Below are 56,346 nucleotides of genomic sequence, written 5' to 3'. Positions count from 1 at the left end.
CGGTGCCGATGATGGGCGTGATGCCCTTCGCCGTCGCCGTCTCCCAGAACTCGAAGGCGCCGAACATGTTGCCGTGGTCGGTGACGGCCACCGCCGGCATCCCCAGCTCGACCGCTGCGTCGACGAGCGGGCCGAGACGGGCGGCGCCGTCGAGCATCGAGTACTCACTGTGCACGTGCAGGTGGACGAACGAGTCGGATGCCATGCGAACGATTCTCTCCCAGGCGTCCGACATCGCCGGAGCGCTCGGGGCGTGCCGCCGCGACACGCTTCAAGCGCCGGTTGAGGGTTCCCGCGAGCAGTGCGGAAATGTCGCCCGCGGCGCCGTGCGACGACATCTGCGCACTTCTCGAATAGCCTGCCGAGCGTGACGTCCTCACTCGAACTCACGGCCCGCGGCCATTGGCTCAACGCCTGGTTCCTCTACGCGTTCGGCAGGCCTGTGGTCGTGATCGACGGCGACGAGCATTCCATTCGCTGGCGGCAGCCGGCGCGCATACCCCTGGCAGCAGGAAAGCACACGGTGTCGGTGGGATTCCGGTACGTCGGCACTCCGTGGCTGCTCGGCGTGCGCGAGCGCGGCTACGTCGTGCCGCAAGACGGCACCCTTCGCCTGTCCGCCATGAACGGCCCGCTCAACAGCGAGCCGTTCTACGTTGAGATCAGTGGTGTCGCGGCATTCGACCCCGCACCGAGACCTTCCGAAACTGCCGAATAGCCCGCGAGAACGCCCTGATGGAACGTCTCGGCGGCACGCGACACGGCAGGATCCGTGACGCGCGCTACGCGCTCAGCACGTCCAGAGCGTGCTGCAGGTCTTCCGGGTAGTCCGTCGTGAACTGCACCCACTCCCCCGTTCCCGGGTGCTCGAAGCCGAGCTGCACCGCGTGCAGCCACTGCCGAGACAGCCCGAGCCGCGCCGACAGCGTCGGGTCTGCGCCGTAGAGCGGGTCGCCCACGCACGGGTGCCGCTGCGCGGCCATGTGCACGCGGATCTGGTGGGTGCGCCCCGTCTCGAGATGGATCTCGAGCAGGCTCGCCGCCGGGAACGCCTCGATCGTCTCGTAGTGCGTGACCGAGGGCTTGCCGGCCGCGGTGACCGCGAATTTCCAGTCGGATTTCGGATGCCTGCCGATCGGCGCATCGATGGTGCCCGCCAGCGGGTCGGGGTGGCCCTGGACGACCGCGTGGTAGATCTTCTCGACGGTGCGGTCGTGGAACGCGCGCTTCAGCATCGTGTAGGCGTACTCGCTCTTCGCGACCACCATGAGCCCGGACGTGCCCGCGTCGAGGCGGTGCACGACTCCCTGCCGCTCGGCGGCCCCTGAGGTCGAGATGCGATAGCCGGCAGCGGCGAGGGCGCCGACGACGGTCGGCCCCTCCCAGCCCACCGACGGGTGCGCGGCGACGCCGGACGGCTTGTCGACCACGACCAGGTCGTCGTCGTCGTGCACGATGCGCAGCTCGGGAATGGGGATCGCTTCGACCACGGGGCCGCGCTTCTCCTCCCACGAGACCTCGAGCCACGAGCCCGCCGTCAGCCGGCCGCTCTTCCCGACCGGGCGCCCGTCGAGGAGCACGCCGCCTGCCTCGGCGACGTCGGCCGCGAACGACCGCGAGAAGCCGAGCAGCCGCGCGACCCCGGCGTCGACCCGACTGCCCTCGAGCCCGTCGGGGACGGAGTAGCTACGCGTCTCCATCGCGGGGCTCTTCTGCTTCGGCATCCGCTCGCACTGCCCTGCGACCGTCGAGCCCGACGCCCAGGATCGTGAGGATCAGGAACAGCGCCATCGCCGCGACGATCGCCGAGTCGGCGAGGTTGAAGATCGCCGGCAGCAGCGGGATCTTGATGAAGTCGATGACCTCGCCTTGCCCGAACCCAGGCGGCCGGAACAGTCGGTCGAACAGGTTGCCGAGCAGGCCGCCGAGCAGCAGGCCGAAGACGATCGCCCACCACACGGTGCGGATGCGACGCGCATACCAGATGACGAAGACGAGGACGGCGATCGCGATGATCGTGAAGATCCACGTCGAGCCGGTGCCGATCGAGAAGGCAGCACCCGGGTTGCGGGTGAACAGGAAAACGAGCAGGTTCCCCAGAACGGGAACCTGCTCGCCCTCCGTGAGATGCGCGAGCACCAGTGCCTTGGCCACCTGGTCGACGCCGAAGACGAAAACGGCGACGGCGGCGAGGACGACGATCGCGCGAACGCTGACCTTCGCGGCGGCGCTACGCTCCAAAGCCCTGGTAGCTCGGAGCCGAGCCGGTGTTCTGCGCGACAGGCGCCGAGCCGGTGTTCGTGGGGGCGGAGCCGCCTGCCTGGTCGAGGTCGCGCAGCTGGCCCTCGATGTAGCTCTTCAGCTTGGCCCGGTAGTCGCGCTCGAAGGTGCGCAGCTCGTCGATCTTGTTCTCGAGCGTGACGCGCTGCTGGTCGAGCACCGCGATCTGCTCCTTCTGCTTCGACTCGGCCTCTGCGACGAGGCGCGCGGCGGTCGCGTGGCCGTCGGCGATCAGCTCGTCGCGTTTGGCCTTGCCCTCTGCCACGTGCTCTTCGTGCAGGCGGCGCGCCAGCTGCAGCAGGTTGTTGGTGCTCTGCGTCTCGTCGACGGGCGACGGCGCGGCGACCGGCATCGCGGTGGTCGGCGTGCTCACCGCGGCCGGCACGGGGGCGACGACGGGAACAGGTGCGGGAACCGGCGCGGGGGCGGCAGACGCGCCACTGCGCTGCAGCTCGGCGACGCGCGAGTCGGCGGCGACCAGGCGCTGCTTCAGCTCGTCGTTCTCCTGGTTGAGGCGACGCAGCTCGACGACGACCTCGTCAAGGAAGTCATCGACCTCGTCCTGGTCGTAGCCCTCGCGGAACTTCGTCGGCTGAAACCGCTTGTTGACTACGTCTTCCGGAGTAAGCGCCATGGCTTTCCACCCTTAGCTTTCGAATCGGGAACGTCAGGGACGTGTTTGACCAAACTTAGCAAATCAGACGACCGCGAACAGGCCTGCGACATACATCAGGATCACAACGCACAACATCGTGATCGGCCACCCGAAGTCGAGCCCGATCTGCCCGAAGGACACCGGCGGCAGCAGGCGACGGAACAGCCGGATCGGCGGATCGGTGAGCGTGTAGACCACTTCGGCGGCGATGAGGCCCGCTCCACGAGGGCGCCAGCCGCGTCGCAGCGCACGCACGAGATCGAGGACGAAGCGCGCCCACATGGTCAGGAAGTAGATCAGCAGCAGGTAGTAGACGATGCTGGCGACGATTGCGAGGGCCACGCTAGAAGTATTGCGGACGCGTCAGGCCCGAAGCTGACTCACGCCTGGTTGAAGAACGACGAGTCGCCTTCGGCGCCTGCGGCCTTCTGCTCGCCCAGCACCGAGACGTGCTGCGGCGAGAGCAGGAAGACCTTGTTGGTGACGCGCTCGATCTTGCCGAGCAGACCCTGCGACAGGCCGCTCGCGAAGTCGATGAGGCGGCGCGCGTCGGCGTCGTTCATCTGCGACAGGTTGATGATCACCGGGATGCCGTCGCGGAACGCTTCGGCGATCGCCTGCGCGTCCCGGTACTGGCGCGGGTGGACCGTGAGGATCTCGTTCATCTCTGGAACCGCCTGCTGTGCTCGAACGGGGGTGTTCTTGCGGATCGGCACGACCGGCGCACGCTCGGGGCGCGGCTGGGGTGCCGGCGCGACGGGTGCCGCGGCCTGCTGCGGGGCGTGGTGGGAGACCGGCGCGCTCTCGCGCTGGTCTTCCTCGTACTCGAACTCCTCGTCCGCGAGACCGAGGTAGACCATGGTCTTCTTGAGCGGGTTGGCCATTTCGTCCTCCGTTGCCGTGCTTCGGTCCGCGCGTGCCGCCGACTGCGCCAGATTAACGCGCCGCGGGGCGTGAACCCGTGATTGCGGTCCCGATGCGAAGGTGTGTCGCGCCTTCCAGGATCGCGGCGCGGAAGTCGCCGGACATGCCCGCCGAGATGTCGCGCGCGTCCGGCGCGATGCGGCGGAGGCGGTCGGATGCCTGCCGTACACGCTCGAACGCCGCACGCGGCTCCTCCCCGAGGGGTGCGACGGCCATCACCCCGCGCACCCGCAGACCAGGGGTGGCGAGCGCGTGCTCTGCGAGCGCCTCGAGGGCGCCGGGTGCGACGCCGCCGCGCTCGGGGTCGTCGGTGAGGTTCAGCTGCAGGAACACGTCGACCACCTCGTCGGCCGGGTCGCCCTCGCGGCGGGCCAGAGCGTCGACGAGGGCCGCCCGGTCGACCGAGTGCACGATGTGCGAGTACCGCCTGACCTGCCGCGCCTTGTTCGACTGCAGCTGACCGATGAAGTGCCAGACGAGGTCGTCGAGATCGGCGAGAGCGGATGCCTTGGCCAGCGCCTCCTGGTGGCGGTTCTCGCCCACGTTCCGCACGCCGAGGGCGTGCAGCTCGCGGACGAGCCCTGCCGAGTGGAACTTGGTCACGACGATCGTCGTGAGCTCGCTCTCGTCGCGGCCGGCCGCGCGTGCGGCATCCGCGATCTCCGCTCGCACCGCGGCGAGCCGCTGCGCAAGCTCTGACACGGGCTCTACTTCACGAGCCCGGGCCGGGCAGGCCGAACTCTGCTCATTTCAAGAAATCCGGGATGTCGATGCCGTCGGCGTCATCGAAGTCGCGGTCGGCCGGCAGCGTCGGCGTCTCGGGCGCGGCGGTGGGCTCCCATGCGGCGACCGGCAGGTCCTCTGGCGCGAGTGCGGCGGTGTCCTCGCTGACGGCGGACTTCGGCGCCGGCGCCGTGCTGATCGCCTCGGCGCGGTGGGCGCCGGCGTCGAGCTTCTGGGCGGGCTCGCCGTTGTCGAAGCCGGCCGCGATCACGGTCACGCGCACCTCATCGCCGAGGGTGTCGTCGATGACGGTTCCGAAGATGATGTTCGCCTCGGGGTGCACGACCTCTTGCACGAGGCGGGCCGCGTCATTGATCTCGAAGATGCCGAGGTTGCTGCCGCCCTGGATCGACAGCAGCACGCCGCGCGCGCCCTCGATCGACGCCTCGAGCAGCGGGCTGGCCACCGCGAGCTCCGCCGCCTTGATGGCGCGATCGGCGCCGCGCGCGGAGCCGATGCCCATGAGCGCGGAGCCCGCGCCCTGCATGACCGACTTGACGTCGGCGAAGTCGAGGTTGATGAGCCCAGGGGTCGTGATCAGGTCCGTGATGCCCTGCACACCGGCGAGGAGCACCTGGTCGGCCGTGATGAACGCCTCCATCATCGAGATGCCGCGATCGCTGATCTCGAGCAGACGGTCATTGGGCACGACGATGAGGGTGTCGACCTCTTCCTTGAGGCGGGCGACACCTGCAGCGGCCGAGTCGGCGCGGCGCTTGCCCTCGAAGCTGAACGGCTTCGTGACGACGCCGATGGTGAGCGCGCCGATCGACTTCGCGATGCGCGCGATGACGGGAGCGCCACCGGTGCCGGTGCCGCCGCCCTCGCCCGCGGTGACGAAGACCATGTCGGCGCCCGCGAGCGCCTCCTCGATCTCCTCCGCGTGGTCCTCCGCAGCGCGGCGGCCCACCTCGGGGTCGGCGCCGGCGCCGAGCCCGCGGGTGATCTCGCGCCCGACGTCGAGCTTGACATCCGCATCGCTCATCAGCAGCGCCTGCGCGTCGGTGTTGATGGCGATGAACTCGACCCCGCGCAGGCCGAGCTCGATCATGCGGTTGACGGCGTTGACGCCGCCGCCGCCGATGCCGACCACCTTGATGACGGCGAGGTAGTTCTGGTTAGTGCTCACGCTCTGGCCTCCGCTGTGAACCTTCAACCTCAGGTAGAGGGTAAAAGTTATGCTCGGTATGCATTTCCTTCACCTGAGGGTAGGGCGCGGCCCCGAGAGCGGGCCGACCATCGCCGGTGTGTCGCTCGGATCAGCGGGTAATCGGTGCGCGCGGGCTCGACACGTCGTAGACGGATGCGCCTGCCGCACCCTTCAGCAGAGCCTGAAGATCGGCGGTCTTGAGGTCCATCTGGCCTGTGTCGCCCCAGACGACCTGCTTGCCGCCCGCCAGCGTCAGGGTCACGTTGTTCGCCCCCGTCGCGCTCGCCCCGGTCACGGTGGTGCGCACGGCCGCGGGCAGCGCGGCGATGACGGCGGCGGCGGCCGCGAATCCGGCGGAGTCCTGCGGCTCCTGGCCGGCCGGAACCGTGACGACGGGCAGGCCGGCTTGAGGCGTCGCACCGGCCGACAGCACGACGCCGGCCTGGTCGACGACCTCGTAGCTCGACCCCTGCTTCACGACCGCGAGCGGCGTGCGCTCGGTGATGCGCACGACGAGGGTCGACGGCGGCTCAAGCTGCGTCGAGTAGGACTCGATGAGACGGAAGTCGTCGAGGGCGTGCCGCACGTCGGCCGACTTCACGAGCGGCAGCGGCGTGCCGAGCTCGCCGCGCAGCGCCTGCTGCACATCGGACGCAGCGACATTGTGCGTGCCGACGACCTCGATGTGCCGCAGCGCCATCACGGGCGAATAGGCGGTCACCACCGCCCCACCGAGCACGAGCACGACGAATCCGGCGATGCCGAACTGCAGCTGGCGTCGCCGCCTGGTGCGCGCCGTGAACCGGCGAGCCTCGCCGCGCTCGACCTTGCGCCGTGCGGCGACGGCGCGGCGCACCTCACGCCACGAGCCGAGGCCCGAGGAGCGGCCCTGCGTGGCATCCGGCTCGCCCTTCTCACCCTGCTTCTCGGGTCGGGCCGGCGTCTCGATCCGCGGGGTCAGGTCGACGGGGCGGGCGGGCTCGGCAGCGCGCCGGGGCTCTGCATCCGGCTCGCGCGTGGCGGTGGATGCCTGTGGCGGCTGTGGCGCCCGCTGCACGGGCCCGCTCGGCCGGCGCATCCGCTCAGCCCTCGCCGGGGTGCGCCGTCTCGAGCGCGTCGAGCAGCTGGGGCACGATCAGGTTCACGTTGCCGCAGCCGAGCGTGATGACGAAGTCGCCTGCGCGGGCGAAGCCCGCGGTGAAGTCGGCCGCCTGCTGCCAGTCGGCGATGAACTCGACCTTCGACGGGTCGTGGAAGCGGCCGGAGACGAGCGCACCGGTGACGCCGGGCACCGGGTCCTCGCGGGCGCCGAACACGTCGAGCACGACGGTCTCGTCTGCGTACTGCTCGAGGGTGTCTGCGAACTCCTGCGCGAGCCGCTGCGTGCGGCTGTAGGTGTGCGGCTGGTGCACGGCGATGAGCCGGCCGGAGCCCACGACCGTGCGGGCGGCCTCGAGCACGGCCTTCACCTCCGCAGGGTGGTGGGCGTAGTCGTCATAGACGCTCACTCCCCCGACGGTGCCGTGCAGCTCGAAGCGGCGGTGCACGCCGCCGTACGAGGCGAGACCGGCGGCCGCGTCCTCCGGGGAGACGCCGAGGTGCGTGAGAACCGCGAACGCGCCCGCCGCGTTGTGCGCCAGATGCCGGCCGGGCACCGTGAGCCGCACGGGGTACGCCGCGCCGCGCCACTCGATGGTGAAGGCGACCGGGCCGTTCGTCGTGATCGAGGTCACCCGCACGTCGGCGCCCTCGCTCTCACCGAACGTGACGACGTGCTGATGCGCGATGCGGGGTGCGACCGCCCGGGCGCCCGCGTCATCGGCCGAGATCACGACGAGCTCCCGCGCGTCGTCGGCGAAGCGCACGAAGGCGTCCTCGACGGCGGCGTAGGAGCCGTAGTGATCGAGGTGATCGTCGTCGATGTTGAGGATCAGGGCGACCGCGGTGTCGTAGAGCAGGAACGAACCGTCCGACTCATCCGCCTCGATCACGAACAGGTCGGAGTCACCGTGCCGCGCGCTCGTCTCGAGCCCTTCGATGACGGCGCCGTTCACGAAGCTCGGGTCGGCGCCCGCGGCGAGCAGCGCGGTCGAGATCATGCCGGTGGTGCCCGACTTCCCGTGCGCGCCGGCGATCGCGACGAGGCGCGAGCCGCGGGCGAGCCACGCCAGCGCCTGCGAGCGATGCAGCACGGGGACGCCGTGCGCGAGCGCGTACTGGTACTCAGGGTTGTCCTGCCAGAGCGCCCCGGTGACGACCAGCGTGTCCGCGTCGCCGACGTTGGCGGCGTCATGGCCGATGTGCACGGTCGCGCCGAGCTCCTCGAGGGAGTGCGTGTACTCGCTCTCCGCGCGGTCGGAGCCCGTGACCGGGATGCCTGCCGCGAGGAAGAGCCGCGCGATGCCGTTCATTCCCGAGCCCCCGATGCCCACGAAATGCGCCTTTCCGATGGTCTCGGGCAGTGGCATCGACAGATCGGGCTTGATCACGGGTTCCAGTATCTCCTTGGTGTGCTGACGGTCGGGTTCAGGCGCCGCGCGCCTGAATGATGAGGGTCACGAGGCGATCAGCACCATCGGTGACGCCGACGGATGCCGCAGCCGCCGCCATCTCGAGCAGGCGGGTTTCGTCGCGCAGAAGCGGCAGCAGGTTCGTCTTGACCCACTGGGGCGTGAATGCGCTGTCCTCGACGGTGATCCCCCCGCCGGAGCTCACGACGTCGGCGACGTTGAAGCGCTGCTCGCCGTTGCCGACGGGGTAGGGCACGTACACGGCGGGCAGGCCGAGCGTCGTGAGCTCGCTGACCATGCCGGAACCGGCGCGGCTGACCACCGCATCGGCGGCCGCCAGGGCCTGATCCATATCGTCGACGTAGTCGACGAGGTGGTATCCGGGCAGCCCCGGATCCGTGAACTCGTGCGCGCCGCCCTGAATGTGGAGCACCTGGTAGCCGCGGTCGAGCACTCCTTGCGCGGCAGCGAGCATGGTGCGGTTGATGGTCCGCGCCCCCGTCGAGCCGCCGGTGACGAGCAGCACGGGGCGGTCGTCGAGACCGAAGCGGGCGCGGGCGCCTGCGCGCGCGGCGACCCGGTCGAGCTTCTCGATCTCGACGCGTAGCGGCATTCCGACGAAGACCGCGTGCGGCAGCGGTGTGCCGCGGAACGCGACGCCGACGTGCTTCGTGAGACGCGAGCCCAGCCTGCTCGCGAGCCCCGGTTTGGCGTTGGCCTCGTGCAGCACGAGCGGCGTCTTCGTGCGGCGGGCGGCGAGGTAGGCGGGCGCGGCCGCATAGCCGCCGAAGCCGACGACGACGTCGATGCGGCGATCGGTGATGAGCTTCTCGATCTGCCGGACGGCGCCCCACCAGCGCCCGGGGAACCGCAGGGCAGCGGCGCTCGGACGCCGCGGGAACGGCAGCCTCGGGATGGTCACGAGCTCATAGCCGCGCTGCGGCACGAGTCGCGCCTCGAGGCCCTCTGCCGTGCCGAGCACCAGCACCTCGGCATCCGCATCGCGCACTCGCAGTCGATCTGCGGTCGCGAGCAGCGGATTCACATGGCCGGCGGTGCCCCCGCCTGCGAGCAGATACCTCACTGCTTAACGGTAGCCCGGGCCGGCTGCCCCTCCGCCCGGGCGAACGAGAGCACGATGCCGAGCGCGGCGAGCGTGGAGATGAGCGCGGTGCCACCGGAGGAGATGAGGGGAAGCGGCACGCCGAGCACGGGGAACAGGCCGACCACGACGGCGATGTTGATGACCGCCTGGCCGATGATCCAGACCAGCACTCCGCCGGTGACGGCGCGGGCGAACACGGTCTTCGCCGACCGGATGATGCGCAGCAGAACGAACGCGAGCGCCACGAACAGGAGCAGCACGAGCACCGCGCCGATCAGTCCGAGCTCCTCGGCGGTGATCGAGAAGATGAAGTCGGTGGACGAGGCGGGCAGCCAGTTCCACTTCGACTGGGAGTTGCCGAGTCCGACGCCGAAGACACCGCCGTTCGCCATGCCCCACTGGCCCTGCAGCACCTGGTAGCCGTCGCCGTTCGGGTCGGCGGCCTCGGGGTGCAGGAACGCCATGATGCGGTGCGTGCGGTTCGCCGACGAGAACGCGAGCACGAAGGCGGCGCCGCCCGCCGCGACGCCCGTGACCAGCAGCTGCCAGAGCGGCACCCCTGCGAAGAACAGCGCGCCGATCAGCATCAAGCCCACGATCATCGTGGTGCCGAGGTCGTTGCCCTTCATGATGAGGAACAGCGGGACGATGCTGATCAGCAGGGCGGGCACGAGCGCCTGCCCGAACTTCCTGAGGCGCGTCTCCTTCCGGGTGAGGAACATGCCGAGCCACAGCACGAGCGCGATCTTGATGAGCTCGGACGGCTGGAACAGGATCGGCCCGATCTTCAGCCAGTTGGTGTTGTTGTTGATGCCGTAGCCGAGGGGCGTGAACACGACCAGCACCTGCAGCAGGGACGCGCCGAGCAGTGCGAGCCAGGCCGTGCGCTGCCAGAACTTCTGTGGGATGCGCGAGACGACGAGCATGATCGGCACGCCGATGATCGCGTACAGCCCCTGGTTCATGAACTTCGCGAAGAAGCTCGACCCGTCGGCATGCGACGACACGTACGACGACGACAGCACCATCAGCAGACCGAACGCGACCATAAAGAGCGTCAGGCCGAGCAGCAGGAAGTAGTTGGCCGACTCGGCCTCGAAGGCGCGTCCGAGCGAGATGCGCGCGGAGTGCATGGCGCCGCCCGCGCGGCCGCCTGCGGCGAACCGCGGCGCGTTGCTCCGATCGGCCTGCGTGGTCACGTGGACATCCTCACAAACGGATGCCGCGCGCCCACGACCGGCACGCCGAACGGCCTACTGCAAGTCGCCTGAGAGGTGCGCGCGCACCGCCGCGGCGAAGCGGTTGCCACGATCGGCATAGTCGGTGAACTGGTCCATCGACGCGGCCGCGGGGGCGAGCAGAACGGTGTCGCCGTCCTGGGCGACGGATGCCGCGAACCGCACGGCCGTCGCCATGACCTCGGGGTCGGCGCCGTCGACCTCGAAGACCGGCAGCTCGGGCGCATGTCTGCCGAGCGCCTCGCGCAGCTCGCCGCGCTCTGCGCCGATCAGCACCGCGGCGCGCAGCCGCGCGACGTGCTTCGAGACGAGCTCGTCGACGCCCGCGCCCTTGAGGAGTCCGCCCGCTACCCACACCACCGAGGGGAAGGCCTTCAGCGAGGCATCCGCCGCGTGCGGGTTCGTGGCCTTCGAGTCGTCGACCCAGACCACCCCGCCGGCGGCCGCGACCGTCTCGATGCGGTGCGCGTCGAGGCGGAACGTCTTCAGCACTTCGTGGATGACGCCGGTCTCGACGCCGAACGAGCGCGCGAGAGCTGCGGCGGCGAGGATGTTCGCGACGATGTGCGGGGCGTTCAGCCCGGCCTCCGCCAGCTCGTCGATCGTCGTCAGCTCGAGCGCCGTGTGGTGCCGCTCGTCGAGGAACGCGCGGTCGACGACGATGCCCTCGATCACGCCGAAGTCGCTGGGGCCCGGCACGCCGAGACCGAAGCCGATGGCCCGAGCGCCGTCTTCCACCTCGGCATCCTCGACCATCTCGATGGTCGCCTCGTCTGCCTTGTTGTAGACGCACGCGACCTTCGTGTTCGCGTACACCTTGGCCTTCGCGGCGCGGTACGCGTCGAACGAGCCGTGCCACTCGAGGTGGTCCTCGGCGATGTTGAGGCACACGCTCGCGAAGGGGTGCAGCTCGCCGGCCGGCCCGTTCTCGTTGATGCGGTGCAGCTGGTGGCTCGACAGCTCGATGACGAGCACGTCGAAGCCCTGCGGGTCGCGGACCGCGTCGAGCACGGGGACGCCGATGTTGCCTGCCGGCGCAGCGCGCAACCCGGCCGCTTTGAGGAAGGTCGCGGTCAGCTGCGTCGTCGTGGTCTTGCCGTTGGTGCCGGTGATCGTGATCCACTCTGCGGGCGTGCCGTCGGCGCGCACGACCTTGTCGCGCAGTCGCCAGGCGAGCTCGATGTCACCCCAGACGGGCAGGCCCGCATCCCCCTCGGCCCAGCGCAGGATCGGGTGCGACGGCGGAAATCCAGGGTTCGCGACGACGAGCTGCGGGTCGAACTCGAGCAGCCGCGCGGGCGGCGCATCGAGCGCCTCGTCGACCACGAGCTCCGCGCCGATCACCTCGAGCAGCCGCGCTCGCTCGGCGTCGGCCTGCTGCGTGACGACGAGCACCTCGCTGCCCAGCTCGACCAGCGTGTCCGCCACGGAGAAGCCGGTCTTGCCCAGGCCGAACACGGCGACGCGCACGCCCTTCCAGGCATCCGTATGCCACGAATTCAGCGCCTCGAAATCGACGCCGCCCGCGTGCCTGCCGGTCACACGCCCGCCTTGCTCAGCCACTCGAGGTAGAAGGTGCCGACGCCGGCCGCGACGAGAAGGCCCGCGATGATCCAGAAGCGCACGACGACCGTCACCTCCGCCCAGCCCTTCAGCTCGAAGTGGTGGTGAATCGGGCTCATGCGGAAGATGCGCTTGCCGTGCGTGACCTTGAAGTACGCGCGCTGGATGATCACCGACCCCGCCTCGATGACGAACAGGCCGCCGATCAGCACGAGCAGCAGCTCGGTGTGGGTGAGCACCGCGAGCGCGGTCAGCGCGCCGCCGAGGCCGAGCGAGCCGGTGTCGCCGAGGAAGATCTGGGCGGGGCTCGTGTTCCACCACAGGAAGCCGACCAGGGCGCCCGTGATCGCGGCGGCGACGACGCCGAGCGACAGCGGGTCGTTCGTCGTGTAGCACGCCCCGAGGTTCGCCTGGGGGGTCGAGGCGCTGAAGCAGGACTGGTTGAACTGCCAGAAGCCGATGAAGATGTACGAGCCGATCGCGAGGATCGAGGCGCCCGGCGCCAGCCCGTCGAGCCCGTCGGTGACGTTCACGCCGTTGGTGGTCGCGCTCGCGAGCAGGTTGATCCAGATCAGGTACAGGATGATCGCGATCGCCGGCACAGCCGTCGCGATGCGGCCGATGTCGAGCGCGGACACGTCGCGCACCGTCGAGATGCCGAGGGATGCCGGTGTGTAGCCCTCGCGGTTCGGGAACTGGATCGCGAGGATCGCGAACAGCGTCGCCACGACGACCTGCCCCGCGATCTTCGCCCAGCCGCCGAGGCCCAGGCTGCGCTGGTTGCGCACCTTGAGGAAGTCGTCGATGAAGCCGACGACGCCCATCCCGACGAGCATCAGCAGCACAAGCAGCGACGACGGTGTGACGCCGTCACCGCCGTACATGAGCGCCGCGACGAAGAACCCGAACAGCGTCGCGAGGATGATGACGATGCCGCCCATGGTCGCGGTGCCGCGCTTGGCGTGGTGCGACTGGGGGCCGTCGTCGCGGATGAACTGGCCGAGCTGCAGCCGGTGGAACAGCCGCACGAACAGCGGCGTGAGGAAGAGGGAGAAGGCCAGGGCGAGTCCGCCTGCGGTCAGAAGAGTCCTCACGCGAACGATTCTCCCAGCCGGTCGCCCAGGAAGCGCAACCCGGCCACCTTCGAGCTCTTCACGAGGATCGTGTCGTTCGGCTGCGCCAGTGCGCGCACGAGCTCGAACGCCTCGTCGACGGTGTCGACGTACTGCGACTCGTCGGAGAAGAACGTGCCCTCGCGCATCGCCGAGACATGTACCCGGCGGGCGCCGTCGCCCACCACCACCAGCCGGTCGATGCCGAGCACGACGACGTCGAGGCCGACCCTGTCGTGCTCCTCCCCCGCGAACTCGCCGAGCTCGGCCATCTCGCCGACGACGGCGATCGTGCGGCCGCCCGGGCGCTTCAGCTTCGCGAGCGTGCGCAGCGCGGCCGCCATCGAGTCGGGGCTCGCGTTGTACGCGTCGTTGATGACGGTGATGCCGTCGCGGCCCCCGAGGACCTCCATGCGCCAGCGCTCGGCGCGAGTCACCGCCTCGAGGCCGGCGACGATGTCGTCGATTCCGACGCCCAGGGCGTGCGCGGAGGCGGCGGCGGCCAGCGCGTTCATCACGTGGTGCTCGCCCAGCACCTTGAAGGCGACGGATGCCCGGGCGCCCGGCAGCACGAGCGTGAACCTGGTGCCGTCCGCGCTCAGCTCGATGTCGCGCGCCGTGACCTGGGCGCCCTGCGACAGACCGAACCAGAGCACCTCTCCTGCGGTCGTGTGCTCGGCCATGGCCGCGACGCGGCGGTCGTCGATGTTGAGCACAGCCACGCCGTCGGCCGGCAGGTGGGTGACCAGCGCGGCCTTCTCGCGCGCGACGCCCTCGATGCCGCCGTAGCCGCCGGCGTGCGCGAGGCCGACCTTGAGCTCGACGCCGAGGTCGGGCTTCGCGAGCCCCGCGAGCCACGTGATGGCGCCCGGTGCGTAGAGGCCCATCTCCGAGACGAGGAAGCGCGTCGCATCCGTCACCCGCAGCATCGTGAGCGGGGCGCCGACCTCGTTGTTGAACGACTCCTTCGGGGCGACCGTCTCGCCGATGCGCCCCAGGATGCTCGCGAGCAGGTTCTTGGTCGTCGTCTTGCCGTTCGAGCCGGTGATGCCCACGACCCGCAGGGCGCCCTTCGCGTGCACCCGCGCGACGACCTCGCCGGCCAGCTCGCCGAGTGCTGTGACGACCTCGGCGACCACGATCTGCGGCACGGATGCCAGCTCGGGAAGCTCATGCTCGACGACGAGCACTGCTGCACCGTTCTCGGCCGCAGCCGGCGCGAACAGGTGGCCGTCGGTCGCCTCCCCCGGCTTGGCGAAGAAGATGCCACCGGGCACCACTTCGCGAGAGTCGGTGTACGCCAGGCCGGTGACGGCCTGCGAGGCATCCGCCCCGCTGTCGCCGAGGTGAAGGGTCCCGGAGACCGCCGCGGCGATCTCGGTGAGGGTGAGTTCGATCATGCAGGTATCAGCCTTTTTCCGGGCTAGTTCGGGTAGTACGGCGGCAGCATTGTCGGCGCGCTGTCTGACGGGCTGACGCGGTACGTCTTCAGTACCTGGCTCATCACGGTATGGAACAGCGGTGCGGCCGCATCCGACATCCTATGGTTCGCCGGGAAGCCGATGTTCACGGAGACGAGGTACTGGGGGTCGTCGACGGGGGCCACGCCCATGACCGAGATGTAGAAGTCGCTCTGGTAGCCGCCGTGCCCGTCGGGCTCCTGCGCGGTTCCCGTCTTGGCCGCGATGCGGTAGCCGGGGGTCTTGAGCGCCGCCGAGTTCGAGCCCTGCTGCACGACGGACTCGAGCATGTCGAGCACCGTGGTCGAGGTCGACTGCTTGACCACCCGGGTCTGCGTCTTCTGCGGCACGTCGGTCAGCGTGCCGTCGGACTGCTTGCACCCCTTCACGAGTGACAGCGGCACCATCACGCCGCCGTTCGCGAGCGCCTGATAGGCCTGCAGCATCTGCGCCTGCGTAGCGGAGACGCCCTGGCCGAACGTCGTCGTGTACTTGGTCTGGTCGTCCCACTGGCTCGGCCTCGTCAGGATGCCGCTCGCCTGCGCAGGGAACGGGACGTCGGTCGGCGTGCCGATGCCGAACTTCTTGTAGTAGTCGTAGCGCGTCTGGTCCGACATGCCCGCGCTCAGCTTCGCGATGCCGACGTTCGACGAGTTCATCAGGATGCCGGTGAGGGTCATGTCCTCGGTGGGGTGGTACTCGGCGTCGCCGAAGCTCACACCGTGCGGCGCCGTGAACTTGTCCGGCGTCAGCACGTGTGAGGCGGGGGTCGCATAGCCGGTGTCGATCATGGCCGCGGCGGTGAGCGCCTTGAAGATCGACCCCGGCTCGTACTGGTTCGAGAACATCATCGCCGTGCTGCGGTAGGCGGCGGGGACCGAGTCGATGTTGTTCGGGTCGACGGACGGGAACTGCGCGGCCGCCTTGATCTCACCCGTCTTGATGTCGACGACGGTCGCCTGCCCGAACTGCGCACCGAGGCCGGGCACGGTCGTCGCGAGGTTCTGGTTCAGGAACCAGGTGAGGTCGGGGTCGAGCGTCGTCTCGAGCGTGCCGCCCTGCTTCGCCGCCTTCGTCACCTTGGTGCTGCCGGGCAGTGCCACACCGTCTCGGCTCGCCTGGTAGGTCTCTTCGCCGTTGTCGCCGACGAGACACTTCTGGTACTGCTGCTCGAGGCCCTCCGAGCCCAGCCCCGCCGAGTTCACATAGCCGACGATGTTGCCGCCGACCGCGCCGTCGGGGTAGGTGCGCGCAGGGTGGCTGACCGCGGTCAGCCACGGGATCTTGAGCGCCTCGATCTTGTCGAACGTCGGGACGTCGGCGTTGCTGATCAACGGCGCGTACTGCGACTTCGCGTTCGCGGTGAGCGCGTTCTGGAAGTCGGCGACGAACGTCGCGACCGGTGTGCCGGTGATCGTCGAGAGCTTGGCCAGCACGGGGTCCGCGGCGAGCTTGGCGAGGGCCTGGCCCTGGGGAAGCGCCTGCCCCTTGGCATCCGTGTACGCGCTGAGCGCATTGACGGGCGAGGCGATGAAGTCGTAGCGCAGCACGCTGCCCGCGAGCACCGTGCCGTCGTCGCCGACGATGTCGCCGCGCGCGCCGTACAGGGTGATCGCCGTTCCGCGCCGCTCCGCCGCCTGCGCGGTGAGCGCGCTCGCATGCACGACCTGGATGTCGAACAGCTTGTACACGAGGCTCGCGACGAGGGCGAGGACGATGAGGAGCGCGATGGAGGTGCGCCGACGTGTCGACTTCTTCGCCTTCACGTACGTCCCCCTCAGTGTGTGCTGGGCGCCGGCAGCGGCCCGCTCCACGCTACGGGGCCGTCCTGCTGGGGGTTGACATTCGCCGCCGGTGTGCCGCTGTCGGTTTCCTGGGAGCCGGGCTGCGCGACGGGTGCGGATGCCTGGTCGGTCGCGACCTGCGAGGGCTTCGGCCCCGTGGTGGCCGTCACCAGCGGCACGCCCGCGATGAGCGAGTTCGGCACCAGGGGGTCGCCGGCCGCGGTCGGCTGGCCACCCGCGGCGGTCGGCGAGCCGACCACTGTGCCGTTCGACAGGCGCAGGTAGACGGGCGAGCCGTTGGCGACCATTCCGAGCGCGTCGGCGTTCGCCGCGAGGTTCTGCGGGCTCGCCAGCTTGTCGACCGCCTCCGACGACGCCTGGCTGTCCCGCCCGAGCTGCTTCTGCTGCTGCTGGAGGGAGTTCAACTGGTACGCGCCGTTCGAGACGCCGATGCTCAACGCGAGCTGGGCGACCACGATCAGGACGAGCGCGCCGACGGCGATGGCCGCGTACAGCAGCTTGGGCCGCTGCCTGCGCCCGACGGGCGCGTCGACGGGCGCGAGCAGCCCCTGCCTGCGCTCCTCGCGGCTCGGCAGCGGCAGCTGGGACACCCAGGGGTGCTCCTCGAGGACTGCTGTGTTCCCACGTGCGCTCATGACGCCCCCCTCACGTTCTCTCTGACTCTCTCGACGGCGCGCAGCCGTACCGGCGCGCTGCGCGGGTTCCGTTCCTTCTCGTCGTCGCCGGCGAGCTCTGCACCGCGGGTCAGCAGTCTGAGCTCCGGTCGGTGCTCAGGCAGCTCCACCGGCAGTCCCACAGGCGCGGTCGATCGTGACCGCGCCTGGAAGACGCGCTTGACGATGCGGTCCTCGAGCGACTGGTACGACATCACGACGAGTCGCCCACCGACGTTCAGGGCGTCGACCGCGCGCGGGATCGCCCGCTCGAGCACCGCGAGCTCCTGGTTGACCTCGATGCGCAGCGCCTGGAAGACGCGTTTGGCCGGGTGCCCCTGCTTGCTGATCGCGGCAGGCGTCGCGGCCTGCAGCACGTCGACCAGCTGCATGGTGCGGGTGATCGGATGCTGCGCCCTCGCCTTCACGATGAACGACGCGTACCGCTGTGCGAGCTTCTCCTCGCCGTAGTCGCGGAAGATGCGCCGCAGCTCGGCCTCCGGGTACTCGGCGACGATGCGCTCCGCGGTGAGCTCCGCCGTCGTGTCCATCCGCATGTCGAGAGGCGCGTCCTTGGAGTACGAGAAGCCTCGCTCTGGCAGGTCGAGCTGCATCGAGCTGACGCCGAGGTCGTAGAGCGCCCCGTCGATCGCGTCGTAGCCGAGCTCGGCGATCGCGGAGTCGATGCCGTCGTAGGTCGTGTGCACGGGCCGGAAGCGCTCGCCGAAACGCGCGAGCCGCTCCCCCGCGAGCCGCAGCGCCTCAGGGTCGCGGTCGAGGCCGATGAGCGTCAGCTCGGGGAATCGCTCGAGCATCGCCTCGGAGTGGCCGCCGAGGCCGAGCGTGCCGTCGACGAGGACGGCGCCCGGCCGGCCGATCGCGGGGGCGAGCAGCTCGAGGCAGCGCTCGAGCATGACGGGGATGTGCAGCTGGGAGGCATCCATCGTGCGAATCGGCCCTGGCCGCCTGCCGTGATCCCCATCCATCCTGACGTGCCCGCGGGGAAGTCGGTCACGGCAGAGGATGGCTGGGAGTCGCAGCCTGCGGACTAGAAGAGGCCGGGGATCACCTCCTCCGCGGTGTCGGCGAACGCGCTCTCCTGGGCGGCGAGGTACGCCTCCCAGGCCTGCGCGTCCCAGATCTCGGCGCGGCTGCCCGCGCCGATGACGGCGAGGTCCTTGGTGAGGCCCGCGTAGGCGCGCAGCGCCGGGGGGATCGAGATGCGGTTCTGGGCATCGGGCGCCTCGTCGCTCGCGCCCGAGAGGAAGACGCGCAGGTAGTCGCGCGCCTGCTTGCTGGTGACGGGCGCCTGGCGGATCTTCTCGTGCATCGCGGCGAACTCGTCCCGGCTGAAGACGTAGATGCAGCGCTCCTGGCCACGGGTCAGGACGACGCCGCCCGCGAGCTCTCCACGGAACTTGGCCGGAAGGATGACGCGCCCCTTGTCGTCGAGCTTCGGGGTGTAGGTGCCGAGGAACATGCGCAGCGCCTCCCTTCCCCGAGATCCAATGGGCCCCACGTTACTCCACAACCATCCACGCGCAAGGATTTGAGGCGTGTTTTGGGGGTCATTTCTCGAGCGGAAAGCGCGGAATCACGCGGGACAGAGCCAGTGGAGGGTGGTGGAGGGCTCGTGCGGCGTCCGCCCCTCGATCGGGCACAAAAAAGGGCCGACCCGAGCGGGTCGACCCTTGAGGTGGTGCGAAGTGGGGGCGGGGTCAGCGGTCGCCGTCCTGGCGCTTGTCCCACCGCTCGCCCATGCGGTCCATGAAGTCGGAGTTCTTCTGACGCCCGCGGCCGCCGGGCTGCGCGGCGCCGCCCTCTGCGTCGAACAGCGCATCGTGACCACGGCGACGACCGGGGGTGATGGCGAGCAGCACGCCGGCGAACATGAAGAGGAAGCCGAGGATGCCGACGACGGGCAGCCGGATCGCGACGCCGAGGATCAGGGCGGCGACGCCGACGACGGCGACGAGCACGCCGAGCACGATGGCGCGGTATGCGGGCTTGCGCCGGGGCGTCTGACTGATGTTCGCCACGAAGTCCGCGTCGTTCTGGTAGAGGTTGCGCTCCATCTCGTCGAGAAGGCGCTGCTCGTGCTCCGAAAGCGGCATCCCGATCCCCTCTTCTTCAGCTTCGTCAGCTTCGTTGCGTCGTGCTGTGACGCCTCAGTGTAATCGCGGCCCGACCGGCCTGCTAGCCCGTTACGCCGCCATTAGTCTGGCTTGTGTGGCGGACAACGTGAGACTCGTCGATCTGGTGCAATCCCGTCTCGACGGATTCCTCGATGACCGCTCATCCATTGTCACGAGCGTGGGCGACGATGTGACCGCTCTGCTCGACGACTCGCGGCGATTTCTCAGCGGTGGCAAGCGATTCCGGGCCCAGTTCTGCCATTGGGGGTGGCGGGCCGTCGCCGGCGCCCGCGAGACGCCCGTGACGCAGCGCGAGCTCGACGCCGTGATCGGCGCCGCGAGCGCACTCGAGCTGTTCCATGCCGCCGCCCTCGTGCACGACGACGTCATCGACAGCTCGGACACCAGGCGGGGCGAGCCGAGCGCACATCGCAGGTTCGCGGAGCGTCATGGGGCGCGCCGGTGGGCGGGCGACGCAGGCGCCTTCGGCACCTCCTCCGCGATCCTGCTCGGCGATCTGCTGCTCGGGTGGAGCGACGAGCTTCTCGACGACGCGCTGTTCGGCTTGGGCGATGCGGATCGCGCGCGCGCCGCGCGGCACCTGTTCAACACCATGCGAACGGATGTCACGGCCGGGCAGTACCTCGACGTGCTCGAAGAGAACGCATGGGTCGAGCGCGACGAGCAGCAGCTGCTCGAGGCCGCGCGCCGCGTCGTCGTCTTCAAATCGGCGAAGTACAGCATCGAGGCGCCGCTGCAGATCGGCGCGGCGATCGCTGGGGCGAGCGAAGCCCAGCTCGCGACACTCAGCGAATTCGGGCTTCCGCTCGGCATCGCCTTCCAGCTGCGCGACGATCTGCTCGGGGTGTTCGGCGACGCGGCCGTCACCGGGAAGCCGAGCGGCGACGATCTGCGCGAGGGCAAGCGCACCGTGCTGGTCGCGCTCACCCGCAGCCGCGTCAGCCCGTCGGTGCGGCGGGTCTTCGACGACCTGCTCGGCGACCCTCAGCTCACGACCGAGCAGGTGCTGATGCTGCAAGGCGCCATGCGCGACTCCGGCGCCGTCGACGAGATCGAGGCGATCATCGAACGCGAGGTGCGCAGCGCGAACGCGGCTCTCGACGAAGCATCCCTCGCCCCAGAGGCGATCGCCGCACTGCGGCGACTGACCGCGCGCGTGACCGACCGCGAGGCGTGACGCTTTCGCGCCGATTTCCTGCCGGCGCCTGTTCCGATCGGGCGCAAACGGGTCGATCGGGCGCATCTCATCGGCGTTCTCGTGTGCCCGATCGACCCAACTGCGCCCGACCGGCCGGGCATCGACCGGCCGACTCGTCGCGGCCCGCGACGAAGGTCGGCTCAGCCCAAGGCCTGAGCCACGCGGCGCACCTCGGTCTTGCGGCCGCTGCGCAGCGCGTCGATCGGTGCGGCACCGAGCGCCTCGTCCTCCGACAGCAGCCAGTCGATGGCCTCGTCGTCGGTGAAGCCGGCATCGCCGAGCACCATCAGGGTGCCGCGCAGCTCGCTGAGCGGCTGGCCCCCCGAGATGAAGTCGGCCGGCACCGACAGCACGCCATCGCGGCGCCGACCGAGCAGCTGCCGGTCTTCGATCAGTCTGCGGACACGGGAGGGCGAGACGCCCAGAATCTCGACGAGCTCGGGCATGGTCAGCCAGGTGCGCTCAGGCGACGGAGAAGCCATGGAGGAAATCGTGCCAGAAGATTCGCGGCTGGCGCCCTGCTTTCTGACATCCGTTTCTGACGTGTCACGCCGGGCGCGGAATATATCGCTACCTAAACTCGTGGGGTGACCAACACGAGCCAGACCGACCCCCTGCTCGGCCGTCTCATCGACGGCCGATACCAGGTGCGCTCGCGCATTGCGCGCGGCGGTATGGCCACCGTGTACCTCGCGACCGATCTGCGCCTCGAACGGCGTGTCGCACTGAAGGTGATGCACAGCCACCTCGCCGACGACACGAATTTCCGGAGCCGCTTCGTTCAGGAAGCGCGGTCGACCGCCCGCCTCGCGCACCCCAACGTCGTGAACGTCTTCGACCAGGGCCAGGACGACGACATGGCCTACCTGGTCATGGAGTACCTGCCGGGCATCACGCTGCGCGACCTGCTGCGCGACTACGGCAAGCTCACGCCGGAGCAGACGATCGACATCATGGAGAACGTGCTGGCCGGTCTCGCCGCCGCGCACCGCGCCGGCATCGTGCACCGCGACCTGAAACCCGAGAACGTGCTGCTGGCCGACGACGGCCGCATCAAGCTCGGCGACTTCGGCCTCGCTCGGGCAGCCGCGAACGCGACGGGCACCGGTCAGGCGCTGCTCGGCACGATCGCCTACCTCTCCCCCGAGCTCGTCACCCGCGGCATCGCCGACACGCGCAGCGACATCTACGCCATCGGCATCATGATCTACGAGATGCTCACCGGCGAGCAGCCGTTCCAGGGCGAGCAGCCGATGCAGATCGCCTATCAGCACGCCAACGACTCCGTGCCGCGGCCGAGTCTCAAGAATCCGCTCGTCCCGCCGCAGCTCGACGACCTCGTGCTGTGGGCGACCAGCAAGGACCCCGAGCAGCGGCCGGCCGATGCGCGCGCACTGCTCGACAAGCTGTACGAGGTCGAGCACGCGATCCACGCTGCGCCGGCCGAGCCCGGGCTCGACGCGACGCGCGTGATCCCGCCGACCGCGAACGACACGCTGGCGACGACCGTGCTCGCGCCCGCCGCGGCGCCGCTCGTGCCCGCGCCGCAGTTCGCCGGGCCTGCCGCGCAGGTGCGCAGCGAGGCGACCGCGACGGACGCCGTGAGCAAGCTCGCCGCCGTCGGCCGTCACCGCCGCGGCCGCGGCTGGTGGCTGCTCGCCGCCCTGCTCGTGGTCGCCGGCGCCGCCGGCGGGACCGGCTGGTACTTCGGCGCCGGCCCTGGAGCGCTCGTCGCCGTCCCCGCGCTCGTCGAGAAGACGGCGGATGCCGCAACCGCGGCGCTCAAGAACGTGGAGCTCGTGGGGAAGCAGAACCCCGTCTACAGCTGCGCCGTGCCGGAGGGGCACGTCGCCCGCGTGCGGCCGGAACCGGGTCGGCTGCTTCACAAGGGCAGCACGGTGACGATCGACGTCTCGCGCGGCCATGAGCCCAATCAGATCCCGAAGCTCGGCGGCCTGCCTGCCGCCGACGCGAAGCGGGCGATCACCGATGCGAAGTCGCTCGTCGGCACCCAGGTCGACCAGCAGTTCAGCTCGAGCGTCGCGAACGGCGCGGTGATCGCGGCCACCAAGGCCTCCGACAACACCGACATCACCGGCGGCGGCCCGTACACCCAGTGCGACACGGTCAACCTGGTGATCTCGGTCGGCCCCGTCCCCGACGTCGTCGGGCAGCCGCTCGCCGACGCGCAGGCCGCGATCAAGAAGGCCGGCCTCGCCTACGGGCAGGGCCAGTCGAAGTACGACGACACGGTGCCGAAGGGCGCGGTCATCTCGCAGGAGCCGGCGAACTCCGGCCCCGTGCACCTCGGCGACACGATCCTGCTCGACGTGTCGCAGGGCCCCCAGCTCTACCCGGTTCCCGACGTCACCGGCATGACACCGGACGACGCGAAGCAGACGCTCACGAAGGCGGGCTTCACGGTGACGGTGCCGAACACCTTCTCGGGTCTGCCCATCGGCGTCTTCGCGAACGGCATGATCGTCGTCAGCAAGGAAGACCCACCCGCGAGCGACGACCCGTCGCAGAAGAAGGGCACCAACATCACTCTGACGTTGGGCCTCAAGGGCTGACGCACCCCTAGTTCTTGCGCAGCTCTTCCGCGACGAGGAAGGCGAGCTCGAGCGACTGCATGTGGTTGAGGCGCGGGTCGCACAGGGACTCGTAGCGCGTGGCCAGCGTCTCCTCGTCGATCATCTCGCTGCCGCCGAGGCACTCGGTGACGTCGTCACCGGTGAGCTCGACGTGGATGCCGCCCGGGTGCGTGCCCACCGCGCGGTGCGCCTCGAAGAAGCCCTTCACCTCGTCGACGACGTCGTCGAAGCGGCGGGTCTTGTAGCCCGTGGGTGTCGTGATGCCGTTGCCGTGCATCGGGTCCGTGACCCACAGCGGCGTCGAGCCCTCGGCCTTGACGGCCTCGAGCAGCGGCGGCAGCGCCTCGCGGATGCGGCCGGCACCCATGCGCGTGATGAAGGTGAGGCGGCCGGGCGTGCGCTCGGGATCGAGCCTGTCGATGAGCCGGAAGACGTCGTCGGGGGTGGTGCTCGGCCCGAGCTTCACGCCGAGAGGGTTGCGCACGCGGGACAGGAAGTCGACGTGCGCGCCGTCGATGTCGCGGGTGCGCTCGCCGACCCAGAGCAGGTGCGCGGACACGTCGTAGGCGTCACCCGTGCGCGAGTCGATGCGCGTGAGCGGCCGCTCGTAGTCCATCAGCAGCGCCTCATGGCTCGCGTAGAACTCGACGGCCTTGATCTCGTCGAAGTTCGCGCCGCAGGCCTCCATGAAGCGCACCGCGCGGTCGATCTCGCGGGCCATGCCCTCGTAGCGCACGTTCGCGGGGTTCTCGGCGAAGCCCTTGTTCCAGCTGTGCACCTCGCGCAAGTCGGCGAAGCCGCCCTGCGTGAACGCGCGGATCAGGTTCAGCGTCGAGGCCGCCGTGTGGTACCCCTTCACGAGCCGCGACGGGTCGGCGTTCCGCGACTCCGGTGTGAAGTCGTAGCCGTTGACGATGTCGCCGCGGTATGCAGGCAGCGTCACCCCGCCGCGCGTCTCGGTGTCGCTCGAGCGCGGCTTCGCGAACTGGCCGGCCATGCGCCCGACCTTGATGACGGGCATCGATGCGCCGTAGGTCAGCACGACGGCCATCTGCAGCACGGTCTTGACCCGATTGCGGATGCGGTCGGCGGTCGCGTCGGCGAAGGTCTCCGCGCAGTCGCCGCCCTGCAGCAGGAATCCATGCCCCGACGCCGCGGCGGCCAGTCGCTCGCGGAGCTGGTCGACCTCGCCCGCGAACACGAGGGGCGGGAGGGTGGCGAGCTCCGCGCTCGCGGCGGCCACCGCCTGGGCATCCGGCCAATTCGGCTGCTGCTTGATCGGCAGCGTGCGCCAGTGGTCGAGGCCCGCAAGAACGAGCGGGTCGGTCAGGGCTGCGGGGGTCTCGACCAGGGAAGTCATAGCCCCGCTATTCTATCGGGCGGCTGTCAGCGGTTCAGGCTGGGGATCGTCGCCTTCACCGAGCTGGCGTACACGTCGGCGTACTCCTGCCCGGAGATACGCCACAGCTCGTACTGGATCTCGTCCGTCACGGCCCGTAGCACGTAGCGGTCGCCCTCCAGCCCCGTGAAGCGCGAGAAGTCGAGCGGTTCGCCGACGACGATGCCGACACGGCGGATGCGCGGCAGCTTGACGCCGGCCGGCATCAGCTCCTGCGTCCCGATCATCGCGACCGGGATGACGGGCACGCGCGCCTCGAGCAGCATGCGCGCGATGCCGGTGCGGCCGCGGTACATGCGGTGGTCGGGGCTACGGGTGCCCTCAGGGTAGATGCCGAGCAGCGCCCCCTCCGCGAGCACGCGCAGGCCCGTGTTGAGCGAGTCCTCCGACGCCTTGCCGCCCGAGCGGTCGATCGGGATCTGGCCGGTGCCGAGGAAGAACATCTTCGACAGCCAGCCCATCAGCCCACGGCCGGTGAAGTACTCGCTCTTCGCGAGGAAGGTGACGTGCCGGTCGAGCATCAACGGCAGGAAGATCGAGTCGAAGAACGACACATGGTTGCTCGCGAGGATGGCCGCGCCCTCTTTCGGCACGTTCTCGACGCCGACGACCCACGGCCGGAACACCGCCTTGAGCAGCGGCCCGAGAAGCACGTACTTGAGGAACCAGAAGAAGGCGTTCACGGATGCCTCAGCTGAGGATCACCGGCTGATGGCGTGCTGCCGTGCCACGTCGGCGGCGCCGACCACGCCCGCGTCGTTGACGAGCTCGGCGATGCGGAACTCGGGCTCGGGGTGGTAGCCGCGCGCGGGCAGGGTCTGGAGGAACGCCTGGCGAATCGGGGCGAGCAGCTTCTCGCCGGCCGAGGCGACGCCGCCGCCGATGACGAACACCTGCGGGTCGAGGATCGCGGCGAAGCTCGCACACGCCTGGCCGAGCCAGTCGCCGAGCTGGCGCACGGCCTGCAGAGCGCCCGGGTCGTCGTCGTCGATCAGCGCTCCGATGTCTGCGCCGTGCAGGTAGTTGCCGTTCTTCGCCCGGACCTCGGCGAGCTTCTGACCGATGCCGCCCGCGTCGGCGAGCGTGTTCGCGTAGCGCTGCAGCGCCCGTCCTGAGCCGTACTGCTCGATGCATCCGTTCGCTCCGCAGCCGCACGGCAGGCCGTTCGGGACGATCCGCATGTGACCGAGCTCGCCGCCCGCGCCGAAGCCGCCGCGGAACAGCCGGTCATTCGCGACGATCGCGCCGCCGACCCCGGTGCCGATGGTGAGCATGACCATGTCGGTGCTGAGCCGCCCCGCGCCGAAGCGGAACTCGGCCCAGCCGGCCGCGTTGGCGTCGTTCTCGATGATGACGGGCACGCCGACCTTCGGTTCGAGTGCGTGGCGCAACTGCTCGTGCCGCCACGGCACGTTCGGCGTGTAGTACACGATCGACCCGGTGGCGTCGATGAAGCCGGGGGCGGCGACTCCCGCAGCGATCGCGTCGGTGCCGTCGGCGAGCTCGTTGATCATGTCGACGACGACCTGCTTCAGCGACTCCGAGTCACCGGCCGGCGTCGGTTTGCGGTCCTGCCGAACTATCGTGCCGTTCTCGTCGACGAGAGCCCCTGCCACTTTGGTTCCACCGATGTCGATGCCGATCGCATGCACGCGGTCTCGCCTTTCTTAGGTGATTGGGTGTCCGTTGTACTGAGGACAGAAGCCTCCCGGGGACACTGTCTAGAGTGTATGCAGTCAGCACGCCGCATGTCATTGACGCGGCGCCCCGGTACCGAAGGAGCTACCGTGCTCGAATCCGTGATTCCTGCCATCGTCCCGGCCGACCCGTCGGCGAACACCACCGATCTGCTCGTGGAGCGGGCCGCACTCACCCCTGACAAGGTGCTGTTCGCCGTTCCAGAGGGCGACGAGTGGCGCGACATCACGGCCGCGGAGTTCATCGGCCAGGTGCGCGCGCTCGCCAAGGGCTTCGTCGCCGCAGGCGTCCAGCCGGGCGACAAGATCGGCATCATGAGCCGCACCCGCTACGAGTGGGTGCTCATCGACTTCGCCATGTGGTTCGCGGGCGGCGTGCTCGTCCCCGTCTACGAGACGAGCTCGCCCAGCCAGCTCGCGTGGAACCTCGCCGACTCCGGCGCCACCGGCGTGATCCTCGAAGACGCCAAGCACTACGCCGCCTTCGACGAGGTCGCCCCGGAGCTGCCCGCGGTGCAGAAGGTCTGGCACATCGACCTGGGCGACCTCGACAAGCTCGTCGCCGCGGGCGTCGACGTGCCTGACGACGAGATCGAGCGCCGCCGCAAGATCGCGAACGGCGATGACATCGCGACGCTGATCTACTCATCGGGCACCATGGGCAAGCCCAAGGGCGTCGTGCTCACGCACGCCAACTTCGTCGAGCTGTCGCGCAACGCTGCGCAGTCCCTGGGCGGGGTGCTCGAAGACCGGGCATCCACCGTTCTCTTCATCACCATCGCGCATGTGTTCGCGCGCTTCATCTCGGTCGTGTCCGTCCACGCGGGCGTGCGTGTCGGTCACCAGGCCGACACGACGAAGCTGATGGACTCGCTGCAGTCCTTCCGCCCCACGTTCCTGCTGATGGTGCCGCGCGTGTTCGAGAAGGTCTACAACACGGCTGAGCAGATCGCCGAGTCCGGCGGCAAGGGCAAGATCTTCCGCGCAGCCGCCGACACCGCCGTCGCGTACTCCGAGGCGCGCGCCGCGGGCAAGGTGCCCTTCGGTCTGGGCCTCAAGTTCAAGCTGTTCGACCGGCTCGTGTTCTCGACGCTGCGCGCGAAGATGGGCGGACGCGTCGAGTACGCCGTCTCCGGCTCCGCACCGCTCTCCACCCGCCTCGGGCACTTCTTCTCGGCGCTCGGCATCGAGATCCTCGAGGGCTACGGCCTCACGGAGACCACAGCGCCCGTCTCGGTGAACCTCCCTGGCGCGTTCAAGATCGGCACGGTCGGCCCGGCGCTGCCCGGCAACGCGATCCGCATCGCAGCCGACGGCGAGATCGAGATCAAGGGCATCTGCGTCTTCCAGGAGTACTGGCACAACCCGTCGCTCACCGCCGACTCGTTCGACGACGGCTGGTTCAAGACCGGCGACCTCGGTGCACTCGACGCCGATGGCTACCTGAGCATCACCGGTCGCAAGAAGGAGATCATCGTGACGGCCGGCGGCAAGAACGTCGCCCCCGCCGTGCTCGAAGACGGCGCCCGCTCGAACCCGCTGATCGACCAGATCGTGGTCGTCGGCGAGCAGCGCCCGTTCATCGGCGCGCTCGTCACGCTCGACCTCGAGATGCTGCCGGTCTGGCTCAAGAACAACGGCCAGGACGAGCACATGTCGCTGGAGGACGCCGTGCAGAACGACGCGGTGCTCGCCGAGGTGCAGAAGGCGGTCGACCACGCCAACCAGGCGGTGTCGCGGGCCGAGTCGATCAGGAAGTTCTCGATCCTGCCGACGACCTGGACGGAGGCGACCGGCCACCTGACGCCGAAGCTGTCGATCAAGCGCAACGTGATCGTGAAGGACTTTGCCGCCGAGATCGACGCCCTCTACTCGGGTGTGCCGACCCAGGCGATGAGCCTGCAGGGCTGAGTCAGAACCAGTCTGATTCCCTGACCTGCTTCATCGCCTCACGCCGGGTCTCCTTCTCGAGGCGGTCGAGGTACAGGAATCCGTTCAGGTGATCGGTCTCGTGCTGCAGCGCCTGCGCGAGCACCCCGTCGCCCTCGACCTCGACCTCGTTGCCGTCGACGTCGTAGCCGACCGCCCGCGCCCACGGGTGGCGGGCGGTCTCGAACCACAGCCCTGGCACGCTCAGGCAGCCCTCGCCGACGAGCTCCTTCTCGCCGCGCACCTCGACGACCTCCGGGTTGATCAGGTAGCCGATCTGCCCGTCGACGTTGTAGCTGAACACCCGCAGCGTCGCCCCGATCTGGTTGGCCGCCACGCCCGCGCGGCCGGGCAGCTGCACCGAGTCGACGAGATCCGCCACGAGTGACCTCACGCCTTCGTCGAACTCGACGACGGGGTCGCAGACGGTCTTCAGCACGGGGTCGCCGAACAGGCGGATGGGGCGAACGGTCACGCTGTTCAGCCTAACGAGGCACGCTGCGCGTCGGCCGCCACGGCGGCGTCGCTCCAGAGCCCGAGAGACGGGCGGATGCTTCGGGTGTCAGTAGTCCTGAGGGTCGGGCAATCCCTCGACGACGAGCGCGGCGAGGGTGCGGGCCGCCTCCCGCGTCAGCGGCTTGAGCTGGTGGTACGGCACGACGGAGCCCGCAGCGAGCAGCGGGTCGTAGGGAATCCGCACCAGCGCGCGCACCCGCGAGCGGAAGTGCGCCTCGATCTCGTCGAGCATGACCATGCTCGTTCCCTGCGTCGCGGTGTTGATGGCGACGACCGCGTTCTGCACGAGCGCGCCGTAGCCGTTCGCGTCGAGCCAGGTCAGCGTCTCGGAGGCGAGCTTCGCCTCGTCGACGCTGCCGCCGGAGACGATCACGATCGCGTCGGCGCGGCGCAGGGTCGCCCGCATCACCGAGTGCACGATGCCGGTGCCGCAGTCGGTGAGCACGAACGAGTAATAGCGGCTCGCGAGGTCGGCGACGACGTTGTAGTCGTTCTCGTCGAACGCCTCAGAGAGGTTCGGGTCGGTGTCTGAGGCGAGCACGTCGAGGCGGGTCTCGTCGTGGCTGACGAACTGCGCGAAGTCGGTGTAGCTGCTGACCGAGGTGGCCCGGTGCACGACATCGCGCACGGTCGCACTCGAGTGCCGCGGCACGCGCTCGCTCAGGGTGCCGCGGTCCGGGTTCGCGTCGACCGCGACGATGCGGTCGTCGCGCACATCGGACAGCGCCATGCCGAGCAGCGCCGTGATCGTCGTCTTGCCGACGCCGCCCTTGCGGGTGAGGACGGGGACGAAGCGCGCTCCCCCGCTGAGCTCGCGGCGGATGCGGTGGTCGAGCTCCTTGCGGTGGCGCTCGAGCTTGGAGTCGCCGAGGTTCACGCCGGTGAACGTCACACCGTAGACGAAGCGGTTCCACGCGCCGGTGGGGCGGGCCTTCGGGCGGCGGCGCACGTCGAGGATCCGGTCGGCCGTGAGCATCGCCGCCGACTCGGGCAGCTCGCTCGGCTCTCCGCGCAGGCGATCGCGGCGGGACGCCGCGTACCCCGCGTCCGCACGCGGCACCGGGCCGGTCTGAGGCGTGACGAGGGTCATCGAGCGGATGCTGGGAGCCGACGGCAGCTTGCCCGGGTCGATCGGCCGCTCGGGGATGGCGACCGCCACCTCGTCGTCTGGGGTCTCGTGCGCCTTCTGCGGCGGCAGTTCGACGCTCACGGTCACCGTCTCGGGCTCGCTGGCGACGGCGCTGCCGGCCTTGGCGGTCGTGTCTGCCATTTGTGCAGACTACGGCCGGATGCCCCAGACCGCCACGGCCCCCGTTGGAGGGGTCAGAGCGGCTTGATGACGACGAGCAGATCGCCTGCGTCGACCTGCTGGGGCGATGGAACGGCGAGTCGTTCGACGACGCCGCTCGCGGCCGCGGTGATCGCGGCTTCCATCTTCATCGCCTCGATGGAGGCGACGGCTTGGCCGGCGGCGACGGCTTCCCCTTCGGCGACGCGCAGGGTGACCACGCCGGAGAACGGCGCGGCGACGTGGCCGGCGTTGTCCGGGTTCGCCTTCTCGAGGGCTTTGGCGGCGACTTCGACGTGCCGGTCGCGGACGAACACGGGCCGCAGGGACCCGTTGAGCTTTGCGAGCACGGTGCGCATGCCGCGGGCATCCGCCTCGCCGATCGCCTCGAGGCCCACATAGAGCACGATGCCGGGTGCGACGTCGACGCGGTGCTCGGTGCCGGCCTGGAGCCCGTACAGGTAGTCGGCGGTGTCGACGACGGAGAGGTCGCCGAACAGCTCGCGGGTCTCTTCGAACTTCCGCGTCGGCGCGGGGAACAGCAGCCGGTTGAGGGTGACCTGGCGCGCCCGGCCGGACTCTGAGAGGGCGGCGGCGTCGCCCTCGGAGATCGGGGTGACGCCCACGTTCACGCTCCGGCCGGCGAGGACCTTGGAGCGGAAGGGCTCCGGCCATCCGCCGGGCAGGTCGCCGAGCTCGCCGGCCATGAAGGAGACGACGGAGTCGGGGATGTCGTAGTTCTGCGGGTTCTGCTCGAAGTCGTCCGGGTCGGCGTGCGCGGCGGCCAGCTGCAGGGCGAGGTCGCCGACGACCTTCGACGACGGGGTGACCTTCGGGATGCGGCCGAGGATGCGGTTCGCGGCGGCGTACATGTCCTCGATGAGCTCGAAGTCGCCTCCGAGGCCGAGCGAGATCGCCTGCTGGCGCAGATTGGAGAGCTGCCCGCCGGGGATCTCGTGCCGGTACACGCGCCCGGTCGGGGCCGGCAGTCCGGACTCGAACGGCGCGTACAGGCCGCGCACCGCCGCCCAGTACGGCTCCAAAGCGGCGACGTTCTCGAAGTCGAGCTCGGTCTCCCGCTCCGTGTTGGCGAGCGCGGCGACGAGCGCTGAAGCGGACGGCTGGCTGGTGGTGCCGGACATGGGGGCGGATGCCACGTCCACGACGTCCGCGCCGGCACGGGCTGCGGCGAGCAAGGTGGCGAGCTGGCCGCCGGCGGTGTCGTGGGTGTGCACGTGCACGGGCAGCTCGAACTCGGCCCGCAGCGCGGCGACGAGCTTCTCGGCGGCCGCCGGGCGCAGCAGGCCTGCCATGTCTTTGATGGCGAGCATATGGATGCCGGTGCCGACGAGTCTCTCGGCGAGCCCCAGGTAGTAGTCGAGGGTGTAGAAGTCCTCGCGCGGCGAGTTCAGGTCACCGGTGTAGCAGAGCACGCCTTCCGCGATCGCGGTGTTCTGCGCGAGGACGGCCTCGATGGCGGGCCGCATCTGCTCGACGTCGTTGAGCGCGTCGAAGATGCGGAAGACGTCGACTCCTGTTCCGACCGACTCGGCGATGAAGGCATCCGTCACCTGCGCCGGGTACGGGGTGTAGCCGACCGTGTTGCGGCCCCGCAGCAGCATCTGGATCGCGACGTTCGGCAGCGCGGTGCGCAGCGCCGCCAACCGCTCCCAGGGGTCCTCGCCCAGGAACCTGAGCGCGACGTCGTAGGTGGCGCCGCCCCACGCCTCCACCGAGAACAGCCCGGGGGTCAGCCGGGCGACGTACGGCGCGACCGCGAGCAGGTCCTTGGTGCGCACCCGGGTGGCCAGCAGGCTCTGGTGGGCGTCGCGGAACGTCGTGTCGGTCACCGCGAGAGCCGTCTGCGCGCGCACCGCCTTCGCGAACGCGGCAGGCCCCAGCTCCAGCAGCCGCTGCCGGGTGCCCTCCGGCGCCTCGCGCCCGAGGTCGAGGCTGTGCCCGCCGAGATCGCGCAGCTTCACGGACGGGTCGGCCACCCCTGCCGGCCGGTCGCCGTGCGGCTTGTTCACCGTGACGTCCGCCAGCCAGTTGAGGATCTTCGTGCCTCGGTCCTGCGACGGGCGCGCCCGCACGAGATCGGGCCGGCCTGCGATGAAATCCGTCGCGATCTCCCCCGCCACGAACTCGGGCTCCTCCAGCAGGGCCTGCAGGAAGGGGATGTTCGTCGAGACCCCGCGGATGCGGAACTCGGCCAGCGCCCGCCGGGCGCGGCTCACCGCCGCCTCGAAAGTGCGACCGCGACAGGTGAGCTTCACCAGCATCGAGTCGAAGTGCGGGCTCACCTCGGACCCTGTGCCCATCGACCCGCCATCCAGGCGGATCCCGCCGCCGCCCGGCGACCGGTACGTCGTGATCGTGCCCGTGTCGGGCCGGAACCCGGCGGCCGGGTCCTCCGTCGTGATGCGCGTCTGCAGGGCGAAGCCGTTCACCCGCACGCTGTCCTGCGACAAGCCGATCTGCGCCAGCGTCTCCCCCGCAGCGATGCGCATCTGGGTCTGGACGATGTCCACATCAGTGACCTCCTCGGTCACCGTGTGCTCGACCTGCACGCGCGGGTTCATCTCGATGAACACGTGCTCGTTCCGCCGCTCGCCGGCCGCCTCGACCAGGAACTCGACAGTGCCGGCGTTCACGTAGCCGATCGACTTCGCGAACGCCACCGCGTCGCGCAGCAGCGCCTGCCGCACCCCCTCATCCAGCCGAGGGGCCGGCGCGATCTCGACCACCTTCTGATGACGGCGCTGCACCGAGCAGTCCCGCTCGAACAGGTGGATCGTCTGCCCTGACGCGTCCGCGATGATCTGCACCTCGATGTGCCGCGGCTTCAGCACCGCCTGCTCCAAGAACATCGTCGGATCGCCGAAGGCGCTGTCCGCCTCCCTCATCGCCTCCGCAAGCGCCGGCCGCAGCTCCGCCTTCGTGTCCACCCGGCGCATGCCGCGGCCGCCGCCGCCCGCAACCGCCTTCGCGAAGATCGGGAAGCCGATGGCGTCCGCCCCCGCCAGCAGCTCATCGATGTCCCGCGACGGCGGAGTGGAGCGCAGCACGGGCACGCCCGCCGCGATCGCGTGCTCTTTCGCGGTCACCTTGTTCCCCGCCATCTCGAGCACACCCGCAGGCGGCCCGATGAACACGATCCCCGCGTCGCGCGCGGCCTCCGCCAGCTCGGGGTTCTCCGACAGGAATCCGTACCCGGGGTAGATCGCGTCAGCACCGGATTGCTTCGCCACCCGGATGATCTCCGCGACGTCCAGATACGCGCGGACCGGATGCCCCTCCTCGCCGATCTGATACGCCTCATCGGCCTTCATACGATGCAGCGAATTGCGATCCTCATACGCGAACACCGCCACCGTCCTGGCACCGAGTTCATACGCCGCGCGGAAGGCGCGAATCGCGATCTCGCCACGATTGGCGACCAGGATTTTCCGGAACACGCGGGGCTCCTCCGCACGCAGGGAACGGTTAGGTTCCTCAAGACTACTGACGGTAGGTTTCTAGGCGTGCACGTACTCAGCGTCAGTTCCCTCAAGGGCGGTGTCGGCAAGACCACGGTGACCCTGGGCCTCGCGTCGGCGGCGTTCGCGAAGGGTCTGCGCACCCTGGTGATCGACCTCGACCCGCAGTCCGACGTCTCCACCGGCATGGACATCTCGGTGGCGGGCCACCTCAATGTCGCCGATGTCCTCGCAAGCCCGAAGGAGAAGATCGTCCGGGCGGCGATCGCCCCCAGCGGCTGGACGCGTGGGCGCCCCGGCAAGGTCGACGTCATGATCGGCTCGCCCAGCGCCATCAACTTCGACGGACCGCACCCGTCCGTGAAGGATCTCTGGAAGCTCGAAGACGCGCTGGTGCACCTCGAGCACGAATACGACCTGACGCTGATCGACTGCGCCCCCAGCCTCAACGCGCTCACCCGCACCGCCTGGGCCGCGTCCGACCGCGTCGCCGTCGTCACCGAGCCCGGCCTGTTCTCGGTCGCCGCGGCCGATCGCGCGCTGCGCGCCGTTGAAGAGATCCGTCGCGGCCTCGCGCCCCGCCTGCAGCCGCTCGGCATCATCGTGAACCGCGCCCGTGTGCAGTCGCTCGAGCACCAGTTCCGCATCAAGGAGCTGCGCGACATGTTCGGCCCGCTGGTGCTCTCACCCCAGCTGCCCGAGCGCACTTCGCTGCAGCAGGCTCAGGGCGCGGCGAAGCCGCTGCACGTGTGGCCCGGCGAATCCGCGCAGGAGATGGCTCACAACTTCGACCTGCTGCTCGAGCGAGTGATGCGCACGGCCCGCCTCGGCGAGTACGCCCAGGAGGGCGCGGAGGCGCCGCAGCGCGGCGTCGGCCGCCCGGACATCGCCGAGGCGTAGGCCACCTACGATCGGCGAGCGGCTGTATCGAGCTACGAAACCTGCTTGCGCGATGCGCGGCGAGCAGCCAGCTCATCGGCAGGGTCTGCGGTCTCGGCCGGGTCGATCTCGACGAGGCTTGCCTCGACCTCGCGCAGCACGCGGCCGACGGCGATGCCGAACACTCCCTGGCCCTGGCTGACCAGGTCGATGACCTCGTCGTTCGAGGTGCACAGGTAGACGGAGGCGCCGTCGCTCATGAGGGTCGTCTCGGCGAGATCGGTGACACCCGACTCGCGCAGCTGGTTGACCGCCACGCGGATCTGCTGCAGCGAGATGCCGGTGTCGAGCAGCCGCTTGACGAGTTTGAGGACGAGGATGTCGCGGAAGCCGTACAGTCTCTGCGACCCCGAGCCGGATGCCCCGCGAACGGTCGGCTCGACGAGCTCGGTGCGCGCCCAGTAGTCGAGCTGGCGGTAGCTGATGCCGGCGGCCTTAGCCGCGACGGCGCCCTTGTAACCCACCTCGTCGGCCATGTCAGGCAGGCCGTCGGTGAAGAGGTACTGCAGGTCGAGGCGGCCTTCGGGGCCCGCGGCTTCGCTCACGTGCGTACCTTTCCTTGGGGTTTCGGCGCCGGTGCGATGAATCGGGCCTGAGGCCGTGATGGCTTCGTCTACACGGTACTCAGGGCCGGCAGGGCGGGCAATCACATCGGGCAGTGGCGCCCCGGCGTGTCGTGACTTTCATCCTCAAGTTGAGGTTGAGACCGCGTAGCGCTCGCCGCGGTCAGGGCGCAAGGCGGTCGAGGCCCGACTGCAGCAGCGTACGGCGCACCGTGTCGAGCTGCCTGGCGATCTCCTGCGCCGTGTCCGCTGTCTTCGCCCGACCCGAGGCGTCGCGCCGGTGCGCGAGCGGTGCGACCGCGCTCTCGATCAGCCCCAGCTCGCGCTCGACCGCGGCGCGCACGGTGCGCAGATGGCGCGGTTCGATGCCGCGGCCGGCGAGTGCGACGAGGGCGGCGAGCATCTGCAGCGCGTCTTCGCCGAAGAGATCGGATGCCTGGATGAACGACGCGCTCACGGCCTCTGCCAGCAGCTGCGGTGTCGCGCCGGCTTCGCGCAGCAGCTCGTCGCGAGTGAACCTGCGCCCCGTCGACAGCATGTTCGGCCGCGACGGCCGGGCCGAACCGCCAGGCAGCAGCGGCCGCAGGCCGGCGTCGAGGTCGGCGAGGTAGTCGCGGATCACCTTGAGCGGCAGATAGTGGTCGCGCTGCATGGACAGCACGAGCTTGAGCCGCTCGAGGTCCCCCGCGGAGAACTTGCGGTAGCCGGATGGCGTGCGGGCAGGCGACACCAGCCCCTGCTCCTCGAGGAAGCGCAGCTTCGACGGCGTGAGCTCAGGGTGCTCCGGCGTGAGCTTCGCGAGCACCTGCCCGATGCTCAGAAGTACCGGCCCGGCGTCTTTCGCCTGGGCCGCAGAGCGCGCCACTACTTCTTGCCCAGGTCGGCCCGCGACGCATAGAACGTGAAGCGGTACTTTCCGATCTGCACCTCTGCGCCGTCGACGAGCAGCGCCGACTCGATGCGCACCCCGTCGTAATAGGTGCCGTTGAGCGACCCCAGGTCGCGCACTTCGAAGATGGCGCCGTGCCGGGTGAACTCCGCGTGACGGCGCGAGACGGTGACGTCGTCGAGGAAGATGTCAGCGTCGGGGTGGCGCCCTGCGACCGTCGTGTCGGCGTCGAGAAGGAAGCGCGCGCCCGTGTTCGGGCCGCGGCGGACGATGAGCAGAGCCGAACCGGACGGCAGCGCGTTGATGGCCTCGAGCTCGTCAGCGGTCACACCCGTGCCGTCGACGTTCATCGCCTGGGCGAACTCGTCGCCGAAGCGCGCCGTCGTCGCCTCGTTGGCTTTAGCGGGTTCGCGCAGGGGGTTCTCGTCGGCCACCATCGTCCTCCTTCGTCTCTTCAGCGTATCGGAAAGGTCACGGCGGGGAACCGGGCAAACGCGTGCTTACGATGACTCTCGTGCCCCCTCTTCACGTGGATTTCTGGATTCTGATCGGCGTCTGCGCCCTCACCTGGGTGCTTTCGCTGATCACCCGCGAGCACTCATGGGTCGACCGCATCTGGTCGATCGTGCCCGTCGCGTATGTGTGGGTGTTCGCTGCGAGCACGGGTCTCGGCGACGGTCGGCTGGTGCTCATGGCGGCGCTCGTGACCCTGTGGGGCATCCGCCTCACCTTCAATTTCGCGCGCAAGGGCGGCTACGCGCGCGGCGGCGAGGACTACCGCTGGGCGTATCTGCGGGCACGGATGCCGCGGCCGCTGTTCGAGGTCTTCAACCTGCTCTTCATCGTGTGCTACCAGAACGTGCTGCTGCTGCTCATCTCGCTTCCGGCATACACCGCGTGGAGGCATCCGTCTGCTCTCAACGCCCTTGACTGGGTGCTGGCCGCCGCCTTCCTCGCGGCTCTCGTCGGCGAGACCGTCGCCGATCAGCAGCAGTGGAGCTTCCAGCAGTGGAAGAAGGCGGAGCGCGCGGCGGGCCGCGACCCGCGCCCGCGCTTCCTGCAGACGGGCCTGTTCGGTGTCTCCCGGCACCCCAATTTCTTCTTCGAGCAGTCGCAGTGGTGGCTGATCTTCTTCTTCGGCTGCGTCGCCGCCGGGTCGCTGTGGCAGTGGACGGTGATCGGGCCCGCGCTGCTCACCGTGCTGTTCATCGGCTCGACGCGCATGACCGAGCAGATCTCCCGAGAGCGCTACCCGGAGTACGCCGACTACCAGGCGCGCGTGTCAGCCCTCGTGCCCTGGTTTGCCCGGCCTCGGAAAGACCTCGCGCAGCTGGGCTGAGCCGAGGTACGCGCCGATGCCGATGAGGATGAGGCTGAACACGATCTGCTCGGAGATCATCCACGCCGGGTACAGATGCGGGATCGCGGCGAGCACGAGCGTGACGATCGGGAAGATGCGCGTGAAGAGCAGGAGCCGCTGATACGCCCAGTACCAGCCGAGCGACGCGCGCCACGTGAAATAGAACAGCGTGGCGGTGATGCCGAGGACGACCACCGTTCGCATCCAGACGGGCATGCTGACGGATGCGCCGCCAAGCGCCAGCCCGACGGCGATCGCCACCGCGCCGAGCCCCAGCAGCAGCTCCACGGCGAGCAGCCAGGCGACACGCGCGAACGCACGGCGAGTGCGCGGGTGCGCGACCGCTTCGGGCGCGGCCGTGACCCCTGCGTGCCTGCCGCCCGCCACCCGATCGAGGAACCGGAAGGTCGGCTCGAGTCGGGCGAGAAGGGCATCCATGGCTGCGTCGACCCTAGCCTCCGCACCTTGGTGGACTTCCGGGGTTACCGTGAAGGCATGTCGTGCATCCGGTTCAACACCCCTGCCCAGCGCGAGCAGATGCGGCGGCTGGCGCCCTCGCAGCTCACGGCGGAAGAGATCGCCGAGCTGCACCCCGCTCCCCCGGTGACCGAGAGCAAGATCCGCCGCCTGCGACTGCTGGCCGCGAACCCGAACCCGAAGATCCGCGAAGCTGTGGCCTCGAGCTACCATGCCCCCGTCGACCTCTTCGAGAAGCTCGCGAGCGACCCCGACGACGGGGTGCGCGCCTGCGTGGCGCGCAACGAGGCGACGCCGTGCGACGTGCTGCGATCGCTCGTCGATGACCCGAACGAGCAGGTGCGCGGATTCCTCGCGATCAACTACTACGTGCCAGACGACGCAATGGAGCGGCTACGGGAGGACTCGAGCGGCACCGTGCGGTCGCTGGTGCGGTGGAAGACGGAGCTGGCGGCCGAGAACGCCGCCGAACTGGAGAACGCGTAACCGCTGCGGCGATCGGCTTCGGCTCGTCACTCCCCACGTTTGACCCGAAGGCGGCACCCGAGTTGGGGGTCCGTGAGGAACTGAGGGTTATTTCAATCTAGCTATATTGCATATATGCCTCACGTATATGTGCCTCGGCGTACTCAAAAGTCGCTCGTTGCCGCTGCCGTGCTCGCCTTCAGCATCGGGCTCGCCGGATGCACGGCCGACAGCCGCGACGCCGACACGGGCAACCAGGAGAGCGGGGCGTCGAAGGCCGCACAGTCGCCGACGCCGACGCCGACGCCGACGCCGATCAGCCTTGACGGCACGTGGAAGCAGACGAACTCGAATGCGAGCGACGCGTGGCAGGCCGCCACGATCAGCGGGAACACCATCGAGATCGACTGGATCACCGACAACGGCGCCACGAACTCGCTCTACTGGGCGGGCTCGGTCACCCAGCCGACCACCGGCGGCGACACCTTCACCTGGACCTCGAACAACGACACCTCGAGGACCGAGAACGCGCTGTTGGCGTCGTCCGACCCCACGAAGGACTTCACCTACGACCACGGAGTGATCAGCTACTCGGTGAGCGCGCTCGGCACGACCACCACGGTGAAGATCGCCCGAGACAAGTAGAGCTCAGGCCTTTCAGACGCTCCGACGCGAACACCACCCTGACCGCCGCGCACACATCAGCGACGGCTGTTCTCACCATTGCATCATTTGGAGGAAAATCCCTTGTACACGAAGCTTGCGGCCGCCGCAGTCCTTTCGAGCGCACTCATGCTCGGCCTCACGGCATGCGGTACGTCGGGCGCGCCGTCTGGCGGTCCCGCCCCGGCGACATCGGATGCCGCTACGACGCCGGCCCCGACCAAGACCGCCGCCTCGCAGAATGCCAAGTTCGGCGAGACATACAAGTGGTCGGACGGTCTGGCCGTCACGATCAGCGCCCCGCAGCCTTTCACGCCGAGCCAGTACGCGGCCGGAGTGACAGCGGGCCAGCAGAACCTGATCTTCACCATCACGATCAACAACGGGACGACGCAGAACGTCGACGCCGGACTATCGCAGATGACCCTCACCTCAGGTGGCACAGCGGCGTCGAGCATCACCGAAATCGGCGGTCCGCAGGGCGATGTGACCGGTCTGGGGCCGCAGACACCGGTGCTTCCGGGTCAGTCCGTGTCGTGGAAGGCAGCGTTCTCGGTCGCCAATCCCGCCGACCTCACCAGCCAGTTCAGCATCACCGACTTCAATCACAAGCCCGCCATCTTCACCAGCTGAGCCCGGGGCTGCGGGAACGCGGCACGTCGCGCACGCTCTCGTGCCCGCCAGGTCATCGGAGTGTCAGCGTGCGTCCGACAGGCCGTCGATGCGTGCCCGCAGCGCGGGCCACGACGCCTCGAGACCGGGGTGCAGCGGTAGCTCGTCGACCTCGGAAAGCGGCACCCAGCGCAGCTCGATGCTCTCGGCGTCGCCGATCACGGGTGTGAACGGCTGCTCGACGTGGCCGACGACGGTCGTATAGCTCCACCAACCGAGGTCCCAGACGGATTCGAAGTCGACGACCACCTTGGCGACAGGCACGCCCGCCTCTTCGTGAGCCTCGCGCACAGCGCCCTGCGCGGCGCTCTCGTCCTCGTGGCGCGCGCCGCCGGGAATCCCCCAGGTGCCGCCGAAGTGGCTGAAACCTGCCCGGTGCTGCAGAAGCACCCCGACCTCGCGGTTGACGAGCAGAAGGCCGGCTGCGCCGAAGGTGCCCCAGAACCTGCGCCCGTCGGGGCCCTCTACCCAGCCGTCGCCGCTGCCGAGCGGGCGCCGCGGCAGCGGGTCGCTCGCGTCGGCGTGGGCCGAGAGGGGCAGCTGGGGGTCGTCGCTCACCCTCCTACTCTCTCACTGCCCCGCCGAGGCGCGGCGAGCCGCATGTCACACGGCGTCGTCAGCAGGGAGCTCGGCCGGGTACGGCTCGCTGAAGTCGGCCGAGCGGCTCACCTGCTCCCACGCCTCGGCCTCGGCGAGCTGTGCCCTCGAGTACGCGATCGACATCTCGACGGCATTCACGCCGACGAGCAGGTGACTCGGCGCGTTCTGCCGAGCAGCAGCACGCACGATGATCTCGGCCGCCCGCTTCGGGTCGCCTGCCGGGCGTGAGCCCGTCTGCCGCATGCGCGAGTTCATCGCCCCGACGGTCTGCTCGTAGTCGGCGGGAATGTCGTTCACCGTCATCGACGAGCCCGCCCAGTCGGTCGCGAAGCCGCTCGGCTCGACGACCATCGTGCGGATGCCGAACGGAGCCGTCTCGACGGCGAGCACCCGGGTGAAGCCGTCGACGGCGAACTTCGCCGCCTGATAGCTCGCGATGCCCGGCGAACCCCCGACACGGCCGCCGACGGACGAGAACTGCACGACCAGTCCCCCGCCCTGCGCGCGCAGCTGCGAGATCGCGGCACGACTGACGTTGTACACACCCCAGAAGTTCGTCTCGAACTGGGCGCGGAAGTCCGCCTCGTCGCCCGTCTCGATGGGCGCGACGTTCGCGTACCCGGCGTTGTTGACGAGCACGTCGATGCGGCCGAAGCGGCGGGCGGTCTCCGCGATCGCGGCGCGTGCGGCCGCGGAATCCGTCACGTCGAGCGCTATGGGTAGCACCCGGTCGCCGTAGCGCTCGACGAGCTCCGCGAGCTGCTCAGGCCGGCGCGCGGTGGCGGCGACGGAATGGCCTGCCTCGAGCGCGGCCTCGGCGAGAGCGCGACCGAAGCCGCGGGACGAGCCGGTGATGAACCAGATCTGAGGTTGTGAAGTCATGCGATTAGTACAACACCGTTTCATTAATAATGCAACTTGGTTGTGTTACGGTGGACTCGTGGTCACGACCGAGTTCCAGCGCGCCCGCAGCGCAGACGCGAAGCAGCAGCGCGAGCAGGCGATCCTCGACGCGGCGACCGCGCTCGGCTCCCGGTCAGGCATCCGCTCGGTCACCCTGACCGACATCGCGGCCGAGGTCGGCATGCACAAGTCGGCGCTGCTGCGCTACTTCGAGACGCGTGAGCAGATCTTCCTCAAGCTCACCGCGGCGGGCTGGCGCGATTGGGGTGGCGAGCTGGTGCCCGCGCTGCGCGGCCTGGCGGATGCCTCCCCCGCGGCGATCGCGCGCGTGATCGCCGACTCGCTCGTCGCCCGCCCGATGTTCTGCGACCTGCTCGCCCAGGCGCCGCTCAACCTCGAGCGGAACGTCTCGCTCGAGTCGGTGCGTGAGTTCAAGCTCGTGACGCTCGACGAGGTCGACGCGATCGGCGCCGAGCTCACCCGGCTGCTCCGTCTCGGCGAGCAGCAGCGCGTCGACGTGATCGCAACGGCGACGAGCCTGGCCGGTGCGCTGTGGCAGATGGCGACCCCCGGGCCCGAGATCGAGGCGCTCTACCGCAGCGACCCGGGGCTCGGGCACGCGATCGTCGAGGTCGGGCCGCGCCTCACCCGGGTGCTCACGACCCTGCTCGAGGGAATGGCCGGCTGAGCTACTGCGACGTCCAGCCGCCGTCTACCGGCAGCACGGCGCCGGTGACGAGTCCAGCCGCCGGCGAGGCGAGATAGAGCACAGCACCCGCGACGTCGGCCGTCGTGCCGAAGCGGGCCGCGGGGATGCGGGCGAGGATGTCGGCCGCGATCTCGGGATCGTCCAGCCGCTCGGCGGTCCCGGGCGTGCGGATGTAGGTCGGCGCGACCGCGTTCACCGTCACCCCCCTGTCGGCCCATTCGAGCGCGAGCACCTTCGTCAGCAGGTTCACTCCGCCCTTGCTCGCCGAGTAGACGGCATGCCGCCGGATGCCGACGAGCCCGCCCTGCGACGACAGGTTGACCACGCGCCCGTATTCCGCTGCGAGCATATGGCGCACGACCGCCTGCGTGACGAAGAACAGGCCCTTGAGGTTGACGTCCATCATGGCGTCCCAATCGGCCTCGCTCACGTCCACGGCGTCGTGGTTGAAGCCGAGACCGGCGTTGTTCACGAGGATCGCGAGCGGCCCGTTCGCCGCGGCATCCGCATCGATCGCGGCGCGCGTGCCTGCGACGTCCGTCACATCCAGGACGAACGGGGTGACGGATGCCTGCCGCGAACGCGCCTCCGCGGCCAGCTCGTCCGCGTCTTCCGCCCGTCGGACCCCGGCGAGCACCTGCGCTCCTGCGAGCGCGAGCGACAGCGCGAGGTCGCGTCCGATACCCCGGGACGCGCCGGTGACCAGCGCGCGCCGGCCTGCGATGGAGAACTCGGGCTGCTCGAACGTCGTCGTCACGTCGGCAATACTTTCACTCGATGGCCAAGAAGACCCCAGCCGCCCCGACCACGGCCGCGACCGCGGCGCTGGATCGCGCAGGCATCAGCTTCGCCGTGCACGGCTACGAGCACGACGCGAAGGTGACCGGCTACGGCGCAGAGGCGGCGCAGAAACTCAGCATCGAGGCTGCGCGCGTGTTCAAGACCCTGATGGTCGCGACGGATGCCCCCGGTGGGTTCGGCATCGGCATCGTTCCCGTCGACGCGATGCTCGATCTCAAGGCGCTCGCTGCGGCGCTCGGGGGCAAGAAGGCGGAGCTGGCCGACCCCAAGACGGCTGAGCGGAAGAGCGGCTACGTCGTCGGCGGCATCTCCCCCATCGGCCAGCGCACGCCGCTTCCGACCGTGCTCGACGCGTCGGCGCAGGCGTTCGAGACGATCCTCGTCTCTGGCGGCCGGCGCGGCTTCGACCTCGAGCTCGCACCGGCCGATCTACTCGCGGTCACGGGCGGGAAGCTCGCAGGCATCCGGCGCACATGATCGTTTCGAGACGCGCGGCCTCACCGCGCTCTTCACCGATCGGAAACGCCCGTCAGCTTGATCAGCTCGCGCAGGCAGTAGTGCAGCAGCGGCTCGGGGAAATCGGGCGAGAGCCGGTTGTAGACGACTCGGCCGTGCTTGCGGGTCGTCACGAGCCCGGCGGCGCGCAGCAGGCGCAGCGCGTAGCCGGCTGCGTCCTCGCTGACGTCGAGGGCGAGGGCGAGGTCGCCGACGCACAGCTCGTCCGTCTCGTCGAGCGCGAAGACGATGCGCAGCCGCAGCGGGTCCGCCATGACCGACAGCAGACCGGCGAGCCGTGCGGTCTCGTCGGCGGTCGGCACCGCGTCGCGCGCGTGGGCGACGGACGCCGCGTCGATCGGGTGCTCGTGCGCGGACTTCCCGCTGGGCAGAGCCGTCATTGCGGGGCCAGGAACGCTTCGGGCTTGAGCCCGAACGCCGTACGGCAGCCGGTCGAGCAGAAGTAGTACGTCTCGCCCTCGTGCTCGACGCTTCCCACGGCCGTCTCGGGGCTCACGGTCATGCCGCAGACGGGGTCGCGGTGGGTGCCGCTCGGGTCGTGGCTCATGGTCATGCGGGGTGTCCTCTCATCGAATTGCCGCGCGCAGCGGTCTGAGCAGAAGTAGAAGGCCTCGCCGTCGCGCACGCGGCGTGCGGGGGCGTTCGCGATCTCGACCTGCATGCCGCACATCGGGTCCTTGGCGTACTTCCCCGTGCTGCGCGCCGTGCGGTACAGCCAGTACATGACGGCGAACAGCACGAGGGCGGCGAGGTTCAGCCAGGTCGTGTGGTCCCAGCTCGGGCCGTGCCCCGTCATCGTGTGAATGGGCGCCGGCTCGGGAATCCGCACCAGCTTGAACAGGTATTCGACCGCGAGACCCGCGGCGCTCATCGTCGCCCAGAACACGACGAGGATGCGCAACGTGACGCGCGTGCCGAAATAGCGACGGTAGATCACGAGCAGCGGCAACGCGATCAGGTCGGCGAAGACGAAGGCGACCACGCCGCCGAAGCTCGCTCCCCCATGCCACAGCGTGGCCGCCAGCGGCACATTGCCGACCGAGCAGACGAAGCTGATGATCGCAAGGAAGGGGCCGACGATGACGTTCTCGAGGCTCGACCAGAAGCCATGGCCGGTGGCGAACAGCGACTGCCACACCGCGTCGGGGACCAGCACGGTGATGAAGCCGGCGACGACGAAGCCGATGACGAGCTCCTTCCGGATCATCGTCAAGTCGCTGATCATGTAGCCGGCCGCGTCTGCCCAGCCTTCGCGGCTGCGCAGCCGACGCCGCAGCGGAACCTCGTCGTGCGCTGCGTCGCCGTGGTCATGGTGGTGCTCATGGCCGCCGCCGCCCGCGCTCGCGCTCTCGAAGCGATCGAGGTGCACGCGCGCCTCGTCGGCCATGCGGCCCCCCAGCACGCGCGGCCCGACGAGACCGAGCAGGGCGATCATGATCGCGCCACCGACGAGCTCGGCGAGCGCGAACTGCCAGCCGAGCAGCAGCCACAGCACGAGGCCGAGCTCGATCACGAGGTTCGTGCTCGCGATCATGAACACGAGCGAGGTGGTGAAGTCCGCCCCACGGCGGAACAGCGTCTTCGCCAGCGCGCTCGCCGCATACGAGCACGACGACGACACCATGCCCCAGACCGTCGCCTTCGCGAGCGTCGCCGGGCGGTGGTCGCCGAGGGCGCGCTGCATGCGGGCGCGCGAGACGAAGGCCTGGATCGCGCCGGAGAGCGCGAACCCCAGGAAGAGAGCCCAGAGCGTCTCCCAGAACATGGAGAACGCGTCGAAGAGCCCGTCGCCCAGCATCCGTATCAGCGTCATCGGGTCCATGATAGATGGAAATCCGTACGGATATACAGATATTCCCGACGCGCCGACACGGATGCCGGCGGACGACTGCTACCCCGCGATCGGCGCGCCCAGCTCCGCGGTCTCCTGCTCGGCGTGCGCGGCCGTCTCATCGGCGATCTGCAGGATGCCCTGGCCGTCGATGGCGGTGTTGACGGCCCAGTAGTAGATGATCAGGCTGAAGGCGGCCGTGACAGCCATGTCCCACCCGAACGGCAGCCAATCGGGGCCGGCGATGGTGCCGTTCAAGTCCTGGTTCCAGTCGGAGAGGAACACGATGAGCCCGAGGCCGATCAGATACGGGAACAGCCACTGCGCCGAGCGCCAGTTGAAGTGCACCGGTGTCGGGTTGAGCTTCAGCACGCGCGTCACCACGATGATCGCAAGGCCGATGAGGATGCAGATGCCGAGCTTGTAGTCGGTGATCCATCCGGTCCACAGGATGATCCAGTTCGCGACGATGAACGCGATCGGCGAGAGGATCGCGCCGCCCAGCAGCCGGAACGGGCGGTCCGCCTGCGGGATGCGCTTGCGGAAGGCACCGAAGGCGAGCGGCGCTCCGGCGTACATGAGCACCGAGGCGCTCGTGATCAGGCTCACGAGAGACTGCCAGCTCGGGAACGGCAGGAAGCAGATGCAGCCGAAGATCCACGCGATGACGAGGCCGAACCACGGGACGCCGCGGCGGGTCGTCGATTCGAACAGCTTCGGGAAGTAGCCGTTCTTCGACAGGCCGTAGGAGACGCGGCTGGTGGCCGTGAAGTAGATCAGACCGGTGCCACCGGGCGAGATGACGGCGTCGACGTAGAGCACGACGGCGAGCCAGCCGACGCCGACCGCGGTGGCGAGCAGTGCGAACGGGCCGGAGGCGTACTGCGCCGCCGTCTTCGCCCAGGTTCCGAGCAGGTGGTCTCCGGGGATCGAGGCGATGAAGACGACCTGCAGGGCCAGGTAGATGACGAGGCCGATGAGCACGGAGCCGATGACCGCACGCGGGATGTCGCGCTTGGGGTTCGAGGATTCACCGGCGAGCTGGTCGGCCTGCTCGAAGCCGAGCAGCGCGAACACGATGCCCGCGGTCGGCAGCGCGCTGAGCACGCCCTTGAGACCGGTGGGCGCGAAGCTCTCACCCGCTCCGAAGTTGCTGCCGTGGAAGTTCACGATCGCCAGCACGAAGATCGCGAGCACGGGCACGCCGATCTTCCACCAGGTCGCGGCGCTGTTGGTGTTCGCGAGCGCGCGGATCGAGAAGAAGTTGATGCCGGTGAACACCGCCATGATGATGACGGCTGCGACGATGCCGCTCGGCGTCAGGATCTCTGTCGTCGGATTCTGGAAGTGGGCGCCGAAGCCCCAGTGCTCCGTGCGGGCCAGCGACTGCCAGTAGCCGAGCATCGCCATGACCTCGATCGGGGCGACCGTGACGGCCTGCAGCCACGAGAACCACCCGAAGGCGCCGCCCGCGATGCCGCCGAAGGCGAGGTGCGGGAAGCGCGCCGTGCCGCCGGCGATCGGGTACATGCCGCCGAGCTCCGCGTGCACGAGCGCGAGGATCAGGATCGCGACGGCGCCGATCACCCACGACCAGATGACGGCGGGGCCCGCCGCGGCGAGGCCCTTCTGGGCGCCGTACAGCCAGCCGGAGCCGATGATCGAGCCGGCCGAGGCCCACATCAGGCCGATGAATCCGATCTGCCGCTTGAGACCGGTGTCCGGCAGCGTGCCGCTTCGCGTTTGAGTTGTGGTCATGAATGGCTCTCCTCGCGCGGGGACGTCGGTGTCCCCCTGTCTGGGTTACGGCGCAACCATTCCAGATCCTTTACTCACGGTCAATTCACGGCGCGCGACCTTGGCGAATTCATAAGAGGGTGTTACAAGCGCGAAAGAAGGCGTCTACAGCACGTCAATCCACGTCGCTCGAGCGCTGCCAGATGTTGACGCCCATCTCGACCGCGTGCCGGTCGATCTCGGCGAGCTCGTCCGCCGTGAAGTCGAGCTTCGCGAGCGCCGCCAGGTTGTCTTCGAGCTGGCCGACGCTCGACGCCCCGACGAGCGCCGAGGTGACCCGGGCGTCGCGCAGCACCCAGGCGATCGCGAGCTGGGCGAGGGTCTGGCCACGGGCTTCCGCGATGGCGTTCAGGGCGCGCACGCGCCCGAGCACCTCGTCGGTGAGGAACCCGTCGCGCCAGGACGGCGCCTTGGTCGCGCGCGAGCCCTCGGGCACGCCGTTCAGGTACTTGCTCGTGAGCAGCCCCTGCGCGAGCGGGCTGAACGCGATCAGGCCGAGGCCGAGCTCGCCGACCGTGTCGAGCAGGCTCTCACCATCGCCAACGCGACCCTCGACCCAGCGGTTGAACATCGAGTAGCTCGGCTGGTGGATGACGATCGGCGTGCCGAGCTCGCGCAGGATCGCGACCGCCTCGCGGGTGCGCGCCGGCGAGTAGCTCGAGATCCCGGCATACAGCGCCTTGCCACTGCGCACCGCCTGGTCGAGCGCGCCCATCGTCTCTTCGAGCGGGGTGTCGGGGTCTGCGCGGTGCGAGTAGAAGATATCGACGTAGTCGAGGCCCATGCGGCGCAGCGACGCGTCGAGGCTCGCGAGCAGGTACTTGCGGCTGCCCCACTCGCCGTACGGACCCTCGTGCATCTTGTAGCCGGCCTTGGTCGAGACGATCAGCTCGTCGCGGTACGGCCGGAGGTCCTCGGCCATGATGCGGCCGAAGTTGGTCTCTGCGCTGCCCGCGGGCGGCCCGTAGTTGTTGGCGAGGTCGAAGTGCGTCACGCCCAGGTCGAAAGCGCGGCGCAGGATCGCGCGCTGGGTGTCGATCGGCGCGGTGTCGCCGAAGTTCTGCCACAGCCCGAGCGAGACGGCCGGCAGCTGCAGGCCGCTTCTTCCGGTGCGGCGGTAGGGAATCGACTGGTAGCGGTCTTCAGCGGCGAGGTACGGCACGGCTTCAGCCTTGCACGCCGGCGTCGCGCGGCAGCCCCAGCGCGCGGGCGAGGTGCGTGTAGCCGGCCGGCACGTCGTCGCCGGATGCCTGCACCAGCTGCACGGCGACATGATCGGCGCCCGCCCGCAGATGCTCGCCCAGTCGCGCGGCGATCGCGGCGTCGCCGCCGTAGACCACGAGGTCGTCGATCAGCCGGTCGCTGCCCGGGCTCTCGACGTCCTCCGCGCTGTAGCCGAGTCGCTTCAGGTTGTTCACGTAGTTGCGCAAGCCCAGGTACGGTCGGTCGACGCTCGGCCGCCCCAGCTCGCGAGCGTCTTCCGCGCTTTCGCGCAGCACGACGCGCTGCTCGGTGGCGAGCAGCTTGCCCGCACCGAGGATCGCCCGGGCGCCCTCGTTGTACGACGGCGTCACGAGGTACGGGTGCGCGCCCGCCGAGCGGTCGCGCGCGAGCTCGAGCATGCGCGGGCCGAGCGCCGCCAGCACGCGGCGTTCGACGGGGACTCCCTCGTCGTCGAGCACGTCGAGGTAGTCGACCATCGCGCCGTAGGGCTTCAGCGCCTGCTCCCCGTGCCCCTCCGGGTGCCCGACGCCGACCCCGAGCACGAACCTGCCAGGGCGCGCCGCCTCGATGCGGTGGTAGGAGTCGGCGAGCTCGCGGGCGTCGGCTGCCCAGATGCTGACGATGCCCGTCGCGACCGTGATGGTGCTCGTGTTGGCGATCGCCGCCTCGACGAGCGCCAGGTCGGCCGGCTGGCCGCCCAGCCACAGCGTGCCGAAGCCGAGCGTCTCGAGGTGGTAGGCGAGCTCCGGCGTCGGCTTGGCGCGCGCACCCACCCAGATTCCGAAGCGGCCGAGTTGCGGCGTGACCATGCTGTTCACCTCTCGCTCAGAGCCCGAAGTACGGGCGGATGCCTGCTGCGGCCTCGAGGAACACGTCGACGTCGTCCACTGTGTTGTACAGGTAGACGCTCGCCCGCACGCTCGCGGTCAACCCGAGCCGGCGGTGCAGCGGCTGCGCGCAGTGGTGCCCGACGCGCACCGCGATGCCGCGCGAGTCGAGGTACTGGCCGGCGTCGTGCGCGTGCACGCCCGCCACGTCGAACGAGACGAGCCCGGCGCGCTCGACGCCCGCGCCGGGGCCGATGAGGCGCAGGCCCGGAATCGATGAGAGGCCGTCGTAGAGGCGAGCGGCGAGGGCGTGCTCGTGATCGAGGATCGCGGGCACCCCGGCATCCGTCAGATACCCGACAGCCGCCCCCAGCGCCACCGCCTGCGACACGGGCTGGGTGCCCGCCTCGAAGCGCTGCGGCGCAGGCAGGAATTCGGCGTGATCCATCGTGACGGTCGTGATCATCGAGCCACCGGTGCGCCCGGGCGGCAGCGCGTTCAGCAGCTCGCGCTTGCCGTACAGCACGCCGAGGCCCGTCGGCCCGAGCATCTTGTGCGCGCTGAACGCCGCGAAATCGACGCCGAGGGCCCCCAGCTCGAGCGGGCGATGCGGGGCGGACTGGCACGCGTCGAGCACGGTGAGGGCGCCGACGGATGCCGCGACCCGAACCACCTCGGCGACCGGCGCGACCATCCCCGTGACGTTCGAGACGTGCGCGAAGGCGATCAGCCGGGTCTTCTCGGTGACGACGGCGCGCAGCTCGTCGATGGTCCACAGCCCGTCCTCGTCGACGGGCACGTAGCGCAGCACCGCGCCGGTCTGCGCGGCGAGCTCCTGCCAGGGGATCAGGTTCGCGTGGTGCTCCGCCTCGGTGACGACGAGCTCGTCGCCCGGCTGCAGGGCGAAGCGCCGGGCGCCCTCTCCTCCGCGACCGCGGGAGGCGGTGCCGATGGCGAAGGCGATCGTGTTCAGGGCATCCGTCGCATTCGACTGCCACGCGATCTCATCGGCACGTGCGCCCACGAAGCGGGCGACGGCCTCGCGGGCCCCCTCGAACTCCTCCGTGGCCTCCGCCGCGAGGGTGTGCGCGCCGCGGTGCACCGCCGCATTGCGTTTCTCGAGGAACTCGAGCTCTGCGTCGAGCACGACCTGCGGGCGCTGAGCGGTCGCGGCAGAGTCCAGATAGACGAGCGGATGCCCGTTCACGGTCTGGTCGAGCAGGGGGAAGTCGGCGCGCAGATCAGCAGGCGAGGTGGTGCCGCTATGCGCTGTCGTGAGGGTTGCCACCCCTCAACGCTATGCCGCGGTGTCGTGTTCTGTCAGAGCGTTACGCTCGTCGGCACCCACCGGCTGACCGAAGCTGAACGGGAACTCGCGCCGCACGACGAAGCCGAGTCGCTCGTAGACGCGCTTCGCGTCGTAGTTGTCCCAGCGCACGTGCAGGAAGGCGCGCTCGCCGTCCGCGCGAATGCCGGACGCGACGGCGCGCACGAGCCGGGCGGCGTAGCCGCGGCCACGGTAGTCCTCGTCGGTGCACACCGCGCTGATCTCGACCCACCCCGCCGGGTGCATGCGGCGGCCGGCCATCGCGACGAGCTTCCCGTCGACGCGGACGCCGAGATAGCCGCCGAGCTCGATCGTGCGCGGCGCGAACGGACCGGGCTGAGTGCGCTCGACGAGGTCGACCATCTCCGGCACGTCGGCCGCCGTCAGGGTAACAAGGCCCGCACCGTCGTCGTCACGCGGCTCGAAGCCGGTGTCGAGCATCTGCAGGCCGGTGCCCCCGTCGCCCTCCCACCCGTCGGGCAGCTCACGGCCGGGCAGGCTGATGTGCTCGCCCGGGGCGAGCAGCGCCCCGAGCGCCGCCCAGTCGGCCGCGCTCGCGTCGTCGGGCGTCGCACCCCACACCGACACCTCCGGGTCGTAGCGCAGCGCGCGCCCCGCGCCGCGGGCATACCCGGCGTGCGCGCCGGTCAGCGAGTACCACGCCGGGTTGTCGAGCTGGGGGTGGTCTGCGGGGTTCTCTGGCACCCTCTCAGCGTAAATCCGCCCTCGGACACCGGCCCGAGCCGCACACTTTGTTACGGCGACACGGCGGCGCCGTCAGCCGAGCGGCGCGATGCGCAGCTCGCGCACGTGCTCGGCAAGCTCGCGACGCGCCTCCGCAGGCATCCCGTCGTCGGTGATCACGACCTCGGGTTCGCCGAGGTCGGCGATCGTCGTCATGCCGACCGTGCCCCATTTCGTGTGATCGGCGAGCACCGCGACGCGCCTGGCCGCACGGATGAATGCGCGATTCGTCTCCGCCTCGAGCAGGTTCGGGGTCGTGAACCCGAAGTCGGGGTCCATGCCGTGCACGCCGAGGAACAGCACGTCGAGGTGCAGCCGGCCGAGGGAGCCCGTCGCGATCGGTCCGACGAGCGCATCGGACGGCGTGCGCTCGCCGCCTGTCAGCAGCACATGCCCATGGCCGCCCGTGGCCGCGGGGAACAGCACGCTCGCGATGCGCACCGAGTTGGTGATCACCGTGCAGTCGAGGCGCTCGGCGAGGGCGGATGCCAGGTGCCAGGTCGTCGTGCCCGCAGACAACCCGATCGCCGACCCCGGGCGCACCATCGCCAGCGCCTCGCGCGCGATCGCGATCTTCTCCTGCTCCTCGCGCTGCAGCTTCGTCTCGAAGCCGGGCTCGTCGGCTCGCGTCGGACCGCCGGGGATCGACGCGCCGCCGTAGACCCTGTCGAGCACGCCGTCCGCGACGAGAAGGTCGATGTCGCGCCGCACGGTCATCTCGGACACGTCGAACATGCCGGCGAGCTCGGTCACGCGCACGCTCCCTCGCGCCCGCGCGCGGGCGACGATCGCGGTGCGGCGTGCGTCCGCCCGCGTCATCCGTTCATCTCTTCACTCATCGCTCCCATCACCGCGCATCAGCCTTTGCTTGCGCCGAGAGTGAGCCCCGCGACGAATTGGCGCTGCAGCACGAGGTAGATGACGAGGGTCGGGATGACCGTGATCGTCGCCCCCGCGGCCAGCAGGTTGTAGTTCGACAGGAACTGCCCCTGCAGGTTGTAGATCGCGGTCGTCACGGGCAGCCGGTCACCCGACTGGATGAAGATCAGCGGCCAGAAGAAGTCGTTGTAGATGAAGATGACCTCGAGCGTGCCGAGGGCGGCGAGCGCCGGCCTGGCGAGCGGCAGGATGATGTTCCAGTACTGCCGCCAGACGCTCGCGCCGTCGACGCGCGCCGCCTCGGTGAGCTCGGGCGAGATGGCCTTCATGTAGTTCGACAGCACGAAGGTGCAGAAGCCGATCTGGAAGGCCGTGTTGACCGCGATGACGCTCCAGTACGTGTTGAGCAGGCTGCCGGAGTCGCTGACCGAGTACGGCAGCGTGATGTGCTTGAACAGCTCGAACAGCGGCGCGGCGAGCACCTGCGGGGGCAGCAGGTTGCCCGCCGTGAACATGATCAGCAGCGTGATGTTGAACCGCCACCGGAACCGGCTCACCGCGAACGCCATCATCGACGCGAGCAGCAGGGTGAGCAGCACGGAGGGCACCGTGATGATCAGCGAGTTGCCGAAGTAGCGGGCGAAGCCGCCCTGGTTCCAGGCATCCGCGAAGTTCTGGAAATTGATGGGGCCATGGATGCTGAAGTAGCCGTACTTGTCTGTCGCGGCCTTGGGCCGCAGCGAGGTGTACAGCGTCCACAGCAGCGGCAGCAGCCACATCAGAGCCATCACGGTGAGGAACAGCAGCGTGCCCCAGCGCGGCCGGCGATGGGGGCGGCGCCTCGCGAGCTTCAGCGCGTCGGTGTGGCCGAGGCGCAGCACGGAGGTCTCGGTGGCGCTCATTCGTTCTCCTGAGAGCGGAAGGTGCGGACGAGGTAGAACACGATCGGCACGAGCGAGATCACGAGCAGCACCACCGCGAGCGCGGAGCCCACGCCGATCACCTGCCCCTCGCCGACGAGGTTCTGGATGACCAGGGCGGAGAGCAGCTCGAGGCCGTTGGTGCCCTTGTTGATCACGTAGACGATGTCGAAGGCGCGCAGCGACTCGATGATCGTGATCACCACGATGATGATGTTCGTCGGCTTCATGGCCGGGAACACGACGCGGAAGAAGGTCTGCGGTCCGTTCGCCCCGTCGATCGCGGCCGCCTCGCGCAGCGTCGGGTCGACGCCCTTGAGGCCGGCCAGGTACAGGATCATCACGTAGCCGGCGTGCCGCCAGGTCGCGGCGACCATCGCCGCCCAGATGTTCACGTTCGAGTCGCCGAGCCAGTCGATCGCGCTCGGCGTGCCCGAGGTGCCGAGCAGGAAGTTCAGCAGGCCGTTGTCGCGCGAGTAGAACAGCTGCCAGATGATGCCGATCAGGGCGAGCGACAACATCACCGGAGTGAAGAAGATGCTCTGGTAGATACGGCTCCCGCGAATCCGGCTGTCGAGCAGCACCGCCAGCAGCAGGCCGAGCGGCGTGCCGATCACGCCGAGGAACAGCAGCCACAGGATGTTGTGCGTGACCGCGGGCCAGAACGGCGTGTAGTCGGTGAAGATGAAGCGGAAGTTGTCGAGGCCGGCCGGCTTCATGTCGCCGAACGCGAGCCCGTTCCAGCGCACGAACGACAGGCCGATCGAGAACAGCGTCGGCAGCCACACGAGGCAGAGCTGGATGAGCGTGGGGATGCCCGCCATGACCGCCAGCGTGACGACGTCGCGCTTTGTGAGCTGGCGCAGATGGCCGCGCCGCCGGGCGGGGGTCTCAGTCCCCCGCCCGATGGTGCCGCCGCTCATTCGGACGCGTACTGGGTCTTGGCCTGCGACTCGATGTTCGACAGGTCGACCGTGCCGTCCTTGATGAAGGACTGCATGGCCGGCTCGAGCACGTTGGTCGCCATGGCCGGCAGCGCGTCGCGGTCGAAGAACTGGCTGACCGACTTCGCGTCGGCGATCACGCCCGCGAGCTTCTTGCTGAAGTCGGTGTAGCCGGAGGTGTCGGCATCCTTCGCGGTCATCAGGTTCGAGCCGTCGACCTTCCAGTAGGCGAGCTGGCCGGCGCCGGTTCCCATGAACGCGAGCAGGTCGCGCGCCGCCTGGTTCTGGCCGCCCTTCTTCGACAGCATCAGGCCGTCGATCGGCGCCTCGATCGCGTCCTGCCCCTCGACCGCGATCGACGGGAACGGGAAGAAGTCGATGTCGGCGAGCGTCGCCGGGTCGGTGAACTGCTGTGTGACGAACGAACCGAGCAGGAACATGCCGCTCTCGCCCTTGCCGAGCTTCTGCGCGGCGTCCTGCCACGTCATGCCGAGCGCGGCCGGGTCCTGGTAGGGCAGCAGCAGCTTCCACGTGTCGAAGACGTCCTGCACCTTCTTCTGGTTCCAGGACTCCTTGTGGGCGCACAGATCCATGTGGAACTGGTAGCCGTTGGTGCGCATGTCGATGTAGTCGAAGGTGCCGCACGCGGGCCATGCGTCCTTGTCGGCGAACCCGATCGGAATCAGGCCGTCGGTCTTCATCTGCTTGCAGAGCGCCTCGAAGTCGTCGAGGGTCTTCGGCACCTGGTAGCCCTTCGACTGCCACAGCGACTTCTTGTAGAAGTAGCCCCACGGGTAGTTGTAGTTCGGAACGAAGTACTTCTTGCCGTCCTCACCCGTGGAGGCCTTCGCGAGCCCCTCGGAGTAGTTGTCGCCGATCTTGTCCCAGACATCGTCGATGTCGGCCGTCAGGCCCTTCTTCGAGTAGTACTGCATGCGGTAGCCGGCGAACCACGTGAAGGCGTCGTCAGGGGCGCCCTGCAGGTAGTTCGAGATCTTGTCCTGGAACGAGTTGTGGTCGGTCGTGTTCACCTTGACGGTGTCGCCGGACTTCTTCTGGAACGCGTCGACGAATGCGGCGTAGGCGCGCTTGGGCACGTCGTCCGACGCGTTCGAGCCGAAGGTGAGCGTCTTCGAGGCGGACGTGCCGCCGCCGGACGGCGTGCCGGTGCATGCGGCGAGAACGGGTGCTGCGAACAGGCCGAGGGCGCCGATTCCTGCGCCTTTCAGCAGGGTGCGACGGTTGAACGCCGTCGCGGCGGGGTGTTGCATGATTACTCCTTTGTAAACGTGCAAATAATGTGCGAAACCCGCACATTTCCCCATCATGTCGTTCTTGGCGCGCGCGTCAAGTGGTGAAAGCGCGCGCCAAGGGCACACACATCACGGCAGGATGTAACCCGCCGCGGTGAAGAGCCGGTACCACTCGACGCGAGTCAGCGGGATGTCGCTGCCGGCCGCCGCCTCGCGGACGCGCTCGGGCTTCGTGGTGCCGAGCACGACCTGGAAGTTCGCGGGGTGCCGGGTGATCCAGGCCACGGCGATCGCGGTCGGCGTCACCTCGTACTTCGCGGCGAGCTCGTCGATCGCGTCGTTCAGCTCGGGGTAGGTCTCGCGGTCGCCGAGGAAGACGCCGTTGAAGAACTGCTTCTGGAACGGCGACCAGGCCTGCAGCGTGATGTCGTTGAGGCGCGCGTAGTCGAGGATGCCGTTGTCGCGGTCGATCGACTGGTCGAGCCCCGCCATGTTCGACGCGACGCCGGCCGCGATCAGCGGCGCGTGCGTGATCGACAACTGCACCTGGTTGAAGGCGAGCGGCTGCTTGACGAACTTCTTCAGCAGCTCGACCTGGCCCGGCGTCTGGTTCGAGACGCCGAAGTTGCGCACCTTCCCCGCGGCTTCGAGCTCGTCGAACGCGGCCGCGACCTCCTCGGGCTCGACCAGGGTATCGGGCCGGTGCAGCAGCAGCACGTCGAGGTAGTCGGTGCGCAGGGCGCGCAGCGAGGCATCCACCGACTCGAGGATGTGCTCCTTCGAGAAGTCGAACGCGCCGGGCACGATGCCCGTCTTGGTCTGGATGCGCACCTGCTCGCGCTCGCTCGACGTGAACGTCACGGCGTCGCCGAAGCGCTGCTCGCAGTGGTGCGGCGAGCCGCCGTACACGTCGGCGTGGTCGAAGAAGTCGATGCCCGTCTCGCGGGCGGTGGCGACCAGGGTGCGGATGGCCTCGTCGTCGAGGTCGGCGATCCTCATCAGCCCGAGGATCAGGTTGGAAGCGGTCAGATTCGTCTGCGGCAGTGCAAGTCTCTTCACGCTCCCATTCTTGTCGAATCGAACCGATTCGTCAGCGTGGGAGGACGAGCGAGATCGGGGCGGAGATGTCCTCGAGGGACTTCCGCTCGGCATCCGTGCCGAAGATCAGGGCGATGACGCCGCCGATGATCATGATCCCGGCGCCGACGAAGTAGCCGATCGTGAGCGGCCCGCGCGACGACCCGTCGCCGACCAGCGCGCCGAACAGGAACGGCGCCACCGCGCCGACGATCTGCGCGACCGCGAAGAAGTACGAGATCGCCTGCGCCCGCAACTCGAGGGGGAAGGTCTCGCTGACGGTCAGATAGGCGCTCGATGCGCCGGCGGATGCAAGGAAGAACGCCACGCACCAGAAGATCGTCTGCGACACGGCGTTCAGCGCGCCCGCCTGGAACAGGATCGCGGAGATGGTCAACACGACGCCCGCGCCGACATACGTCGTGAAGATCATCTTGCGGCGCCCGACGGTGTCGAACAGCGGGCCGAGGAC

58 protein-coding genes (2 of these 58 cut by a window edge) are annotated in these 56,346 nt (G+C 69.3%); 11 read left to right on the top strand and 47 right to left on the bottom strand.

Going from position 1 to position 56,346, the window contains the following annotated elements; translation table 11 throughout:
- Positions 1–205 carry the start of a DNA polymerase III subunit alpha gene (dnaE, locus tag D7I44_RS15345; RefSeq protein WP_120790292.1) on the bottom strand. The gene continues 3,326 nt to the left of window position 1, outside the view, so only the first 205 of its 3,531 coding nucleotides appear in the window; it begins with the start codon at positions 203–205; its stop codon lies beyond the left edge, outside the window.
- A gap of 162 nt (positions 206–367) precedes the next feature.
- Between dnaE and D7I44_RS15340 the strand changes: the two genes are divergently transcribed.
- Positions 368–718, top strand: a complete 351-nt coding sequence (locus tag D7I44_RS15340) for a hypothetical protein (protein WP_120790291.1) — start codon at positions 368–370, stop codon at positions 716–718.
- A gap of 64 nt (positions 719–782) precedes the next feature.
- Here D7I44_RS15340 and D7I44_RS15335 read toward each other — a convergent pair whose 3' ends face one another.
- From D7I44_RS15335 to D7I44_RS15245, 19 genes are all read right to left on the bottom strand, one after another.
- On the bottom strand, positions 783–1,700 hold the full coding sequence (locus D7I44_RS15335) for an RluA family pseudouridine synthase (protein ID WP_120790290.1): 918 nt from the start codon (positions 1,698–1,700) through the stop codon (positions 783–785).
- A complete protein-coding gene (gene lspA / locus D7I44_RS15330) occupies positions 1,687–2,241 on the bottom strand; it encodes a signal peptidase II (protein WP_245979728.1) in 555 nt (184 codons plus the stop codon). Before lspA ends, D7I44_RS15335 begins: the two co-directional genes overlap by 14 nt.
- A complete protein-coding gene (locus D7I44_RS15325; RefSeq protein WP_120790289.1) occupies positions 2,231–2,914 on the bottom strand; it encodes a DivIVA domain-containing protein in 684 nt (227 codons plus the stop codon). The genes lspA and D7I44_RS15325 overlap by 11 nt, the downstream gene beginning before the upstream one ends.
- A 63-nt stretch (positions 2,915–2,977) precedes the next feature.
- On the bottom strand, positions 2,978–3,277 hold the full coding sequence (locus tag D7I44_RS15320) for a YggT family protein (protein WP_245979722.1): 300 nt from the start codon (positions 3,275–3,277) through the stop codon (positions 2,978–2,980).
- Positions 3,278–3,315: 38 nt separating this feature from the next.
- Complete coding sequence (locus D7I44_RS15315; RefSeq protein WP_120790288.1) at positions 3,316–3,819, bottom strand: cell division protein SepF; 504 nt, start codon at positions 3,817–3,819, stop codon at positions 3,316–3,318.
- Between the two features lie 52 nt (positions 3,820–3,871).
- A complete protein-coding gene (locus D7I44_RS15310; RefSeq protein ID WP_120790287.1) occupies positions 3,872–4,561 on the bottom strand; it encodes a YggS family pyridoxal phosphate-dependent enzyme in 690 nt (229 codons plus the stop codon).
- Between the two features lie 43 nt (positions 4,562–4,604).
- Positions 4,605–5,771: a cell division protein FtsZ gene (gene ftsZ / locus D7I44_RS15305; RefSeq protein WP_120790286.1), complete on the bottom strand. Its 1,167-nt coding sequence runs from the start codon at positions 5,769–5,771 to the stop codon at positions 4,605–4,607.
- Between the two features lie 130 nt (positions 5,772–5,901).
- Complete coding sequence (locus tag D7I44_RS15300; RefSeq protein WP_120790285.1) at positions 5,902–6,870, bottom strand: cell division protein FtsQ/DivIB; 969 nt, start codon at positions 6,868–6,870, stop codon at positions 5,902–5,904.
- A gap of 4 nt (positions 6,871–6,874) precedes the next feature.
- On the bottom strand, positions 6,875–8,281 hold the full coding sequence (gene murC, locus D7I44_RS15295) for a UDP-N-acetylmuramate--L-alanine ligase (protein WP_162940318.1): 1,407 nt from the start codon (positions 8,279–8,281) through the stop codon (positions 6,875–6,877).
- 37 nt (positions 8,282–8,318) lie between these two features.
- On the bottom strand, positions 8,319–9,386 hold the full coding sequence (locus D7I44_RS15290; protein WP_120790284.1) for a UDP-N-acetylglucosamine--N-acetylmuramyl-(pentapeptide) pyrophosphoryl-undecaprenol N-acetylglucosamine transferase: 1,068 nt from the start codon (positions 9,384–9,386) through the stop codon (positions 8,319–8,321).
- Positions 9,383–10,606 carry a putative lipid II flippase FtsW gene (gene ftsW / locus D7I44_RS15285; protein WP_120790283.1) on the bottom strand — a complete coding sequence of 408 codons (1,224 nt, stop codon included), beginning with the start codon at positions 10,604–10,606 and terminating at the stop codon, positions 9,383–9,385. Before ftsW ends, D7I44_RS15290 begins: the two co-directional genes overlap by 4 nt.
- A gap of 54 nt (positions 10,607–10,660) precedes the next feature.
- On the bottom strand, positions 10,661–12,187 hold the full coding sequence (murD, locus tag D7I44_RS15280; RefSeq protein ID WP_120790282.1) for a UDP-N-acetylmuramoyl-L-alanine--D-glutamate ligase: 1,527 nt from the start codon (positions 12,185–12,187) through the stop codon (positions 10,661–10,663).
- Positions 12,184–13,302, bottom strand: coding sequence for a phospho-N-acetylmuramoyl-pentapeptide-transferase (gene mraY / locus D7I44_RS15275; RefSeq protein WP_120790281.1), 1,119 nt, complete (start codon positions 13,300–13,302; stop codon positions 12,184–12,186). Before mraY ends, murD begins: the two co-directional genes overlap by 4 nt.
- The gene (locus D7I44_RS15270) at positions 13,299–14,720 is read right to left on the bottom strand and encodes a UDP-N-acetylmuramoyl-tripeptide--D-alanyl-D-alanine ligase (protein ID WP_120790280.1); all 1,422 of its coding nucleotides are present in this window, start codon (positions 14,718–14,720) and stop codon (positions 13,299–13,301) included. Before D7I44_RS15270 ends, mraY begins: the two co-directional genes overlap by 4 nt.
- 23 nt (positions 14,721–14,743) lie before the next feature.
- Positions 14,744–16,546: a peptidoglycan D,D-transpeptidase FtsI family protein gene (locus D7I44_RS15265; RefSeq protein WP_120790996.1), complete on the bottom strand. Its 1,803-nt coding sequence runs from the start codon at positions 16,544–16,546 to the stop codon at positions 14,744–14,746.
- Positions 16,547–16,557: 11 nt separating this feature from the next.
- On the bottom strand, positions 16,558–17,220 hold the full coding sequence (gene ftsL, locus D7I44_RS15260; RefSeq protein ID WP_162940317.1) for a cell division protein FtsL: 663 nt from the start codon (positions 17,218–17,220) through the stop codon (positions 16,558–16,560).
- Positions 17,217–18,182: a 16S rRNA (cytosine(1402)-N(4))-methyltransferase RsmH gene (gene rsmH / locus D7I44_RS15255; protein ID WP_120790278.1), complete on the bottom strand. Its 966-nt coding sequence runs from the start codon at positions 18,180–18,182 to the stop codon at positions 17,217–17,219. The genes ftsL and rsmH overlap by 4 nt, the downstream gene beginning before the upstream one ends.
- Before the next feature lie 104 nt (positions 18,183–18,286).
- Complete coding sequence (gene mraZ / locus D7I44_RS15250) at positions 18,287–18,718, bottom strand: division/cell wall cluster transcriptional repressor MraZ (protein ID WP_120790277.1); 432 nt, start codon at positions 18,716–18,718, stop codon at positions 18,287–18,289.
- A 238-nt stretch (positions 18,719–18,956) separates the two neighbouring features.
- Positions 18,957–19,352 (bottom strand): DUF3040 domain-containing protein, encoded by a 396-nt coding sequence (locus D7I44_RS15245; RefSeq protein ID WP_120790276.1) that lies wholly within the window; start codon positions 19,350–19,352, stop codon positions 18,957–18,959.
- A 115-nt stretch (positions 19,353–19,467) separates the two neighbouring features.
- On the opposite strand from D7I44_RS15245, the gene D7I44_RS15240 reads away from it, so the two are divergent.
- Positions 19,468–20,571 carry a polyprenyl synthetase family protein gene (locus D7I44_RS15240; RefSeq protein WP_120790275.1) on the top strand — a complete coding sequence of 368 codons (1,104 nt, stop codon included), beginning with the start codon at positions 19,468–19,470 and terminating at the stop codon, positions 20,569–20,571.
- A gap of 161 nt (positions 20,572–20,732) precedes the next feature.
- On the opposite strand, the gene D7I44_RS15235 is transcribed toward D7I44_RS15240, so the two are convergent.
- Entirely contained in the window at positions 20,733–21,074 is a 342-nt protein-coding gene (locus D7I44_RS15235) for an Rv2175c family DNA-binding protein (protein ID WP_120790274.1), read from the bottom strand.
- 105 nt (positions 21,075–21,179) lie between these two features.
- Between D7I44_RS15235 and pknB the strand changes: the two genes are divergently transcribed.
- On the top strand, positions 21,180–23,165 hold the full coding sequence (gene pknB, locus D7I44_RS15230; protein ID WP_245979720.1) for a Stk1 family PASTA domain-containing Ser/Thr kinase: 1,986 nt from the start codon (positions 21,180–21,182) through the stop codon (positions 23,163–23,165).
- Positions 23,166–23,172: 7 nt separating this feature from the next.
- On the opposite strand, the gene D7I44_RS15225 is transcribed toward pknB, so the two are convergent.
- The 3 genes from D7I44_RS15225 to D7I44_RS15215 are packed head-to-tail and all read right to left on the bottom strand — an operon-like array spanning position 23,173 to position 26,237.
- Positions 23,173–24,546, bottom strand: coding sequence for a class II 3-deoxy-7-phosphoheptulonate synthase (locus D7I44_RS15225; RefSeq protein WP_120790273.1), 1,374 nt, complete (start codon positions 24,544–24,546; stop codon positions 23,173–23,175).
- 26 nt (positions 24,547–24,572) lie between these two features.
- Complete coding sequence (locus D7I44_RS15220) at positions 24,573–25,268, bottom strand: lysophospholipid acyltransferase family protein (RefSeq protein ID WP_120790272.1); 696 nt, start codon at positions 25,266–25,268, stop codon at positions 24,573–24,575.
- A gap of 18 nt (positions 25,269–25,286) precedes the next feature.
- The gene (locus tag D7I44_RS15215; protein ID WP_120790271.1) at positions 25,287–26,237 is read right to left on the bottom strand and encodes an ROK family glucokinase; all 951 of its coding nucleotides are present in this window, start codon (positions 26,235–26,237) and stop codon (positions 25,287–25,289) included.
- Between the two features lie 135 nt (positions 26,238–26,372).
- Here D7I44_RS15215 and D7I44_RS15210 point away from each other — a divergent pair, with 135 nt between their 5' ends.
- Positions 26,373–28,193, top strand: a complete 1,821-nt coding sequence (locus tag D7I44_RS15210; protein WP_120790270.1) for an AMP-dependent synthetase/ligase — start codon at positions 26,373–26,375, stop codon at positions 28,191–28,193.
- A gap of 1 nt (position 28,194) precedes the next feature.
- Here the strand turns inward: D7I44_RS15210 and def are convergent, their stop codons facing one another.
- The 3 genes from def to D7I44_RS15195 all read right to left on the bottom strand — a co-directional run bounded on the left by def (position 28,195) and on the right by D7I44_RS15195 (position 33,473).
- Positions 28,195–28,686, bottom strand: a complete 492-nt coding sequence (gene def, locus D7I44_RS15205) for a peptide deformylase (RefSeq protein ID WP_120790269.1) — start codon at positions 28,684–28,686, stop codon at positions 28,195–28,197.
- A gap of 87 nt (positions 28,687–28,773) precedes the next feature.
- Entirely contained in the window at positions 28,774–29,997 is a 1,224-nt protein-coding gene (locus D7I44_RS15200) for a MinD/ParA family ATP-binding protein (protein WP_120790268.1), read from the bottom strand.
- A 53-nt stretch (positions 29,998–30,050) separates the two neighbouring features.
- Positions 30,051–33,473 carry a pyruvate carboxylase gene (locus tag D7I44_RS15195; RefSeq protein ID WP_120790267.1) on the bottom strand — a complete coding sequence of 1,141 codons (3,423 nt, stop codon included), beginning with the start codon at positions 33,471–33,473 and terminating at the stop codon, positions 30,051–30,053.
- A 66-nt stretch (positions 33,474–33,539) separates the two neighbouring features.
- On the opposite strand from D7I44_RS15195, the gene D7I44_RS15190 reads away from it, so the two are divergent.
- On the top strand, positions 33,540–34,394 hold the full coding sequence (locus tag D7I44_RS15190; RefSeq protein WP_120790266.1) for a ParA family protein: 855 nt from the start codon (positions 33,540–33,542) through the stop codon (positions 34,392–34,394).
- Positions 34,395–34,426: 32 nt separating this feature from the next.
- Here D7I44_RS15190 and D7I44_RS15185 read toward each other — a convergent pair whose 3' ends face one another.
- The 3 genes from D7I44_RS15185 to D7I44_RS15175 all read right to left on the bottom strand — a co-directional run bounded on the left by D7I44_RS15185 (position 34,427) and on the right by D7I44_RS15175 (position 36,319).
- The gene (locus D7I44_RS15185) at positions 34,427–34,909 is read right to left on the bottom strand and encodes a MerR family transcriptional regulator (RefSeq protein WP_120790995.1); all 483 of its coding nucleotides are present in this window, start codon (positions 34,907–34,909) and stop codon (positions 34,427–34,429) included.
- Positions 34,910–35,159: 250 nt separating this feature from the next.
- Positions 35,160–35,861: a transcriptional regulator FtsR gene (gene ftsR, locus D7I44_RS15180; RefSeq protein WP_120790265.1), complete on the bottom strand. Its 702-nt coding sequence runs from the start codon at positions 35,859–35,861 to the stop codon at positions 35,160–35,162.
- On the bottom strand, positions 35,861–36,319 hold the full coding sequence (locus tag D7I44_RS15175; protein WP_245979718.1) for an FHA domain-containing protein: 459 nt from the start codon (positions 36,317–36,319) through the stop codon (positions 35,861–35,863). The genes ftsR and D7I44_RS15175 overlap by 1 nt, the downstream gene beginning before the upstream one ends.
- A gap of 80 nt (positions 36,320–36,399) precedes the next feature.
- On the opposite strand from D7I44_RS15175, the gene D7I44_RS15170 reads away from it, so the two are divergent.
- Positions 36,400–37,224 carry a DUF1295 domain-containing protein gene (locus tag D7I44_RS15170; protein ID WP_245979715.1) on the top strand — a complete coding sequence of 275 codons (825 nt, stop codon included), beginning with the start codon at positions 36,400–36,402 and terminating at the stop codon, positions 37,222–37,224.
- Here D7I44_RS15170 and D7I44_RS15165 read toward each other — a convergent pair.
- Complete coding sequence (locus D7I44_RS15165; protein WP_120790262.1) at positions 37,168–37,683, bottom strand: hypothetical protein; 516 nt, start codon at positions 37,681–37,683, stop codon at positions 37,168–37,170. The genes D7I44_RS15170 and D7I44_RS15165 overlap by 57 nt on opposite strands.
- Before the next feature lie 57 nt (positions 37,684–37,740).
- Between D7I44_RS15165 and D7I44_RS15160 the strand changes: the two genes are divergently transcribed.
- From D7I44_RS15160 to D7I44_RS15150, 3 genes are all read left to right on the top strand, one after another.
- Positions 37,741–38,208 carry a hypothetical protein gene (locus D7I44_RS15160; RefSeq protein WP_120790261.1) on the top strand — a complete coding sequence of 156 codons (468 nt, stop codon included), beginning with the start codon at positions 37,741–37,743 and terminating at the stop codon, positions 38,206–38,208.
- 114 nt (positions 38,209–38,322) lie between these two features.
- Positions 38,323–38,832 carry a hypothetical protein gene (locus D7I44_RS15155; protein ID WP_162940316.1) on the top strand — a complete coding sequence of 170 codons (510 nt, stop codon included), beginning with the start codon at positions 38,323–38,325 and terminating at the stop codon, positions 38,830–38,832.
- Positions 38,833–38,934: 102 nt separating this feature from the next.
- Positions 38,935–39,483 (top strand): hypothetical protein, encoded by a 549-nt coding sequence (locus D7I44_RS15150; protein ID WP_120790259.1) that lies wholly within the window; start codon positions 38,935–38,937, stop codon positions 39,481–39,483.
- 63 nt (positions 39,484–39,546) lie between these two features.
- Here the strand turns inward: D7I44_RS15150 and D7I44_RS15145 are convergent, their stop codons facing one another.
- Both D7I44_RS15145 and D7I44_RS15140 read right to left on the bottom strand, forming a co-directional pair.
- Positions 39,547–40,080 (bottom strand): NUDIX domain-containing protein, encoded by a 534-nt coding sequence (locus D7I44_RS15145; protein WP_245979712.1) that lies wholly within the window; start codon positions 40,078–40,080, stop codon positions 39,547–39,549.
- Positions 40,081–40,125: 45 nt separating this feature from the next.
- Complete coding sequence (locus tag D7I44_RS15140; protein ID WP_120790258.1) at positions 40,126–41,004, bottom strand: SDR family NAD(P)-dependent oxidoreductase; 879 nt, start codon at positions 41,002–41,004, stop codon at positions 40,126–40,128.
- Positions 41,005–41,062: 58 nt separating this feature from the next.
- Between D7I44_RS15140 and D7I44_RS15135 the strand changes: the two genes are divergently transcribed.
- On the top strand, positions 41,063–41,713 hold the full coding sequence (locus D7I44_RS15135; protein WP_245979710.1) for a TetR/AcrR family transcriptional regulator: 651 nt from the start codon (positions 41,063–41,065) through the stop codon (positions 41,711–41,713).
- A 1-nt stretch (position 41,714) separates the two neighbouring features.
- Here D7I44_RS15135 and D7I44_RS15130 read toward each other — a convergent pair whose 3' ends face one another.
- A complete protein-coding gene (locus D7I44_RS15130) occupies positions 41,715–42,491 on the bottom strand; it encodes an SDR family NAD(P)-dependent oxidoreductase (RefSeq protein WP_120790256.1) in 777 nt (258 codons plus the stop codon).
- Positions 42,492–42,511: 20 nt separating this feature from the next.
- Between D7I44_RS15130 and ybaK the strand changes: the two genes are divergently transcribed.
- On the top strand, positions 42,512–43,012 hold the full coding sequence (gene ybaK, locus D7I44_RS15125) for a Cys-tRNA(Pro) deacylase (RefSeq protein ID WP_120790255.1): 501 nt from the start codon (positions 42,512–42,514) through the stop codon (positions 43,010–43,012).
- Positions 43,013–43,044: 32 nt separating this feature from the next.
- Here the strand turns inward: ybaK and D7I44_RS15120 are convergent, their stop codons facing one another.
- From D7I44_RS15120 to D7I44_RS15060, 13 genes are all read right to left on the bottom strand, one after another.
- Positions 43,045–43,431: an ArsR/SmtB family transcription factor gene (locus D7I44_RS15120; protein WP_120790254.1), complete on the bottom strand. Its 387-nt coding sequence runs from the start codon at positions 43,429–43,431 to the stop codon at positions 43,045–43,047.
- Complete coding sequence (locus D7I44_RS15115; RefSeq protein WP_162940315.1) at positions 43,428–44,864, bottom strand: permease; 1,437 nt, start codon at positions 44,862–44,864, stop codon at positions 43,428–43,430. The genes D7I44_RS15120 and D7I44_RS15115 overlap by 4 nt, the downstream gene beginning before the upstream one ends.
- A gap of 78 nt (positions 44,865–44,942) precedes the next feature.
- Positions 44,943–46,640, bottom strand: a complete 1,698-nt coding sequence (locus tag D7I44_RS15110) for an APC family permease (RefSeq protein WP_120790252.1) — start codon at positions 46,638–46,640, stop codon at positions 44,943–44,945.
- A 154-nt stretch (positions 46,641–46,794) separates the two neighbouring features.
- Positions 46,795–47,841: an L-glyceraldehyde 3-phosphate reductase gene (mgrA, locus tag D7I44_RS15105; protein WP_120790251.1), complete on the bottom strand. Its 1,047-nt coding sequence runs from the start codon at positions 47,839–47,841 to the stop codon at positions 46,795–46,797.
- Positions 47,842–47,845: 4 nt separating this feature from the next.
- Positions 47,846–48,712: a TIGR03620 family F420-dependent LLM class oxidoreductase gene (locus tag D7I44_RS15100; RefSeq protein ID WP_120790250.1), complete on the bottom strand. Its 867-nt coding sequence runs from the start codon at positions 48,710–48,712 to the stop codon at positions 47,846–47,848.
- 16 nt (positions 48,713–48,728) lie between these two features.
- Complete coding sequence (locus D7I44_RS15095) at positions 48,729–50,018, bottom strand: SufS family cysteine desulfurase (RefSeq protein ID WP_120790249.1); 1,290 nt, start codon at positions 50,016–50,018, stop codon at positions 48,729–48,731.
- 9 nt (positions 50,019–50,027) lie between these two features.
- Positions 50,028–50,762: a GNAT family N-acetyltransferase gene (locus tag D7I44_RS15090; RefSeq protein WP_120790248.1), complete on the bottom strand. Its 735-nt coding sequence runs from the start codon at positions 50,760–50,762 to the stop codon at positions 50,028–50,030.
- A 72-nt stretch (positions 50,763–50,834) separates the two neighbouring features.
- Positions 50,835–51,620 (bottom strand): DeoR/GlpR family DNA-binding transcription regulator, encoded by a 786-nt coding sequence (locus D7I44_RS15085; RefSeq protein WP_120790247.1) that lies wholly within the window; start codon positions 51,618–51,620, stop codon positions 50,835–50,837.
- A 38-nt stretch (positions 51,621–51,658) separates the two neighbouring features.
- Positions 51,659–52,582 carry a carbohydrate ABC transporter permease gene (locus D7I44_RS15080; protein ID WP_120790246.1) on the bottom strand — a complete coding sequence of 308 codons (924 nt, stop codon included), beginning with the start codon at positions 52,580–52,582 and terminating at the stop codon, positions 51,659–51,661.
- Positions 52,579–53,523 carry a carbohydrate ABC transporter permease gene (locus D7I44_RS15075; protein WP_120790245.1) on the bottom strand — a complete coding sequence of 315 codons (945 nt, stop codon included), beginning with the start codon at positions 53,521–53,523 and terminating at the stop codon, positions 52,579–52,581. Before D7I44_RS15075 ends, D7I44_RS15080 begins: the two co-directional genes overlap by 4 nt.
- A complete protein-coding gene (locus D7I44_RS15070; RefSeq protein WP_120790244.1) occupies positions 53,520–54,815 on the bottom strand; it encodes an ABC transporter substrate-binding protein in 1,296 nt (431 codons plus the stop codon). The genes D7I44_RS15075 and D7I44_RS15070 overlap by 4 nt, the downstream gene beginning before the upstream one ends.
- Before the next feature lie 111 nt (positions 54,816–54,926).
- A complete protein-coding gene (locus D7I44_RS15065) occupies positions 54,927–55,856 on the bottom strand; it encodes an aldo/keto reductase (RefSeq protein ID WP_181445575.1) in 930 nt (309 codons plus the stop codon).
- A gap of 31 nt (positions 55,857–55,887) precedes the next feature.
- On the bottom strand, positions 55,888–56,346 hold the 3' end of the coding sequence (locus D7I44_RS15060; protein WP_120790993.1) for an MFS transporter. The gene runs 990 nt beyond the window's last position; only the last 459 of its 1,449 coding nucleotides appear in the window; the start codon falls outside the window, past its right edge; it ends in the stop codon at positions 55,888–55,890.

This window comes from Gryllotalpicola protaetiae (assembly GCF_003627055.1).
Taxonomy (GTDB): domain Bacteria; phylum Actinomycetota; class Actinomycetes; order Actinomycetales; family Microbacteriaceae; genus Gryllotalpicola; species Gryllotalpicola protaetiae.
The sequence above is the reverse complement of the archived record's forward strand: the minus strand, read 5'-3'. Positions and strand labels throughout refer to the sequence as shown.

What these genes read in the sequence shown, in the direction of transcription:
- D7I44_RS15140 (WP_120790258.1), bottom strand. Translation starts at nt 41,004, where the DNA reads ATGACTTCACAACCTCAGATCTGGTTCATCACCGGCTCGTCCCGCGGC.
- mraZ (WP_120790277.1), bottom strand. Translation starts at nt 18,718, where the DNA reads ATGTTCCTCGGCACCTACACCCCGAAGCTCGACGACAAGGGGCGCGTC.
- D7I44_RS15070 (WP_120790244.1), bottom strand. Translation starts at nt 54,815, where the DNA reads ATGCAACACCCCGCCGCGACGGCGTTCAACCGTCGCACCCTGCTGAAA.
- ybaK (WP_120790255.1), top strand. Translation starts at nt 42,512, where the DNA reads ATGGCCAAGAAGACCCCAGCCGCCCCGACCACGGCCGCGACCGCGGCG.
- D7I44_RS15300 (WP_120790285.1), bottom strand. Translation starts at nt 6,870, where the DNA reads ATGCGCCGGCCGAGCGGGCCCGTGCAGCGGGCGCCACAGCCGCCACAG.
- D7I44_RS15115 (WP_162940315.1), bottom strand. Translation starts at nt 44,864, where the DNA reads ATGACGCTGATACGGATGCTGGGCGACGGGCTCTTCGACGCGTTCTCC.
- D7I44_RS15110 (WP_120790252.1), bottom strand. Translation starts at nt 46,640, where the DNA reads ATGACCACAACTCAAACGCGAAGCGGCACGCTGCCGGACACCGGTCTC.
- D7I44_RS15335 (WP_120790290.1), bottom strand. Translation starts at nt 1,700, where the DNA reads ATGGAGACGCGTAGCTACTCCGTCCCCGACGGGCTCGAGGGCAGTCGG.
- D7I44_RS15080 (WP_120790246.1), bottom strand. Translation starts at nt 52,582, where the DNA reads ATGAGCGCCACCGAGACCTCCGTGCTGCGCCTCGGCCACACCGACGCG.
- D7I44_RS15245 (WP_120790276.1), bottom strand. Translation starts at nt 19,352, where the DNA reads ATGCCGCTTTCGGAGCACGAGCAGCGCCTTCTCGACGAGATGGAGCGC.
- D7I44_RS15185 (WP_120790995.1), bottom strand. Translation starts at nt 34,909, where the DNA reads ATGGCCGACGAGGTGGGTTACAAGGGCGCCGTCGCGGCTAAGGCCGCC.
- D7I44_RS15235 (WP_120790274.1), bottom strand. Translation starts at nt 21,074, where the DNA reads ATGGCTTCTCCGTCGCCTGAGCGCACCTGGCTGACCATGCCCGAGCTC.
- D7I44_RS15225 (WP_120790273.1), bottom strand. Translation starts at nt 24,546, where the DNA reads ATGACTTCCCTGGTCGAGACCCCCGCAGCCCTGACCGACCCGCTCGTT.
- rsmH (WP_120790278.1), bottom strand. Translation starts at nt 18,182, where the DNA reads ATGGATGCCTCCCAGCTGCACATCCCCGTCATGCTCGAGCGCTGCCTC.
- D7I44_RS15160 (WP_120790261.1), top strand. Translation starts at nt 37,741, where the DNA reads ATGTCGTGCATCCGGTTCAACACCCCTGCCCAGCGCGAGCAGATGCGG.
- D7I44_RS15325 (WP_120790289.1), bottom strand. Translation starts at nt 2,914, where the DNA reads ATGGCGCTTACTCCGGAAGACGTAGTCAACAAGCGGTTTCAGCCGACG.
- D7I44_RS15075 (WP_120790245.1), bottom strand. Translation starts at nt 53,523, where the DNA reads ATGAGCGGCGGCACCATCGGGCGGGGGACTGAGACCCCCGCCCGGCGG.
- D7I44_RS15120 (WP_120790254.1), bottom strand. Translation starts at nt 43,431, where the DNA reads ATGACGGCTCTGCCCAGCGGGAAGTCCGCGCACGAGCACCCGATCGAC.
- D7I44_RS15165 (WP_120790262.1), bottom strand. Translation starts at nt 37,683, where the DNA reads ATGGATGCCCTTCTCGCCCGACTCGAGCCGACCTTCCGGTTCCTCGAT.
- D7I44_RS15270 (WP_120790280.1), bottom strand. Translation starts at nt 14,720, where the DNA reads ATGATCGAACTCACCCTCACCGAGATCGCCGCGGCGGTCTCCGGGACC.
- ftsL (WP_162940317.1), bottom strand. Translation starts at nt 17,220, where the DNA reads ATGAGCGCACGTGGGAACACAGCAGTCCTCGAGGAGCACCCCTGGGTG.
- D7I44_RS15200 (WP_120790268.1), bottom strand. Translation starts at nt 29,997, where the DNA reads ATGGCAGACACGACCGCCAAGGCCGGCAGCGCCGTCGCCAGCGAGCCC.
- D7I44_RS15085 (WP_120790247.1), bottom strand. Translation starts at nt 51,620, where the DNA reads ATGACGCGGGCGGACGCACGCCGCACCGCGATCGTCGCCCGCGCGCGG.
- D7I44_RS15155 (WP_162940316.1), top strand. Translation starts at nt 38,323, where the DNA reads ATGCCTCACGTATATGTGCCTCGGCGTACTCAAAAGTCGCTCGTTGCC.
- D7I44_RS15315 (WP_120790288.1), bottom strand. Translation starts at nt 3,819, where the DNA reads ATGGCCAACCCGCTCAAGAAGACCATGGTCTACCTCGGTCTCGCGGAC.
- D7I44_RS15100 (WP_120790250.1), bottom strand. Translation starts at nt 48,712, where the DNA reads ATGGTCACGCCGCAACTCGGCCGCTTCGGAATCTGGGTGGGTGCGCGC.